This is a genomic window from Streptomyces javensis, from assembly GCF_039525925.1.
In the GTDB taxonomy this organism is placed as follows: Bacteria; Actinomycetota; Actinomycetes; order Streptomycetales; family Streptomycetaceae; genus Streptomyces; species Streptomyces asiaticus.
In genome coordinates this window covers 1-54,678 of the sequence record NZ_BAAAIF010000040.1, presented here as the reverse complement: position 1 = coordinate 54,678, position 54,678 = coordinate 1, and the positions used below count along the sequence as shown (strand labels likewise).

General features: G+C 70.5%; 56 protein-coding genes and 2 pseudogenes. 23 read left to right on the top strand and 35 right to left on the bottom strand.

Annotation, left to right across the window (positions count from 1 at the left end):
• Positions 1–7: 7 nt before the first annotated feature.
• Positions 8–646 carry an NADPH-dependent FMN reductase gene (locus ABD329_RS29745; protein ID WP_198275354.1) on the bottom strand — a complete coding sequence of 213 codons (639 nt, stop codon included), beginning with the start codon at positions 644–646 and terminating at the stop codon, positions 8–10.
• 52 nt (positions 647–698) lie between these two features.
• Between ABD329_RS29745 and soxR the strand changes: the two genes are divergently transcribed.
• Complete coding sequence (gene soxR / locus ABD329_RS29740; RefSeq protein WP_198275353.1) at positions 699–1,160, top strand: redox-sensitive transcriptional activator SoxR; 462 nt, start codon at positions 699–701, stop codon at positions 1,158–1,160.
• Positions 1,161–1,172: 12 nt separating this feature from the next.
• Here soxR and ABD329_RS29735 read toward each other — a convergent pair whose 3' ends face one another.
• Both ABD329_RS29735 and ABD329_RS29730 read right to left on the bottom strand, forming a co-directional pair.
• On the bottom strand, positions 1,173–2,420 hold the full coding sequence (locus ABD329_RS29735) for a GNAT family N-acetyltransferase (RefSeq protein WP_198275352.1): 1,248 nt from the start codon (positions 2,418–2,420) through the stop codon (positions 1,173–1,175).
• A gap of 127 nt (positions 2,421–2,547) precedes the next feature.
• A complete protein-coding gene (locus tag ABD329_RS29730; protein WP_198275351.1) occupies positions 2,548–3,186 on the bottom strand; it encodes an RsiG family protein in 639 nt (212 codons plus the stop codon).
• A gap of 146 nt (positions 3,187–3,332) precedes the next feature.
• Between ABD329_RS29730 and dtd the strand changes: the two genes are divergently transcribed.
• A complete protein-coding gene (gene dtd, locus ABD329_RS29725; protein ID WP_044581611.1) occupies positions 3,333–3,758 on the top strand; it encodes a D-aminoacyl-tRNA deacylase in 426 nt (141 codons plus the stop codon).
• A gap of 199 nt (positions 3,759–3,957) precedes the next feature.
• Here the strand turns inward: dtd and ygfZ are convergent, their stop codons facing one another.
• From ygfZ to ABD329_RS29710, 3 genes are all read right to left on the bottom strand, one after another.
• Entirely contained in the window at positions 3,958–4,923 is a 966-nt protein-coding gene (gene ygfZ, locus ABD329_RS29720; protein ID WP_198275350.1) for a CAF17-like 4Fe-4S cluster assembly/insertion protein YgfZ, read from the bottom strand.
• A 9-nt stretch (positions 4,924–4,932) separates the two neighbouring features.
• Positions 4,933–5,442 carry a Fur family transcriptional regulator gene (locus ABD329_RS29715; protein WP_198275349.1) on the bottom strand — a complete coding sequence of 170 codons (510 nt, stop codon included), beginning with the start codon at positions 5,440–5,442 and terminating at the stop codon, positions 4,933–4,935.
• A gap of 126 nt (positions 5,443–5,568) precedes the next feature.
• Positions 5,569–6,132 (bottom strand): heme-binding beta-barrel domain-containing protein, encoded by a 564-nt coding sequence (locus ABD329_RS29710; RefSeq protein ID WP_198271853.1) that lies wholly within the window; start codon positions 6,130–6,132, stop codon positions 5,569–5,571.
• A gap of 272 nt (positions 6,133–6,404) precedes the next feature.
• On the opposite strand from ABD329_RS29710, the gene ABD329_RS29705 reads away from it, so the two are divergent.
• A complete protein-coding gene (locus ABD329_RS29705) occupies positions 6,405–6,770 on the top strand; it encodes a DsrE family protein (protein ID WP_014053928.1) in 366 nt (121 codons plus the stop codon).
• Between the two features lie 65 nt (positions 6,771–6,835).
• On the opposite strand, the gene ABD329_RS29700 is transcribed toward ABD329_RS29705, so the two are convergent.
• The 7 genes from ABD329_RS29700 to ABD329_RS29675 all read right to left on the bottom strand — a co-directional run bounded on the left by ABD329_RS29700 (position 6,836) and on the right by ABD329_RS29675 (position 11,244).
• The gene (locus tag ABD329_RS29700) at positions 6,836–7,093 is read right to left on the bottom strand and encodes a DUF3099 domain-containing protein (protein WP_014053929.1); all 258 of its coding nucleotides are present in this window, start codon (positions 7,091–7,093) and stop codon (positions 6,836–6,838) included.
• Between the two features lie 121 nt (positions 7,094–7,214).
• Positions 7,215–7,502, bottom strand: a complete 288-nt coding sequence (locus ABD329_RS29695; RefSeq protein ID WP_020869513.1) for a DUF1416 domain-containing protein — start codon at positions 7,500–7,502, stop codon at positions 7,215–7,217.
• Positions 7,503–7,534: 32 nt separating this feature from the next.
• On the bottom strand, positions 7,535–8,374 hold the full coding sequence (locus ABD329_RS29690; protein WP_198275348.1) for a sulfurtransferase: 840 nt from the start codon (positions 8,372–8,374) through the stop codon (positions 7,535–7,537).
• A 157-nt stretch (positions 8,375–8,531) separates the two neighbouring features.
• Positions 8,532–8,612: an Ms5788A family Cys-rich leader peptide gene (locus ABD329_RS48320; protein WP_351229977.1), complete on the bottom strand. Its 81-nt coding sequence runs from the start codon at positions 8,610–8,612 to the stop codon at positions 8,532–8,534.
• Positions 8,613–8,823: 211 nt separating this feature from the next.
• Positions 8,824–9,510 (bottom strand): LmeA family phospholipid-binding protein, encoded by a 687-nt coding sequence (locus tag ABD329_RS29685; protein ID WP_198275347.1) that lies wholly within the window; start codon positions 9,508–9,510, stop codon positions 8,824–8,826.
• An 85-nt stretch (positions 9,511–9,595) separates the two neighbouring features.
• Positions 9,596–10,957 (bottom strand): hypothetical protein, encoded by a 1,362-nt coding sequence (locus ABD329_RS29680; RefSeq protein WP_198275346.1) that lies wholly within the window; start codon positions 10,955–10,957, stop codon positions 9,596–9,598.
• A gap of 11 nt (positions 10,958–10,968) precedes the next feature.
• Positions 10,969–11,244: a MoaD/ThiS family protein gene (locus ABD329_RS29675; RefSeq protein ID WP_198275345.1), complete on the bottom strand. Its 276-nt coding sequence runs from the start codon at positions 11,242–11,244 to the stop codon at positions 10,969–10,971.
• A 121-nt stretch (positions 11,245–11,365) separates the two neighbouring features.
• On the opposite strand from ABD329_RS29675, the gene ABD329_RS29670 reads away from it, so the two are divergent.
• Positions 11,366–13,108, top strand: coding sequence for an ABC transporter ATP-binding protein (locus ABD329_RS29670; RefSeq protein ID WP_198275344.1), 1,743 nt, complete (start codon positions 11,366–11,368; stop codon positions 13,106–13,108).
• A complete protein-coding gene (locus tag ABD329_RS29665) occupies positions 13,105–15,063 on the top strand; it encodes an ABC transporter ATP-binding protein (protein ID WP_281404601.1) in 1,959 nt (652 codons plus the stop codon). Before ABD329_RS29670 ends, ABD329_RS29665 begins: the two co-directional genes overlap by 4 nt.
• A 52-nt stretch (positions 15,064–15,115) precedes the next feature.
• Here the strand turns inward: ABD329_RS29665 and ABD329_RS29660 are convergent, their stop codons facing one another.
• Positions 15,116–15,997, bottom strand: coding sequence for an alpha/beta hydrolase (locus ABD329_RS29660; protein ID WP_425574395.1), 882 nt, complete (start codon positions 15,995–15,997; stop codon positions 15,116–15,118).
• A gap of 326 nt (positions 15,998–16,323) precedes the next feature.
• Here ABD329_RS29660 and ABD329_RS29655 point away from each other — a divergent pair, with 326 nt between their 5' ends.
• Both ABD329_RS29655 and ABD329_RS29650 read left to right on the top strand, forming a co-directional pair.
• Positions 16,324–17,136: a response regulator transcription factor gene (locus tag ABD329_RS29655; protein WP_198281399.1), complete on the top strand. Its 813-nt coding sequence runs from the start codon at positions 16,324–16,326 to the stop codon at positions 17,134–17,136.
• 23 nt (positions 17,137–17,159) lie between these two features.
• Positions 17,160–18,182, top strand: coding sequence for a LacI family DNA-binding transcriptional regulator (locus ABD329_RS29650; RefSeq protein WP_198281398.1), 1,023 nt, complete (start codon positions 17,160–17,162; stop codon positions 18,180–18,182).
• Between the two features lie 19 nt (positions 18,183–18,201).
• Here the strand turns inward: ABD329_RS29650 and ABD329_RS29645 are convergent, their stop codons facing one another.
• Positions 18,202–18,915 carry an SDR family NAD(P)-dependent oxidoreductase gene (locus ABD329_RS29645; protein WP_198281397.1) on the bottom strand — a complete coding sequence of 238 codons (714 nt, stop codon included), beginning with the start codon at positions 18,913–18,915 and terminating at the stop codon, positions 18,202–18,204.
• A gap of 117 nt (positions 18,916–19,032) precedes the next feature.
• On the opposite strand from ABD329_RS29645, the gene ABD329_RS29640 reads away from it, so the two are divergent.
• The 4 genes from ABD329_RS29640 (at position 19,033) to ABD329_RS29625 (ending at position 23,133) form a co-directional block, all read left to right on the top strand.
• On the top strand, positions 19,033–19,641 hold the full coding sequence (locus ABD329_RS29640; protein WP_198281396.1) for a TetR/AcrR family transcriptional regulator: 609 nt from the start codon (positions 19,033–19,035) through the stop codon (positions 19,639–19,641).
• Between the two features lie 130 nt (positions 19,642–19,771).
• Complete coding sequence (locus tag ABD329_RS29635) at positions 19,772–20,887, top strand: S1C family serine protease (protein ID WP_344317159.1); 1,116 nt, start codon at positions 19,772–19,774, stop codon at positions 20,885–20,887.
• 87 nt (positions 20,888–20,974) lie between these two features.
• The gene (locus ABD329_RS29630; protein ID WP_198277309.1) at positions 20,975–21,715 is read left to right on the top strand and encodes a response regulator transcription factor; all 741 of its coding nucleotides are present in this window, start codon (positions 20,975–20,977) and stop codon (positions 21,713–21,715) included.
• Positions 21,712–23,133, top strand: a complete 1,422-nt coding sequence (locus tag ABD329_RS29625; protein WP_198277308.1) for a sensor histidine kinase — start codon at positions 21,712–21,714, stop codon at positions 23,131–23,133. The genes ABD329_RS29630 and ABD329_RS29625 overlap by 4 nt, the downstream gene beginning before the upstream one ends.
• Positions 23,134–23,175: 42 nt before the next feature.
• Here ABD329_RS29625 and ABD329_RS29620 read toward each other — a convergent pair whose 3' ends face one another.
• The 3 genes and pseudogenes from ABD329_RS29620 to ABD329_RS29610 all read right to left on the bottom strand — a co-directional run.
• On the bottom strand, positions 23,176–25,149 hold the full coding sequence (locus ABD329_RS29620; protein WP_198277311.1) for an ABC transporter ATP-binding protein: 1,974 nt from the start codon (positions 25,147–25,149) through the stop codon (positions 23,176–23,178).
• Between the two features lie 110 nt (positions 25,150–25,259).
• Complete coding sequence (locus ABD329_RS29615; protein WP_014053944.1) at positions 25,260–25,388, bottom strand: hypothetical protein; 129 nt, start codon at positions 25,386–25,388, stop codon at positions 25,260–25,262.
• Between the two features lie 128 nt (positions 25,389–25,516).
• Positions 25,517–25,828, bottom strand: a pseudogene (locus tag ABD329_RS29610) (ABC transporter permease); the annotation flags it as partial.
• A 14-nt stretch (positions 25,829–25,842) separates the two neighbouring features.
• On the opposite strand from ABD329_RS29610, the pseudogene ABD329_RS29605 reads away from it, so the two are divergent.
• Positions 25,843–25,968: pseudogene (locus ABD329_RS29605) on the top strand (ATP-binding protein); the annotation flags it as partial.
• Positions 25,969–26,007: 39 nt separating this feature from the next.
• Here ABD329_RS29605 and ABD329_RS29600 read toward each other — a convergent pair.
• From ABD329_RS29600 to ABD329_RS29585, 4 genes are all read right to left on the bottom strand, one after another.
• Positions 26,008–27,303: an LmeA family phospholipid-binding protein gene (locus tag ABD329_RS29600; protein WP_198277307.1), complete on the bottom strand. Its 1,296-nt coding sequence runs from the start codon at positions 27,301–27,303 to the stop codon at positions 26,008–26,010.
• 101 nt (positions 27,304–27,404) lie between these two features.
• The gene (locus tag ABD329_RS29595; RefSeq protein WP_020869496.1) at positions 27,405–27,665 is read right to left on the bottom strand and encodes an RNA recognition motif domain-containing protein; all 261 of its coding nucleotides are present in this window, start codon (positions 27,663–27,665) and stop codon (positions 27,405–27,407) included.
• Between the two features lie 111 nt (positions 27,666–27,776).
• Positions 27,777–28,910 carry an NADH:flavin oxidoreductase gene (locus tag ABD329_RS29590; RefSeq protein ID WP_198277306.1) on the bottom strand — a complete coding sequence of 378 codons (1,134 nt, stop codon included), beginning with the start codon at positions 28,908–28,910 and terminating at the stop codon, positions 27,777–27,779.
• A 122-nt stretch (positions 28,911–29,032) separates the two neighbouring features.
• The gene (locus tag ABD329_RS29585; RefSeq protein ID WP_198277305.1) at positions 29,033–30,055 is read right to left on the bottom strand and encodes an AraC family transcriptional regulator; all 1,023 of its coding nucleotides are present in this window, start codon (positions 30,053–30,055) and stop codon (positions 29,033–29,035) included.
• A 67-nt stretch (positions 30,056–30,122) separates the two neighbouring features.
• Here ABD329_RS29585 and ABD329_RS29580 point away from each other — a divergent pair, with 67 nt between their 5' ends.
• Both ABD329_RS29580 and ABD329_RS29575 read left to right on the top strand, forming a co-directional pair.
• Positions 30,123–31,364, top strand: a complete 1,242-nt coding sequence (locus ABD329_RS29580) for an MFS transporter (RefSeq protein WP_198277304.1) — start codon at positions 30,123–30,125, stop codon at positions 31,362–31,364.
• A gap of 45 nt (positions 31,365–31,409) precedes the next feature.
• Positions 31,410–32,297 (top strand): alpha/beta fold hydrolase, encoded by an 888-nt coding sequence (locus tag ABD329_RS29575; RefSeq protein WP_198277303.1) that lies wholly within the window; start codon positions 31,410–31,412, stop codon positions 32,295–32,297.
• A gap of 227 nt (positions 32,298–32,524) precedes the next feature.
• On the opposite strand, the gene ABD329_RS29570 is transcribed toward ABD329_RS29575, so the two are convergent.
• Both ABD329_RS29570 and ABD329_RS29565 read right to left on the bottom strand, forming a co-directional pair.
• On the bottom strand, positions 32,525–33,868 hold the full coding sequence (locus ABD329_RS29570; protein ID WP_344317157.1) for an ISL3 family transposase: 1,344 nt from the start codon (positions 33,866–33,868) through the stop codon (positions 32,525–32,527).
• Between the two features lie 61 nt (positions 33,869–33,929).
• Positions 33,930–34,883: an NmrA/HSCARG family protein gene (locus tag ABD329_RS29565; RefSeq protein WP_198277301.1), complete on the bottom strand. Its 954-nt coding sequence runs from the start codon at positions 34,881–34,883 to the stop codon at positions 33,930–33,932.
• Positions 34,884–35,172: 289 nt separating this feature from the next.
• On the opposite strand from ABD329_RS29565, the gene ABD329_RS29560 reads away from it, so the two are divergent.
• A complete protein-coding gene (locus ABD329_RS29560) occupies positions 35,173–35,421 on the top strand; it encodes an ArsR/SmtB family transcription factor (RefSeq protein WP_078559792.1) in 249 nt (82 codons plus the stop codon).
• Between the two features lie 250 nt (positions 35,422–35,671).
• On the opposite strand, the gene ABD329_RS29555 is transcribed toward ABD329_RS29560, so the two are convergent.
• Both ABD329_RS29555 and ABD329_RS29550 read right to left on the bottom strand, forming a co-directional pair.
• On the bottom strand, positions 35,672–35,866 hold the full coding sequence (locus tag ABD329_RS29555; protein ID WP_198277299.1) for a DUF397 domain-containing protein: 195 nt from the start codon (positions 35,864–35,866) through the stop codon (positions 35,672–35,674).
• Positions 35,867–35,878: 12 nt separating this feature from the next.
• Positions 35,879–36,763, bottom strand: coding sequence for a helix-turn-helix domain-containing protein (locus ABD329_RS29550; protein WP_198277298.1), 885 nt, complete (start codon positions 36,761–36,763; stop codon positions 35,879–35,881).
• A gap of 159 nt (positions 36,764–36,922) precedes the next feature.
• On the opposite strand from ABD329_RS29550, the gene ABD329_RS29545 reads away from it, so the two are divergent.
• Together ABD329_RS29545 and ABD329_RS29540 are read left to right on the top strand one after the other, a co-directional pair.
• A complete protein-coding gene (locus tag ABD329_RS29545) occupies positions 36,923–37,357 on the top strand; it encodes an ATP-binding protein (RefSeq protein ID WP_198277297.1) in 435 nt (144 codons plus the stop codon).
• A complete protein-coding gene (locus ABD329_RS29540) occupies positions 37,354–37,578 on the top strand; it encodes a hypothetical protein (protein ID WP_198277296.1) in 225 nt (74 codons plus the stop codon). The genes ABD329_RS29545 and ABD329_RS29540 overlap by 4 nt, the downstream gene beginning before the upstream one ends.
• Here the strand turns inward: ABD329_RS29540 and ABD329_RS29535 are convergent.
• Complete coding sequence (locus ABD329_RS29535; RefSeq protein WP_344317156.1) at positions 37,520–40,576, bottom strand: NACHT domain-containing protein; 3,057 nt, start codon at positions 40,574–40,576, stop codon at positions 37,520–37,522. The genes ABD329_RS29540 and ABD329_RS29535 overlap by 59 nt on opposite strands.
• Positions 40,577–40,898: 322 nt before the next feature.
• On the opposite strand from ABD329_RS29535, the gene ABD329_RS29530 reads away from it, so the two are divergent.
• Complete coding sequence (locus ABD329_RS29530) at positions 40,899–41,549, top strand: M23 family metallopeptidase (RefSeq protein ID WP_198279524.1); 651 nt, start codon at positions 40,899–40,901, stop codon at positions 41,547–41,549.
• Positions 41,550–41,587: 38 nt separating this feature from the next.
• Here the strand turns inward: ABD329_RS29530 and ABD329_RS29525 are convergent, their stop codons facing one another.
• Positions 41,588–42,166, bottom strand: a complete 579-nt coding sequence (locus tag ABD329_RS29525) for a TetR/AcrR family transcriptional regulator (RefSeq protein ID WP_198279523.1) — start codon at positions 42,164–42,166, stop codon at positions 41,588–41,590.
• Positions 42,167–42,324: 158 nt separating this feature from the next.
• On the opposite strand from ABD329_RS29525, the gene ABD329_RS29520 reads away from it, so the two are divergent.
• The 3 genes from ABD329_RS29520 (at position 42,325) to ABD329_RS29510 (ending at position 45,075) form a co-directional block, all read left to right on the top strand.
• Positions 42,325–43,959: an MDR family MFS transporter gene (locus ABD329_RS29520; RefSeq protein ID WP_214665305.1), complete on the top strand. Its 1,635-nt coding sequence runs from the start codon at positions 42,325–42,327 to the stop codon at positions 43,957–43,959.
• 68 nt (positions 43,960–44,027) lie between these two features.
• Positions 44,028–44,528 (top strand): helix-turn-helix transcriptional regulator, encoded by a 501-nt coding sequence (locus ABD329_RS29515; RefSeq protein ID WP_198279522.1) that lies wholly within the window; start codon positions 44,028–44,030, stop codon positions 44,526–44,528.
• 76 nt (positions 44,529–44,604) lie between these two features.
• On the top strand, positions 44,605–45,075 hold the full coding sequence (locus ABD329_RS29510; protein ID WP_198279521.1) for a VOC family protein: 471 nt from the start codon (positions 44,605–44,607) through the stop codon (positions 45,073–45,075).
• Positions 45,076–45,099: 24 nt separating this feature from the next.
• On the opposite strand, the gene cseC is transcribed toward ABD329_RS29510, so the two are convergent.
• The 5 genes from cseC to ABD329_RS29485 form a co-directional block, all read right to left on the bottom strand.
• Positions 45,100–46,419, bottom strand: a complete 1,320-nt coding sequence (cseC, locus tag ABD329_RS29505; RefSeq protein WP_198279520.1) for a two-component system sensor histidine kinase CseC — start codon at positions 46,417–46,419, stop codon at positions 45,100–45,102.
• Between the two features lie 6 nt (positions 46,420–46,425).
• On the bottom strand, positions 46,426–47,133 hold the full coding sequence (gene cseB / locus ABD329_RS29500) for a two-component system response regulator CseB (RefSeq protein ID WP_086881012.1): 708 nt from the start codon (positions 47,131–47,133) through the stop codon (positions 46,426–46,428).
• A gap of 9 nt (positions 47,134–47,142) precedes the next feature.
• Positions 47,143–47,838: a hypothetical protein gene (locus tag ABD329_RS29495; protein WP_198279519.1), complete on the bottom strand. Its 696-nt coding sequence runs from the start codon at positions 47,836–47,838 to the stop codon at positions 47,143–47,145.
• Between the two features lie 26 nt (positions 47,839–47,864).
• Positions 47,865–48,476: a SigE family RNA polymerase sigma factor gene (locus ABD329_RS29490; RefSeq protein ID WP_198279518.1), complete on the bottom strand. Its 612-nt coding sequence runs from the start codon at positions 48,474–48,476 to the stop codon at positions 47,865–47,867.
• Positions 48,477–48,710: 234 nt separating this feature from the next.
• Positions 48,711–49,637 (bottom strand): HhH-GPD family protein, encoded by a 927-nt coding sequence (locus tag ABD329_RS29485; RefSeq protein ID WP_246618786.1) that lies wholly within the window; start codon positions 49,635–49,637, stop codon positions 48,711–48,713.
• Positions 49,638–49,928: 291 nt separating this feature from the next.
• On the opposite strand from ABD329_RS29485, the gene ABD329_RS29480 reads away from it, so the two are divergent.
• Positions 49,929–50,792 carry a hypothetical protein gene (locus ABD329_RS29480; RefSeq protein WP_344317152.1) on the top strand — a complete coding sequence of 288 codons (864 nt, stop codon included), beginning with the start codon at positions 49,929–49,931 and terminating at the stop codon, positions 50,790–50,792.
• A gap of 67 nt (positions 50,793–50,859) precedes the next feature.
• Here ABD329_RS29480 and disA read toward each other — a convergent pair whose 3' ends face one another.
• Positions 50,860–51,918, bottom strand: a complete 1,059-nt coding sequence (gene disA / locus ABD329_RS29475; protein ID WP_044581604.1) for a DNA integrity scanning diadenylate cyclase DisA — start codon at positions 51,916–51,918, stop codon at positions 50,860–50,862.
• Between the two features lie 323 nt (positions 51,919–52,241).
• Complete coding sequence (gene radA, locus ABD329_RS29470) at positions 52,242–53,666, bottom strand: DNA repair protein RadA (RefSeq protein WP_138914518.1); 1,425 nt, start codon at positions 53,664–53,666, stop codon at positions 52,242–52,244.
• A 174-nt stretch (positions 53,667–53,840) separates the two neighbouring features.
• Here radA and ABD329_RS29465 point away from each other — a divergent pair.
• Positions 53,841–54,678 (top strand): RNA polymerase sigma factor (locus tag ABD329_RS29465; protein WP_425574394.1); only part of this gene is annotated, 838 nt, incomplete at its 3' end.

Genomic DNA, 54,678 nt, shown 5'->3' with positions numbered 1-54,678 from the left:
GGGCGGATCAGCTGCCGTACGGGTGGGTGCTGCGGGCCGTGCGCAGGGCCCGCGCCCACCAGGCGAGCTGGTCGAGCATCGCCCCGGCGGCGGTGTCCGGACCCTCGGGGTCCTTCAGCCGGCCGTCCTCTCCGAAGAGCCCGCCCGCGTTGTGGAAGCTGACCGTGTCCCGGACGGTCACGGCGTGGACCTCGGCGAAGACCGGCCGCAGATGCTCGACCGCGCGCAGCCCCCCGGAGATGCCGCCGTAGGAGACGAAGCCGACCGGCTTGGCCTGCCACTGGGTGAAGTGCCAGTCGATCGCGTTCTTCAGGGGGGCGGGGTAGCTGTGGTTGTACTCGGGGGTGACCACGGCGAACGCGTCGGCCGCGTCCAGCCGGGGCGTCACGGCATCCAGGGCCGCGACGTCCTCGGGACCGGGACGGTGGGTGAGCGCCGTGGGCAGCGGGGTCTCGGCCAGGTCCACGACGTCGACGCTCATATCGGAGCGGAGCGTCGCATGACCGGCGAACCAGTCCGCGATCTTCGGCCCGAAGCGGCCGTCGCGGGTGCTGCCGATGATGATGGCGAGCCGGATGGGGGAGCCGGTGTCGGTGACGGATGCGGGCGTTGTGGTCGCCGTCAGAACGGCGGTGTCTGTCGTCATGGGACGAGCCTCGGACTTAAACAAAGGTTGAAGTCAAGCTACCCTCGGCACCATGACGCAACTGACCTGGAAGACCCATGAGCTCACGGTCGGCGAGCTCGCGCAGCGCAGCGGGGTGCCCGCCTCCGCGCTGCGCTTCTACGAGCGCGAGGGGCTGATCCACAGCCGCCGCACCTCCGGCAATCAGCGCCGCTACACCCGCGACACCCTCCGCCGCGTGGCCTTCGTCCGCTCCTCGCAGCGCGTCGGCATCCCGCTGGCGAGGATCCGGGAGGTCCTCGGGCTCTTCCCCGAGGACCACGTCCTCACCAAGGAGGACTGGGCCCGGATCTCGGAGTGCTGGCACGCGGACCTCAACGAGCGCATCGCACAGCTGGAGAACCTCCGCGACCACCTCACCGACTGCATCGGCTGCGGCTGTCTGTCGATCGACAAGTGCGCGCTGGCGAACCCCTACGACCGGCTGGGCGAGCAGGGCGCGGGCGCCCGCCGACTGCTCAAGTCCAGCTGCTGAGCACCGGGCGGCTCAGAAGACATCGGGGCACCAGGGGCGGCGCGGGGTCCGCAGCAGCCGGTCCGCCAGCGCGGCGGCGCCCGGGCGCTCCTCCGCTATCCGGCCCAGCGAGGCGAGCCGGACGGCCGACTCGTCGCCCAGCCACAGGGTGCCCAACTCGCCGATGTCCATGGTCAGATCGGCCGGACGGCCCGTGGTCGCGCACGCCGCGCCGTCGGGGCCCGCCTCCAGGAAGTAGCGGCCCCCGGCCAGCCCCGCGGCATCGCGCAGCTCGAGCACCAGCGAGCCCTCGACCGGGTACGCACGGGTCTCCAGCAGCTGGGGCACATCCAGCGGGCGCAGCCACAGCCAGTCCGCATACGTGGTGACCTGGGCCGCGCGGGGATCGCCGAGCAGCAGCGGAAGCAGATCGTCGGGGGCGCGCCGGCCGGTGTTGACCCGGGTCACCCAGTCGACCGAGAGCAGGAAGTGCCACAGTGCCCGCTCGGCGGCCGGGCTGACCGCGATCAACTCGAGCACGGTGGCGGTGTTGTACGGCCGTTTGTTGCCCTCCCAGCGGTCGTCCACCGTATAGGCGAGCAGTCCGTCCACCGAGCCCTCGGGGGAGCGGTGGAGCACATAGAACGGCTCGGTCCAGGGGCGGTTGGGGTACTGCCGCTGACCCGTGTTGATCCGCCACCAGGGGTCCGGGCGGTCGATGACGCCGGGCTGCTGGGCGCGCAGCCGCTCATGCAGGGCGGGGCCCAGCTTCCGCACCTCGTCGGCGTCGGCGAAGTCGACCCGGCCGCCGTCCACCGGAGCCGAGTGGCGCGGGTCGAGACCGGCCCGGGGGACGTCCACCTGCCATTCGGTGATCCAGGTGGCCGGGCCGAAGCCGTACCGCCCGTAGATCGGGTACTCGGCCGCGATCAGGGTGGCCACCGCCTCGCCCCGCTCCTTGGCGGCGCGCAGATCGTGCTCCATCATCCGGCTGAGCAGCCCCCGGCGGCGGTGGGTGGCCGACACCGCGACATTGCTGATCGCGTCGGCCGGGACATCTGCCCCGCCGACCGCCGTCAGCCGCTGTGCGAAGCTGCGGAAGGTGGCCACACAGCGGTCCCCGTCGAAGATCCCCTGCGTACGGGACAGATCGATCTGCTCCCGCCGCAGCTCCACCTCCTCCTTCGGCGCCTCCGGCGGACGCAGAAAGCCGGTGTTGAGCGCGACGGTCCAGTTGGGCAGATCGGAATCGGCGAGCGGGGTGCGGAGTTCGAGGGCCATGCGCACACGCTAAGCGTCCGCCGCCACAGGCCGCACGCCGATTTCCACACCCCTCGGACCAGGTCTTTTCATCACACCGCACCCTGTGGACAGCTCGGCGAACACATCGCGGGCGGCCTGTCACCGCCTACGCCAGCAGGTCGTCCACCTGCGCCTCTCCCTCGCGGTACCGGCGGGCGATCTCCGCGCTGCAACCGTCCGCCGTGCGCTGGAGTTCCTGCCGCCGCCGCGAGACCTGCCGCTCATGGCCGACCAGGCGGGCCATCGCGCCGTGCAGCTCCTCGTCCGTACGGGCCCGCAGATCGGACAGGCCCACCTCGGCCAGCATCTCCTCGGCCAGCCGCTCGTACTCCGCGTCCTGCGGCGTCCCGAGCGTGACATGCCGGGCCGAGGAGCGGTGCCGTGGGGGGAGGTCCGCGAGGATCTCCGGCAGCCGGTCCACCAGCGCGGCGGGCGGCTGGGCAGCGGCCGCCGCGGGCGCCGGGTCACGGCGGTGGCCCAGCTCGGCGCGGAGGATGTCGATCCGCCCCTGGAGCAGTCTGCGCAGATAGCTCAGATCTGCCTCCTCGCGCTGTGCCGAGCGGCGCAGCGCCCGCAGCTCCGGCAGCCGCAGCGCGTTCAGACCGCTCGCGGCCGCGGATGTGGACGTCACGGCCGGCGCCGTCACGGCGGCTGAGTCGGCCAGCCGTCCGCCGCGCTGGCTCGGCGGCCGTGGCGGCAGCAGGCCCTCGGTGGCCATGGGCTGGCCGGTGCCCGATGTGGTCATTGGTGTCCGTCCCCTCCAGCGATGCGTCGTTCTCGCAGTTCCTGCCCGCCTGCACCGCCTGCACGCATCGTGTCACCAGTGATGCTCCCTGTGCAGCGGCTCTCCACCCGATCGGCCCCGGATGGACGCACGGCATCATGGTCGTCATGCGTGCTGTGGTACAGAGAGTGGACGGGGCGAGCGTCGTCGTGGACGGCGAGACGGTCGGCGAGATCGTCGGTGAGGGGCTGTGCGTACTGGTCGGGGTGACGCATGACGACACCCCGGAGAAGGCGGCCCAGCTGGCCCGCAAGCTGTGGTCCGTAAGGATGCTCCACGACGAGAGGTCCTGCTCGGACCTGGACGCTCCGCTGCTGGTCATCAGCCAGTTCACGCTCTATGGCGACGCCCGTAAGGGGCGCCGTCCCACCTGGAACGCGGCGGCGCCCGGCGGGGTCGCCGAACCGCTCGTGGACGAGGTGGTGGCCCAGCTGCGGAAGCTGGGCGCACACGTGGAAACGGGCCGGTTCGGAGCGGCCATGAAGGTCTCGCTCACGAACGACGGCCCGTTCACGGTGCTGGTCGAGGTCTAGGGGGCTTCTGATGGATCCCCGTGGCGTCGCGACGCCCGGCACGCCCTCTCGCCGCACCGGACAAAAGCCCTAGTAGCTCCGCTACGAGGGCTTCCGCCCGGCACGCCGAGAGCACGCACCGAACGCCGCTCCTTCCTCCACGGAGATCCATCAGAAGCCCCCTAGCCGAACCGAGAGGCCCGGCGGACCGGCAGTGGGTTCACGGCTCCACGACCGTCTCCTGTGCGGCGGCCGTGGAGTCCGCGATCAGGTCCGCGTCCACCGGCACATTGCGCTTGACCAGCGCGAGCGCGATCGGCCCCAGCTCGTGGTGGCGGGCCGAGGAGGTGATGAACCCCAGCTGGCGGCCCTCCTCGCCCTCGGAGGCCAGCCGTATGGGCGCGCCGTGGGACGGCAGTGCCACCTCGCTGCCGTCGAGGTGGAGGAAGACCAGCCGGCGCGGTGGCTTCCCCAGGTTCTGCACCCGGGCGACGGTCTCCTGGCCGCGGTAGCAGCCCTTCTGGAGATGGACGGCGGAGCCGATCCAGCCCAGCTCGTGCGGGATGGTGCGGTGGTCGGTCTCCAGGCCGACCCGCGGCCGATGGGCCTCGACCCGCAGCGCCTCGTACGCCAGCACCCCGATCGGCGGGCCGCTCGCCTCGGCGAAGGCGGTAAGGCGCTCACGGGGCAGGAACAGGTCCCGGCCGTGCGGGGTCTCGCGGACGACGGCGCCCTCGGGGGCCTCGGTGATGCTGCCCGCCGGGAGATGGACGACCGCGTATTCGTCGGTGCGGTCCGCGATGTCCACCCGGTAGAAGAACTTCATGCTCTCCAGGTAGGCGATCAGCTCGCCCTGGCTGTCGGGCTCGACATGGGCCCAGGTGGTTTCGCCGTCGTCGACGAGGTAGAGCGCGTGTTCGATGTGGCCGTGGGCGGAGAGGATCAAGGCTTCGGTGGCCTGGCCCGGCGGTAGTTCGCTGACGTGCTGGGTGAGCAGCAGATGCAGCCAGCTCAGCCGGTCGGCACCGCTGACCGTGACCACTCCGCGGTGCGAGAGGTCCACGAAGCCGGTGCCGTCGGCGAGCGCGCGCTGCTCGCGGAACAGGTCGCCGTAGTGGGCGGCGACGCCTTCGTCGGGGCCCTCGCCGGGGACGGCGCCGGGCAGCGACAGCAAAGGGCTCTTCATGAACTCAGCCTACGACCTGCGGGCTCGGCCCTCACCGGAGCGGTTGTCGGAGCCGTCTCCACGGAGCCGTCCGGGGTCTCCACCGGCCTCTCCTGCGCGCTGCCGGGCGGAGCAGGAGGCACACCGGCCGAAGATCGCGAAGTGCTTCAGATCGGTGTCGAAGCCGAAGTCCGCCCGGAGCTGCCGGGTGAAGGCGTCGGCCACGGAGACATCGGCCTCGATCACATCCGTGCAGTCCCGGCACACCATATGGATGTGATGGTGCCGGTCGGCCAGGTGGTACGTGGGGGCGCCGTGGCCGAGATGGGCATGGCTGACCAGGCCCAGCTCCTCCAGCAGCTCCAGCGTGCGGTAGACCGTGGAGATGTTGACACCGCTCGCGGTGCGCCGCACCTCGGTGAGGATCTCGTCCGGAGTGGCGTGCTCCAGGTGATCGACGGCTTCGAGCACGAGCTGGCGCTGCGGGGTCAGACGATAGCCGCGCTCCCGCAGATCGCTCTTCCAGTCGGTGGTCGCCACGGTGCAAGTGTAGGCGGGCCCGCGGTGACCGGCCGGACGCACAGGGGGAGAACCGGACGCGGTACGCGAGAGCCCGGCTCGGCGGCGAGCGGAAGGCGCGAACCGGGGGCCGGGGGCCGGGGGCGCTCAGCGGAAGAAGGCGATCCCGTCGTCCGGCAGGTCCTTGAGGTCCTTGGCCCACTCCCGGGGGTCCACGACCTTCTTCAGATGCGCGGACATGTACGGGCGCAGCTCGACCTCGGGGGTGGCCTTCTCGCCGACCCACATCAGATCGCTGTTGACGTAGCCGTACAGCCGCTTGCCGCCCGAGTAAGGGGCCGCGTGGGCGGTGCGCGCCACGGCGTCCGTCGCCAGGTCGATCTGCGGCTTGCCCTCCGCGAGCTCGCCGTACCAGACCTCGACGATGCCCTGGTCACGGCTCATCACGACCTCGACCTTGCGGTCCTTGTCGATCCGCCAGTAACCGGACTCGGTCTCCAGGGGGCGGACCTTCTTGCCCTCGGAGTCCAGCACCCAGGTGTGCGAGACGTACTCGATGAAGTCACGGCCGTCGTGCGTGAAGGTGGCCTCCTGGCCGAAGTTGCACTTCTCGGCCCCGGGGAAGTCCGAGACGCCGGCCCCTTCCCAGTTGCCCAGGAGGAAGGCGAGCGGCACGAGGTCCGGGTGGAGGTCGGACGGAATCTGGATCATGAATTCAGGCGATCTGTCGAGAGTCGAGCCGTGGTGGCGGGGCGGGAGCGGTTCAGCGCTGGCCCTGGTACAGCTTCTTCCAGGTCAGCGCGGCGAAGCCGAGCGTGGCCACGGCGACCAGGATCATCAGGGTGGTGAAGACTGCCTCAAGCACGAGCGCGCTCCTCGGAACAGATGATGGACGGAACCGAGTCTAGTCGCCGCCGGGACGGCCGGTGGAGACAGGTGGCCGTGCGGCGCCGGGCCCGGGGTGCCGAGCCTAAGGTTGACGCATGGCGAAGAAGCTGGTGATCAAGGTGACGGCGGGCGCGGACGCTCCCGAGCGGTGCTCCCAGGCGTTCACGGTGGCGGCGGTGGCCGCGGCGAGCGGTGTCGAGGTCTCGCTCTGGCTGACCGGCGAGTCGACGTGGTTCGCGCTGCCGGGCCGGGCCGCGGAGTTCGAGCTTCCGCATGCCGCGCCGCTTCCGGATCTGATCGACGGCATCCTTACGGGCGGCGGGACGATCACGGTGTGCACACAGTGTGCCGCGCGGCGGGAGATCGAGGAGAAGGATCTGATCGAAGGTGCCCGGATCGCGGGCGCTCAGGTCTTCGTGAGCGAGATCATGCCGGACGGTGTCCAGGCGCTCGTGTACTAGCTCAACTGGGGCTCCGCCCCAGACTCCGCCCCAGACCCCGCGGTCCAGAGGCGAAGCCCTGTCGGTCAATGCCGGTGGTTGTGCTCGTCCAGCTCCCGCCACCACCGGTCGGACTCCTCGTCCCCCGATTCGTCCCACCACCGGTCGTCCGGGCCCCGGCGATTGGCGACGATCGCCGCCAGAGGCGGGATCACCATGGCGACGATGCACATCGCGACCGCGGCGGGGACGGACCACAGGCGCACAAAGGCCCACGCCGAGATGAAGAGCGTCAGACACGCGCCCATCAGGAAGAAATATGCGTGGCGGCGTCGCGCGTACATATGTCCAGCGTACGTCCCGGTCCGCCGCACCGACAGACGGAGGGCCGCACCCCGCCGAGGCGTCCAACCCCGGGGTGCGGCCCTCCGGCCGTGAGTCACGGTCACGACACGTCGTAGCGCGTCAGACGGCGATGGCGACCTCCGCCAGCCCGCCCTTCTGGGCGACGACGGTGCGGTCCGCGGTGCCGCCGGGAACCAGGGCGCGCAGCGTCCACGTGCCCTCCGCGGCGTAGAAGCGGAACTGCCCGGTCGCGGAGGTGGGGACCTCGGCGGTGAACTCGCCGGTGCTGTCCAGCAGCCGGACGTACCCGGCGACGGGCTCGCCGTCGCGGGTCACCGAACCCTGGATCGTGGTCTCACCGGGCTTGATCGTCGAGGCGTCGGGGCCGCCGGCCTTGGCTCCACACATGGATGTCTGTCCTTACGTTCGAGGGAGAGGGGTCAGCTGTCGGAGCCGAGCTCGACCGGCACGCCGACCAGCGAGCCGTACTCGGTCCAGGAGCCGTCGTAGTTCTTGACGTTGGTCTGGCCCAGGAGCTCGTGCAGGACGAACCAGGTGTGAGCGGAGCGCTCACCGATGCGGCAGTAGGCGATGGTGTCCTTCGACAGGTCCACGCCCGCGCCCTCGTAGATCTCCTTGAGCTCGTCGTCGGACCTGAAGGTGCCGTCGTCGTTGGCCGACTTCGACCACGGGATGTTGCGGGCGCTCGGGACGTGGCCCGGACGCTGCGACTGCTCCTGCGGGAGGTGGGCCGGGGCGAGCAGCTTGCCGGAGAACTCGTCGGGGGAGCGCACGTCGACCAGGTTCAGCGAGCCGATGGCGTCCACGACCTCGTCGCGGAAGGCGCGGATGGAGGTGTCCTGCGGCTTGGCCTTGTACTCGGTCTGCGCGCGGGTCGGCACCTCGGCGACCAGGTCGCGGGAGTCCAGCTCCCACTTCTTGCGGCCGCCGTCGAGCAGCTTGACGTCCTGGTGGCCGTAGAGCTTGAAGTACCAGTAGGCGTACGCCGCGAACCAGTTGTTGTTGCCGCCGTAGAGGACGACCGTGTCGTCGTTGCCGATGCCCTTCTCCGACAGGAGCTTCTCGAAGCCGGCCTGGTCGACGAAGTCACGGCGCACCGGGTCCTGGAGGTCCTGCTTCCAGTCGATCCGGACGGCGTTCTTGATGTGGTTCTTGTCGTAGGCCGAGGTGTCCTCGTCCACCTCGACGATGACCGTCTTGGGGTCGTCGATACGGGCCTGGACCCAGTCGGCGTCCACCAGGACGTCACTGCGGCTCATGTTTCTCTCCTCCGGGGCAGTTGCGGCGGTACGGGCACGCTCACGACGCGGCGCCGCGCGGGGCGTGCGGCGAGCGTACGAGCGAAGGTGCGGGAAGGCCCGGCGTGACGGGCCGAAGAGGGGGGCCGGTCCGCGGCGTGCGCGGACCACGTCCCGTTCAGACCGGGCGACAGAGCATGGCGGCGACGCGGCACAGGTCGACTGCCCGCCGCTTCGTGAGATCCGCCTGTCGCTTCATGGGTCCGATCGTAGGGACGGACAGGCGGGCATGTCACCGGCGTGTCGCATGATGAGACGTTATCGTCCGGAGTGTGAGATGACCGGCGGGTGAACGGCCGGGGGGCGTGGCCGCGGGGGCCCGCGGCGGGCAGGAGCGTCCGTATACGCGGACATGATCGTCTCAGTGAATGGACCAGGGGCGTGATCGGACGCCCCTGGTGCTGATCGCGTCAGCCCGTCAGCTGGACGTTGTTACCCGCTACCGAGACGTCTATGCCGTCCTTGGAGGTCTCCACCTTGTCCAGCCGCATACCGGTGGGCAGTCCCTCGATCTTCCGCTCCATGTCGGCCTTCTCGCGCACCTTGTCCTCCCACTGGGGGATGCTGCCGCCCGGTATGGACTCGGCGTGCAGCCGGATGGTGTTGCCGTTCACGATGGTGACCTGGGAGTGAGCGGTGAGGGTGAGGCCCAGCAGACTGCCGGTGATCTTGACCTTGTTGGTGCCCGCCGGGTCCTGGGCGACCGTGATCCCCGGACCGGCGGCCTGTGACAGGTCCGCGTAGCTGATGTGGGCCGAGCCGGTGGCGCGGTCGGCGCTGGCCGACGAGAAGTTGCCCGAGATGCGGACGTTGTGCAGCTGGGCGTCGAGCTCGGTGACCCGGACGCTGCGGCCGTCGCCCGCGTCCGTCGTCAGCCCGTCCACGCCGACGTCGACCTCGTCCAGCTCCTTGCCCACGACCTGGGTGAGGAAGGGGAAGCCCTTGATCGAGACGTTGGGCGTGGTGGTCAGGCCCTGAGAACTCTTGATCTTGTCGGCCGCCTTGGACTCGGCCATGTACACCGCGATGCGGTCGGCGGCCACGAAGAGGCCGCCGAGTATCACGACGACGATCAGTGTGATGCGTAGTGCGCGCATGTGAGTGGGTCCCCCAGGCTCTCGCTCAGGCCCTCGCGCCTGAGGCTGCGAGCCTATCCGGAGCGGCTGAGCGGGAGCCGGGGAGTCAGCCCAGAGCGCGGCCGATCACATAGACCACGGGGGCGGCGGCCGCGAGCGGCAGCGCCACACCGGCCGTCAGGTGGACGAAGCGTGAGGGGTAGTCGTAGCTGGCGACCCGGTGGCCGATCAGCGCGCACGCCCCGGCCGCGAACCCGAGCAGGGCGGCGGTGGACGTGCCCGTTCCGGTGAGCTGCCCGGCCCCGACCCCGGCGCCCGTGGCGGCCGCCAGCGCGACCACGACGGCGGCGGCCGTCGGCAGCGGCAGCGCCCGGACGAGCACGGCCACGGCGACGGCGGCCGCCCCCACCACCACGGCGTCCGAGGACTCGGCGACGGCGGCCAGATGGCCGGCCGCGAGCACGGCGAGGGCCGTGGCCGCCACGGCGGCCGTAAGGCCGTACAGCCGCTCGTCCGGGGAGGCGTGGCTGCGCAGCTGGAGGATCAGCACCAGCAGCAGCCAGACGCCGATGGTGCCGATGACGACCGTCGGGGCGTGTGACGGCTCGGTGGCGAGCAGGCCGATGTCGGCGGCCAGACCGCCCGCGAAGGCGAGCGCGATGCCCTGCCGGGCGGGCCACATGCCGTTCAGCCGGAACCAGCCCGCCGCCGTGACCGCCTGAAGCGCCGCCACCGCGACGGCGACGGCCGGACGGCCCAGCGGCGCGGTGGCCGCGAGCAGCGCGGCGAGCACGGAGGTCAGGGCGGCGGGGACGAACCCCGGGTGGAGGATCTGCGGACGGCCCTCGGCCTTGGCCTTCTCGGCGGCGGTGAGCGGCCGGTCCGGCCGCGGGGCGGGCGGCTCGGCGGTCGCGGTCGCGGCTTGTGCCGGAGCTTGTGCCTGAGCCGGCGCCTGAGTCTGTGGCGGGGTCTGAGTCTGTGGCGGGGTCTGGGCCTGGGCCGGGGCCTGAGGCGGTGCCTGGGACGGACCGGCGGGCTGGTGGTACGGGTGCTGCTGCTGAGCCCAGCCCTGGGCGTACTGCCCCTGGTGGCCTTGGTGCGGCTGCTGCCCCTGGTGGCCCTGCTGCCCCTGGTGCCCCTGCTGGGCGGCGTACGGATCCGCGTACGGCTGCTGCTGGTACTGCTGCTGCGGGTGCTGGTACTGCTGCGGCTGGGCCTGGGCGTACCCCTGCTGCTGCGGATACCCCGCGTACCCCTGCCAGTCGGCCGCCGGCTGCGCCCCCTGGCCATTGCCGCCGTGAGCGCCGTAAGGATGCGCGCTCTGGTCGTATCCCCCATAAGGAGCCTCGTACGACCCGTACGGGGGATACGGCTGCTGCGGGTGCTGACCCTGCGGCTGCTGGCCCTGCTGCTGATGAGGCTCGTGGGGCTGATGAGGCTCGTGGGGCTGGTGCGGCTGGTTGCTCATGAGCTCGGGGTTCACCCTCCTGCGAACGGCGGGAGCACCTCGACCGTGCCGCCCTCGGCGAGTTGGATCGTCTTGTGGTCACGGGTGCCGGCCGGGGCTCCGTCGACCAGGAACGAACAGCGCAGCAGGACCCGCGCGAACTCCGGCCGCGCGGTGTGCCGCTGCCGGGCCGCTTCGAGCGCCTCCGCCAGTGTCCACGCGGTGTACGGCTCCTCCGCGGTGCCGGCCGCGGCGCGGGCCGCGGCCCAGTACCGGATGGTTCCGGCGGGCGTGCTCATCATCGCCATCGCGATCCCTTTCCCGTCATCTGCCGCCTCCATGATGACGGGTGCGGGACCGCGCCCGGGACCACACGCGGTTCGTCGAAAATACGGCCGGTTCGGGACGAGCGTCACTTAAGGTTTCCGTGTGCTGGTACGACTGATACGGGCGTATCTGAGGCCCTATACCCGAACGATCACGCTGATCGTCTTATTGCAGCTGGTGCAGACCCTCGCCACCCTCTACCTGCCCGCGCTGAACGCGGACATCATCGACAGCGGAGTGGTGAAGGGCGACACCGGCTACATCCTCCGTGTCGGCGGACTGATGATCGCCGTCACCCTCGTCCAGATCGTGTGCGCCGCGGGAGCCGTCTACTTCGGCGCCCGCACCGCCATGGCGCTCGGCCGCGATGTGCGCGCCGCCGTCTTCGACCGGGTGCAGTCCTTCTCCGCGCGGGAGATGGGCCACTTCGGGGCGCCGTCCCTGATCACCCGCACCACCAACGACGTCCAGCAGGTGCAGATGCTGTGCCTGATGGCCTTCACGCTGATGGTCTCGGCGCCGATCATGTGTGTCGGCGGTGTGGTCATGGCGCTCAACGAGGACGTGCCGCTGTCGGGGCTGCTCCTGCTCATCGTTCCGGCCCTGGGCCTCGTGGTCACGCTCATCGCCCGCCGGATGCGGCCGCTGTTCCGCGATGTCCAGCAGCGCATCGACACGGTCAACCGGGTGCTGCGCGAGCAGATCACCGGGATCCGGGTCATCCGCGCCTTCGTCCGCGACACCCATGAGCGCGACCGCTTCACCGACGCCAACACCGGGCTGATGGATGTCTCGCTGCGCGCCGGGCGGCTGATGTCGCTGATGTTCCCGGCCGTGATGCTGGTGGTGAACGTCTCCAGCGTGGCCGTCGTCTGGTTCGGCGGACACCGCATCGACAGCGGCGGGATGCAGGTCGGCGCGCTGACCGCGTTCCTCAGCTATCTGATGCAGATCCTGTCGTCCGTGATGATGGCCACCTTCATGTTCATGATGGTGCCGAGGGCCGAGGTGTGCGCCGAACGCGTCCAGGAGGTGCTGGACACCGGGACCAGCGTCGTACCGCCGTTGATGTCCGTCGCGCCCGCGCCCGCCGACGCCGGACGGGGGCTGCTGGAGCTGCGGGGCGTGGAGTTCCGCTACCCCGGCGCCGACGCGCCCGTGCTGCGCGACATCTCGCTGACCGCCCGGCCCGGCCGGACCACCGCCGTCATCGGCTCCACCGGCAGCGGCAAGTCGACCCTGCTCGGACTGGTGCCGAGGCTGTTCGACGCGACCGACGGCAGCGTTCACCTCGACGGGGTGGATGTGCGCGACCTCGACCCCGAGGTGATGACCCGGAGCATAGGGCTGGTCCCGCAGAAGCCGTACCTCTTCGCCGGCACCGTCGCTTCAAACCTGCGGTACGGCGACCCCGACGCCACCGACGAGGACCTGTGGCGGGCCCTGGAGACCGCCCAGGCACGGGAGTTCGTGGCGGCCATGGAGGGCGGTCTGGACGCCCCGATCGCCCAGGGCGGGACCAATGTGTCCGGCGGTCAGCGGCAGCGGCTGGCGATCGCCCGCGCCCTGGTCCGCAAGCCGTCCGTCTACCTCTTCGACGACTCCTTCTCCGCGCTCGACTACGCCACCGACGCCCGGCTGCGGGCGGCGCTCGCGGACGAGACGGACAACGCGACGGTCGTCATCGTCGCCCAGCGGGTGTCCACCATCCGGGGCGCCGATCTGATCGTGGTGCTCGACGCGGGCCGGATCGTCGGCGCGGGCACCCACGGCGAGCTGATGGCCGGCAACAAGACCTACCGCGAGATCGTGCTCTCCCAGCTCACCGAGGAGGAGGCGGCATGAGCGGCACCTCGGCGCCCCGCAGGGGTCCGGCGCCCGCCGCCGGGCCAGGCCGCTTCATGGGCGGTCAGCCCACCGAGCGGTCCATGGACTTCCGCGGCTCCAGCCGCCGGCTGCTGGCCCGGCTCCGCCCCGAGCGCGGGATCGTCCTGCTGGTGCTCGCGCTGGGCACGGTCAGCACCGGGCTCGCGGTGGTGGGCCCGAAGATCCTCGGTGAGGCCACCGACCTGATCTTCGCGGGCATCGTCGGACGGCAGCTGCCCGACGGCGTCAGCAAGGAGCAGGCCGTCCGGTGGCTGCGCGACAAGGACCAGGGCACGGTCGCCGACATGGTCGCCTCGATGGACGTCACCCCCGGCCAGGGCATCGACTTCCACGCGGTCGGCGTCGTGCTGCTGTGGGTCACGGCGCTGTACGTGGCCGCCTCGCTGCTGGGCCTGGTCCAGGCCCGGGTGGCGACCGTCGTCGTCCAGCGCGCGGTCTTCCGGCTGCGCGAGGACGTGGAGCACAAGCTGGCGCGGCTGCCGCTGGCGTACTTCGACAAGCAGTCGCGCGGCGAGGTGCTCTCCCGCGCCACCAACGACATCGACAACATCCAGCAGACGCTCCAGCAGACCCTCAGCCAGATCATGGCCTCGCTGCTGACGATCGTGGGCGTGCTGTCGATGATGTTCTGGATCTCGCCGCTGCTGGCGCTGGTCGCGCTGATCACCGTCCCGGTCTCGGTGTGGCTGACCACGCGCATCGGCAAGCGCGCCCAGCCGCAGTTCGTGCAGCAGTGGAAGACCACGGGCAAGCTCAACGCCCATATCGAGGAGATGTACACCGGCCATGCGCTGGTGAAGGTCTTCGGCCGGGAGAAGGAGTCCGCACAGGCGTTCCGGGAGGAGAACGACAAGCTCTACGCGGCCGGCTTCCGGGCCCAGTTCATCTCCGGGCTGATCCAGCCGTCGATGATGTTCATCGGGAACCTCAACTATGTGCTGGTGGCCGTGGTCGGTGGGCTCCGGGTGGCCTCCGGCGCGCTGTCGATCGGCGATGTCCAGGCGTTCGTCCAGTACTCCCGGCAGTTCAGCCAGCCGCTCACCCAGGTCGCCTCCATGGCCAACCTGGTGCAGTCGGGCGTGGCCTCCGCCGAGCGGGTCTTCGAGCTGCTGGACGCGCCGGAGCAGAGCGCCGAGCCGGTGGACGCGCGGCGGCCGGAGGCGGTGCGCGGGCAGGTCGCGTTCGAGGAGGTCTCCTTCCGCTACCAGCCGGACACACCGCTCATCGAGGGGCTGTCGCTGTCGGTGCGGCCGGGCCAGACCGTGGCCATCGTCGGGCCGACCGGCGCCGGAAAGACCACGCTGGTCAATCTGCTGATGCGGTTCTACGAGGTCTCCGGCGGGCGGCTCACGCTGGACGGGGTGGACATCGCCGAGATGTCTCGGGAGGAGCTGCGCTCCCATATCGGGATGGTGCTCCAGGACACCTGGCTGTTCGGCGGCACGATCGCGGAGAACATCGCGTACGGGGCGGAGGGGGCGAGCCCCGAGAGGATCGTCGAGGCGGCGAAGGCCACATATGTGGACCGCTTCGTACGGATGCTGCCGGACGGCTACGACACGGTGATCGACGAAGAGGGCTCCAACGTCAGCGCCGGTGAGAAGCAGCTGATCACGATCGCCCGGGCGTTCCTCTCCGAGCCGTCGATCCTGGTCCTGGACGAGGCCACCAGCTCGGTCGACACCCGTACCGAGGTCCTCATCCAGCGGGCGATGGCCTCGCTGCGCAGCGGCCGTACGAGCTTCGTGATCGCCCACCGGCTGTCGACCATCCGGGACGCGGACGTGATCCTGGTGATGGAGTCGGGGCGGATCGTGGAGCAGGGCTCGCACGACGCGCTGCTGGCGGCGGGCGGTGCGTACGCGCGGCTCTACGCGTCCCAGTTCGCGGAGCCGGTGGCGGAAACCGAATAGCGGGCCGCTCGGGGCCGTTCGGGGGCCGTTCGGGGGCCGCTCGGGGACGGGGTCAGGCGTGGGCCGTGGCCCAGTCGGCGATGCGGGCCAGCAGATCGGGGGAGGCGGCGGTCTCGGCGTGGCCGTAGCCCGGCTCGATCCACAGCTCCGAGGTGGACGGGTCCGCCGCCGACGCCAGCATCCGCGGATGGTCCAGCGGGAAGTACGGGTCCCGGTCGCCGTGCACGATCAGCAGCGGGGTCGGCGCGATCAGCGGCGCCGCGGCCACCGGGGACAGCGGGTCGACGGCCCAGCCGCCGGGGTCGATGCGGGTGCGCAGCCCGTAGCGCGAGACCAGCCGCCCGGTCGGCCGGGTGATCGCCCAGTGGAGCCGCCGCATGGGCGCGGTGCCGCGGTAGTACCAGCGGGCGGGTGAGCTCACGGCGACGACGGCATCGGGCGCGGCGCCGTCGGTCGCCCCGGCGGGCGCGGCGCCATCGGCGGACCCGGCGGACCCGAGTACGCCGTCCGTGCGCCCCGGCGAGCGCCCTGTGCGCTCCCCCTCGTGTACGTCTTGCAACGGCTGGATTTCTTCGATCTTCCCGTAGAGCGCCGCCTGCCGGATCACCACCGACCCGCCCATCGAGAAGCCGACCGTGGCCACCCGCCGATGTCCGAGCCGACGCGCCCAGCGCACCGCGGCGGCCAGGTCCAGCACCTCGCGATCGCCGACCGTGGACCGTCCGCCGGACCGCCCATGACCCCGGAACGAAAACGTGATCACGGCCGTACGCTGCTGAAACTCCGACGCCACCCGCCGTAGCGCGGGGCGCTCCAGGGCGCCGGAGAAGCCGTGCCCGACCACCAGCGCGAGCTGGCCGGAGGGTTCGGCGCCGAGGGTGGGGGAAGGTTCGTAGCGCGCCTCGATCGAGACCGCGTCATCGGTCAGCAGCATGGCCCGTTGCTCGCCCGCGATGACCGCGGAAGGACAACGGGGAGCGGATTGAGCCTCTCCGGCGCATGTCATGTGGGTTATTCTGTCGTGAAGAGGATCCGGGCAACGTAGCCCCCGGGTCCTTTTGTGCTTTCAGGGCGGGGTGCGCGTTTGAGCGCACCGTCGCTCCAAGGGCGCGGAGCGTGACCGTACGAAGTAGTAGCCGCAGACTCCCCCGGGCACGGCCTGGGAGGTGCCCCTCTCGCAAGGGACCGAGGAGGAACCGACGTAATGGGCGAGCGAAGCGTGCACAACCTCGAGAAGACGGCCGGGGCAGGTGATGGACGATGAGTTCCCTCCTGCTGCTGACCAACGCACTCCAGCCCTCGACGGAGGTGCTCCCCGCCCTCGGCCTGCTGCTGCACAGCGTGCGGGTGGCCCCCGCCGAGGGCCCGGCCCTGGTGGACACCCCGGGTGCCGACGTCATCCTGATCGACGGCCGCCGCGATCTGCCGCAGGTGCGCAGCCTGTGCCAGCTGCTGCGGTCCACCGGCCCCGGCTGTCCGCTGATCCTGGTGGTGACCGAGGGCGGGCTCGCCGCCGTCACCGCGGACTGGGGCGTCGACGACGTCATGCTGGACACCGCGGGCCCGGCGGAGGTCGAGGCCCGGCTGCGGCTGGCCATGGGCCGCCAGCAGATCACCACCGACGACAGCCCGATGGAGATCCGCAACGGCGATCTGTCGGTCGACGAGGCCACCTACAGCGCCAAGCTCAAGGGGCGTGTGCTCGATCTCACATTCAAGGAGTTCGAGCTGCTGAAGTACCTCGCCCAGCACCCCGGCCGGGTCTTCACCCGGGCGCAGCTGCTCCAGGAGGTCTGGGGCTACGACTACTTCGGCGGCACCCGCACCGTGGACGTCCACGTCCGGCGGCTGCGCGCCAAGCTGGGTCCGGAGCACGAGTCCCTGATCGGCACGGTGCGAAACGTGGGCTACCGCTTCGTCGCGCCGGAGAAGGTCGAGCGCGCCGCCGAGGAAGCCCGGGCCAAGGCCGCGGCGCGGGACGCCGGAGCGGGCGGCGCGGCACGGGGCGGGCTCCCCGACGGCGCGGTCGGCTCTACGGCGAGGACCGCTCCCGCACGACCGGCCAACAGCTAGCTGGACCCGCGTAGACTTCGCGCGTGGCCAAGGTGACGCGGGATGATGTGGCAAGGCTTGCGGGAACGTCGACCGCGGTCGTCAGTTACGTCATCAATAACGGACCCCGGCCGGTCGCCCCGGCCACGCGCGAGCGGGTGCTCGCCGCGATCAAGGAGCTCGGCTACCGGCCGGACCGGGTCGCGCAGGCGATGGCGAGCCGCCGGACCGATCTCATAGGGCTGATCGTTCCGGACGCCCGGCAGCCGTTCTTCGCGGAGATGGCGCACGCCGTCGAGCAGGCGGCCGCCGAGCGCGGAAAGATGGTGCTGGTCGGCAACTCGGACTACCTGGACGAGCGCGAGGTGCACTATCTGCGCGCCTTCCTGGGGATGCGGGTGTCCGGGCTGATCCTCATCAGCCAGGGCCCGAGCGAGAACGCGGCGGCGGAGATCGAGGCGTGGGACGCCCGGGTGGTGCTGCTGCACGAGCGGCCCGAGGCGATCGACGACGTGGCGGTGGTGCTGGACGACGTCGGCGGCGCGCAGCTCGCGGTGCGGCATCTGCTGGAGCACGGCCATGACTATGTGGCCTGCCTCGGCGGCACCGAGATAACCCCGACCGTCGGCGACCCGGTCACCGACCATGTGGAGGGCTGGCGCCGCGCGATGCACGAGGCCGGGCGGTCGACCGAGGGGCGGCTCTTCCAGGCTCCTTACAACCGCTACGACGCCTATAAGGTCGCCCTCGATCTGCTCGCCGGCCCCGACCGGCCACCGGCCATCTTCTGCGCCACCGACGACCAGGCGTTCGGGGTGCTGCGGGCGGCGCGTGAGCTGCGGATCGATGTCCCCGGCGAGCTGGCGGTGGCCGGTTTCGACGATGTGAAGGAAGCCCACCTCACCGACCCCCCGCTGACCACGGTCGGCTCCGACCGTCCCGCGATGGCGCGCGCCGCGGTCGATCTCGTCCTGGACGACGGAGTCCGCCTCTCCGGCTCGCGCCGCGAACGCGTGAAGCAGTTCCCGTCGGCCCTGGTGGTCCGCCACTCCTGCGGCTGCGCATAGCGCCTCGCGCTTGCGCTCGTCAGGGGCGGGAGTGGACGCCGATGCCTCCGGAGACGGTGAGGTTGTCGCCGGTGATGTAGCCGGCGGCGTCCGAGGCGAGGAAGGCGACGGCTTCGGCGATGTCGGCGGGAGCGCCGACGCGGCCGAGCGGGATGTCCCCGGCCCAGGAGTCGATCATTTCCTGGGAGACGCCCAGCTTGCTGTAGGCAGGGGTGTTGATCATTCCTGGGCTGACGGCGTTGACGCGGATGCGGCGGGGAGCGAGTTCGAGCGCGAGGGACCGCATGAGGGGCAGCAGGGCGCCCTTGGCGGCCGTCATGGCGGCTCCGATCCCTTCACCGGCGCCCACGGTGAACACGACCGAGGCGCCCTCGTTGAGGAGCGGTAGCGCCTTTTGCAGGGTGAAGAACGTGCCCTTGACGTTGATGTCGAACAGCGCGTCGAAGGCGTCCTCGTCGGTTGACTCGATCGGGCCGGGACGGGAGATGCCCGCGTTGAGGAAGAGCAGGTCGAGGGAGCCGAATCGGGTGCGTGCCCGGTCCATCGCGTGGTCGAGGTCCGGCAGGGACCGCGCGTCGGCCCGGACGACCATGACGTCCTCGGGAAGTCCGGCGTCGGCGGCGTTGCCGACGCCGGTGACCATCACGCGGTAGCCGCGGGAGTGGAGCAGTTCGGCGGTCGCCTTACCGATGCCACTGGTGCCACCGGTGATCAGAGCTGCGGGTGCGGACATGATGCGTTCCTTCGCGTGTTCCTGGGGGACCTTTTGGTGGCAGCGTACGTCAGCTTGGCAGAGACTGCCAGAAGTAGTGTGAACGCCAGCCTGGCAGTGCTGAGCTAATCTGGTGGCATGAAGCAGGAAGCCAAGGCGGCGGCGGGCGCACCGGCCACGCTCTGGGACCGGACGCGGCAGCTGGCCTCCCAGGAGATCCTCGAGACGGCCCTGCGCCTGTTCACCGAGCAGGGCTACGACGAGACGACCATCGCCCAGATCGCCCGGGAGGCCGGTGTCTCCCAGCGCACCCTCTTCCGCTACTTCGGCACCAAGGAGGACCTTCTCGGCGGCGACCAGGGCCGGTTCGGGCGAGTCCTGACGGAGACGATCGGCGAACAGCCCGCCGAGGCCGGTGTCTGGGAGGCGCTGCGCGCGGGGGTCGCCGCGGTACTGGCCCTGCACGACAGCCGCGAACAGGCCCTGGAGCGGTTCCGCCTCCTGCACAACACGGCCTCGCTGCGTGCCGGTTGGCTCGAAAAGCGGCTGCGGTTCCAGGAGGAGCTGCTGCCGCTCGTCGAGGCGCGCATGGGCGTCGCCGTCGGCGGTGCGGATCCGAGGGCCCGCGCGGTGCTCGCGACGGCGTTCGCATGCCTGGACGCCGCATCGATGGCATGGGTCGACAACGACGGTAAGGGCGACATCCTGGACCTCTACGACGAGTGTCTGGCCGCCGTGCGCGCCTGACTCCCGGCGACACCTGACCCTCGGCGACCCTGACCCCCGGCGACACTCTTATGTCGGGCATACCGACTTCTGGTGGGGTTCTCAGCGGGTCCTCAGGTGACTCTCATACTCCGGACGCACAGTCATAGACATGACGGACAGCACACGCCGCAGCGGCGCAGACGAGCCCTATCCCTACGCGTACGGTGGCGGTGCCGGGTACCCCGATCCGCCCGCGTATCAGCCTCAGCAGCCGGTCACCACGCCGTCCGGGGTCACCGTATGGCCGGGTGACGGCAGTGGCGGTGGCGGGAACGGCGCGGGGGAGGACGGCGGCGCGTTCACGAGTGAGGAGGCGCACGGGGGCGGGGGACGGCGCAGGGCGCGGGTCTCGCGGCCGGTCGCGCTGATCGCGGCCGTGGCGGCGGTCTCGGCGCTCGTGGGCGGCGGGGCGGCCGCGCTGGTCACCAACGCCACCCAGAAGTCCGACACCACGGTCTCCACCCCCGTGGTCAACGCCAACTCCACCAGCCACAGCGGGGTTTCGGCCGTCGCGGCGGCCGTCAGCCCCAGCATCGTGGAGGTCAGCGCCAGCGGCAGCAGCGGCCAGTCCACCGGCTCCGGCGTGGTCATCACCAGCGGCGGCGAGATCATCACCAACAACCACGTGGTCTCCGGCGCCGACGCGATCAAGGTGACCTTCAGCGACGGCAGCAAGAAGACCGCGACGGTCGTCGGCACCGACAGCAAGAAGGACCTCGCCCTGATCAAGGTGGAGGGCGCGAGCGGGCTGAAGGCCGCGTCCCTCGGCGACTCCGGCAAGGTCACGGTGGGCGACCAGGTGGTGGCCATCGGCTCGCCGGAGGGCCTCACCGGCACCGTCACCAGCGGCATCGTCTCCGCGCTCGACCGTGACGTCACCGTCTCCACGGACCAGGGCCAGGGCCAGGACGGCCAGGGGCCGGGCGGCGGCGGGCAGTGGCCGTTCGAGTTCGGCGGCGGCCGGTACAACGGCGACGTCGGCTCCTCGACCACCACCTACAAGGCCATCCAGACCGACGCCTCGCTCAACCCCGGAAACTCCGGCGGCGCGCTGATCAACATGAGCGGCCAGGTCATCGGCATCAACTCCGCGATGTACTCCGCCGCCTCGGGTCAGAACTCCAGCAGCGCGGGCAGCGTCGGCCTCGGCTTCTCGATCCCGATCAACACCGTCAAGTCCGATCTCGCCTCCCTCCGCGCGGGCGGAAGTGACAGCAACACCTGATGGACGTGCGAGGCTGGCAGCAGCGCCGCACAGCCCGCCGCGGCCACCTCCCCGCCCCACCGTCACCCGCTTTGAGGAAACCGACCCATGAGCCCCGCCGACCATGGCGATCAGCCGGCCCGCATCCTGATCGTCGACGACGAGCCGGCCGTCCGGGAAGCCCTTCAGCGCAGCCTCGTCTTCGAGGGGTACGCGACCGAGACCGCCGTGGACGGACTGGACGCGCTGGGCAAGGTCGGCTCCTACGACCCCGAGCTGATCGTGCTCGATGTGCTGATGCCCCGGATGGACGGGCTGACCGCCGCGCGGCGGCTGCGCGCCACCGGGGTGACGCTGCCGATCCTCATGCTCACCGCGCGGGACACGGTCGGCGACCGGGTCACCGGACTCGACGCGGGCGCCGACGACTACCTCGTCAAACCCTTCGAACTGGACGAACTGCTGGCCCGCATCCGCGCCCTGCTCCGCCGCAGCTCCTACGCCGCCCAGCAGGGCGCGGCGCCGCCCGAGGGGGACGTGCTGGCCTTCGGCGACCTGCGGATGGACCTGACCACCCGCGAGGTCGTCCGGGGCGCGCGCCGCGTGGAGCTGACCCGGACCGAGTTCACCCTGCTGGAGATGTTCCTGGCCCATCCCCGCCAGGTGCTCACCCGTGAGCAGATCCTGAAGGCGGTGTGGGGCTTCGAGTTCGAGCCGTCGTCCAACTCGCTGGACGTGTACGTGATGTATCTGCGCCGCAAGACCGAGGCGGGCGGCGAGCCGCGGCTCGTGCACACCGTGCGCGGGGTGGGGTACGTCCTGCGGCCCGCGGAGGGCGAGCCCTCGTGAGGTTCCGCAGACTGCCGCTGCGCTCGCGGCTGGCCCTGCTGACCGCCGTGGCGGTCGCGGTCGCGGTGGCGGTGTCCGCGTTCGCGTCCTGGCTGATCGTCCGGGAGCAGCTCAGCGCCCAACTCGACTCGTCCCTGCGCAACGTCACGGTGGACGAGCGCAATGTGCTGAGCATCCTGGAGGCGTGCCAGAGCCCCGACGGCGCCGACGACCGCACCCCGCACGCCCTCGGCTCGTACTCCGTGCAGATCGTGCTGGCCGACGGGAGCCGCTGCACCCAGCCCGGGGCGACCAAGCTGCCGGTGACCACCGCCGATGTGGCCGTGGCCGTCGGGGAGCGGCCGAGCGCGCTGCACGACGCGACGGGCGCGGGCGGCGAGGACATGCGGGTCTTCACCTACCGGCCGGCCTCCGGGCCCGGCAGCCCGCTGCCGCGCGGGATCGCCGTCTCCATGGCGCGCCCGCTGAGCGAGGTCGCGCATCCGCTGAACACGCTCGCGCTGGTCCTCGCCCTGGTCGCCGGGGTCGGCGTGGTGGGCGCGGGAGCGGCGGGCCTGTGGATCGCCAGGACCGGGCTCAAGCCGGTGGACCGGCTGACCGAGGCGGTCGAGCATGTGGCCCGCACCGAGGACCTGGCCGTGCGCATCCCGACGGAGGGCGATGACGAGATCGCCCGGCTGTCCCGGTCGTTCAACTCCATGACGGCGGCCCTCGCCTCCTCCCGCGACCGTCAGCAGCAGCTGATCGCGGACGCGGGGCATGAGCTGCGCACCCCGCTGACCTCGCTGCGGACCAATATCGAGCTGCTCGCGCGCAGCGAGGAGACCGGCCGCGCGCTGCCGCCCGCCGACCGTAAGGCGCTCATGGGGAGCGTCAAGGCGCAGATGACCGAGCTGGCGGCGCTGATCGGGGATCTCCAGGAGCTGTCCCGCCCCGACGCCGCGCCCGGCAGCGGGCCCCCGCAGGTGGTCGCCCTGCACGAGGTGGCACGGACGGCCCTGGAGCGGGCCCGGCTGCGCGGCGCGCATCTCACGATCAACGCCTCGATCGAACCCTGGTACGTCCGCGGCGAGGTGACCGCCCTGGAGCGGGCGCTGGTCAATCTGCTGGACAACGCCGTGAAGTTCAGCCCTTCGGGTGGTGTGGTCGACGTCGTCCTCAGAAGCGGAGAGGTACGGGTGCGCGACCATGGCCCCGGCATCCCCGCCGAGGAACTGCCGCATGTCTTCGAGCGCTTCTGGCGCTCCCCGTCCGCCCGCAGCATGCCCGGCTCGGGCCTCGGGCTGTCGATCGTGGCCCGTACGGTCCAGCAGTCGGGCGGCCAGGTGGGGCTGGAACCGGCCCCGGGCGGCGGCACGGTCGCCTGGCTCAGGCTCCCGGGCGCGCCTACGGCTCCGCCGGGGATCGCGCTGGGCTGAGCGTGGCCCGGCTCGGGTTCCCGGGGCGGCGGCCCACCCCCGTCAGAGCGGCCCGAGCCGGAGCGTCGGCTGCGGGCCCGTCCCGGTCAGGGAGCCGGTCGGCGACCCGTCCCCGGAGCCGTGCAGCCGCGCGTACGTCCCGCCCAGCGCCAGCAGTTCGTGGTGTGTGCCCGTCTCCACGACCCGCCCGTGGTCCAGCACCAGGATGCGGTCCGCGTCCGGCGCCAGATTCAGATCGTGGGTGATCATGATCGTGGTGCGGCCGGACATCAGCCGCCGCAGTGGCCGTACGACCCGCCGCGCGGCCAGCGCGTCCAGACCCGTCGTGGGCTCGTCCAGGACGAGGACCGGCGCGTCGCGCAGCATCGCGCGGGCGATGGCGACGCGCTGGAGCTGACCGCCGGACAGCCGCGCCGTATGCGGGTCGATCCGGGTGTCGTAGCCCTCGGGCAGCGCCGCGATGAAGTCGTGCGCGGCGGCGTCCCGCGCCGCCCGGACGATCTCGTGCTCGGTGGCCCCGGGGCGGCCGCAGGCGATGTTCTCGCGGATGGTGTCGTGCAGGATGAGCGTCTCCTGCGGCAGCAGCGTCACATGCGTCCGCAGAAAGCCCAGCGGCATCGCGTACAGCGGTACGCCGTCGAGCCGTACGAACCCCTCCGCCGGGTCGTAGAAGCGGGTCAGCAGCTTGGAGACGGTGGACTTGCCCGCTCCGCTCGCCCCGGTGACCAGCACGAACTCACCCGGCCGGGCGGTGAACGAGACCCCGGCCAGGGTGCGCCGGTCGCCCCCGGGGTAGCGGAAGCCGACACCGTCGAACTCCACCGTGCCGTGCACCCGCCACGGCGCCATCGCGGCCCCCGGCGGCGGATCGCTCACGGCGGGCTCGGCGTCGAGGATCTCCGCCAGCCGCTCGGCGCCCGCGGTGGCGGCCGTAAGGGTGAGACCGAGCTGTCCGAGGTTGCGGATCGGCGGATAGAGGTAGCCGAGGAAGGCGGCGAAGGCCAGCAGCTGGCCGATGGTCATCCGGTCCTGGGAGATCTCCCAGGCGCCGAGCCCGATCACGGCGAGCACGCACAGCGTCTCGATGACCTCGACCAGCTGCTCGTACAGCTCGCTCATCCGGGCACCGGCCACCGACGCCCGCATCCACGCGCCGGCCTCCCGGCCCAGCCGCCGCTCCTCGGCGTCCTTACGGTGGTACGCCTGCGTCAGCACGACGTTGCCGAGCGACTCCTCGACGACGGAGGTGATCGCGCCGTCGGCGACCCGCTCATCCCGCGCGACCGAGCTGATCCGTCCGGAGAAGCGCCGCGCCGCCAGCCAGAACAGCGGCGCCAGGAGGAAGGTGACCAGCGCCAGGTCCCAGCGCAGCCGGAAGGCGGCCACGGAGAAGAAGACCGTGCTGAAGACGGCGGAGACGGTGCTCACCACCCCGGAGACCACCATCTGCTCGATGGACTCCACGTCCCCGGTGAGCCGTTCGACCAGATCGCCCTGGCGGTGCCGCTGGAAGAAGTGCGGCGGCAGATCCTGCACATGCGCGAAGACCCGGGCCCGCAGCCGCAGTACGAACCGTTCCGCGGTCCATACGGCGAGCGAGTTGCCCATATAGCCGACGCCCGCGCCGAGCACCGCGACCGCGAGCCACTGCGCGGCGGGAACCCAGAAGGCGCTGAGTGAGCCCTGCCGCAGGGCGTTGTCGGTCAGATCGGAGAAGAGGAGGATCGCGGCGGTCTCGGCGAGCGCCGCGGCGATCACACAGGCGCAGATGAGCACCAGCCAGCGCCGGTCGCCCCTGGTGAGCGGCCAGAACCGGCGGAACGCCTGCCGCGCGGCCAGCCGCGGAGCGGTCCCCTCGCCGCCGGGCTCGCCGTCCCCCGCGGCCACGGGCGGGTACTCGTCGGGGAGTTGCGGGGCCGCCTTCGGCTGATGACGACCGTAAGGGCGCGGCCGCCCAGCGCGCCGATGCCGTCCCAGGCCGCCGGCCGGGTCGGACCCGAGCGCGCGCAGCTGCATGGTGGGCTGGTCTTCGTACGAGGTCACGGTCGGTCTCTCCCGCTCGGCTCCGGACATGGCCGAGGCGGGCCCGCGGCGCGCTGCCGCGGACCCGCCTGGTGGTGTGTGGGTCAGCCGCCGATGGGGCGGCGGTGGGGCTTCTTCGGGCCCTTCTTCGGGTCCGGCTTCGGGGCGTGGTGCTTCTTCTTCGGCTCGGCCTTACGGGCGGGCTTGACCGGGACGATCTTGTGGAAGCTCATGGTGGCGCCTTTCGGAATTCGGTGTTTCTTTTCCTTTGCCGGAGCCGTTCGGCTGCGACACGGAAGACATTAGGAGCGCTGTCCATGAGCGAGATCGGACTGAGCTGTGCGTTTACTTAAGGCGCTCTCTACGGCCCGGAGAGCGCCGCCCGGGGCGCTAGCCGGGCCGCGCGTACGGCGGGCCACAGGCCGGCGAGCGCGCCGATCGCCATGGTGGCGCCGACGCCGACGGCCAGTGCCCAGGGCGGGACGACCACCTGCCAGTTCTGTGAGAGCGCGTATCCCGCCGACGCTCCCGCGCCGAGGGCGGCGCCGCCGATGCCGCCGAGGGCGGAGAGCATGACCGACTCGGTGAGGAACTGGGTGCGGATCTGGCCGCGGGTGGCGCCGAGCGCACGGCGCAGGCCGATCTCGCCACGACGTTCGAGGACGGCGATGACGCAGTCCCACGCCGCCCAGCCACGGCCTGGGCCTGTCCATCGTCCGCTCCATCGCCACCGCCCACGGCGGCACGGTCACCGCCGCCCCGGGCCCCGCGGGCGGCCTCAGCGTCGAGGTTCGGCTGCCGGCGACGCGGTGACGCGGTGACGCACGGCACGATCGACCGGTGGACCGAGGTTCAGCGAGTCTTCCCGAATTTCAGCCCCGCACCGGTCAGATCCGCCCGAATACCCTCCGGGGAGACACCGATGTTCGCCAGCCGGATGCCCTTGGCCTTTTCGGGCAGCTGGAAGGAGAGCTCCAGCTTGTTCGTCAGCTCCGGCACCTTCATCCGCGCCAGCGCGGCCGCCACCGTCGGATCGATGCCGAGCTTCCTGGCCAGCTGGGGATGGTCGTTGGCCGCCTGGACGAGGTTGACCGCGAGCAGCGCGGGGACGAACCGCGGCGAGCCCGTGATCTCGTCCAGCTTCCGCTCGTCGTTCAGTGCCTGCCCCGCCTCCGCCGGCGGCACCCCGAGCTTCTCCGCCACCGACGGGATCGACAGCAGCGCCTTCGCCTTCTCGGAGTCCTCGCTGATCTGCTTGGCCGCCTTCTTGTGCAGATACAGCCCGGGGCGTGGCTCGGGGCCGGGCCGGTAGGTGGCGATCCCGGGGATGTCCAGCCGCATATCGGTGACGCTGGTGGAGATCCCACGGTCTCCCTGGCGCCGGATATGTGCCTGGGCGTGCAGCGACACCTGCCGGTCCGCGACCGGCAGCTTCCCGTCCGCGCGCACCGAACTGGGCCCCAGCGCCCGGAACCGCACCTGGGAGGCGCCCAGTTCACGGCTGAGGTCCTCGAAGGACAGCAGCACATCGCCCTTCATCCGGCCCACCGTCGCGCCCCTGAAGGAGCTGGGCAGGTCCCCCACGATCCGGATGTCCTGGACCTGGGCGCGCACCTCGGCGATCGAGACCCGGTCGGCCGCCACGTCCGGTACGGCGATGTCGACCTGCTGGAGGTCCTTGCCCAGCACCTGGGTGAGGAACGGGAAGCCGTGGATGGTCACGTTCGGTGCCGTGGCCAGATTCAGCTTCTTCTGGAGCTCCTGCTCGGCCTTGCGCTCGGCGTACATCACCGCGCAGCGGTCGGCCAGCACCAGCAGCAGCGCCAGCACGGCCAGCCCGATCAGCGCCTTCGCGGTGCGCGGCACCGCCCGGAAGCGGCCGCGCCGACGCCGGGACGAGCGGCGGTGGTTGGGCGGTGACCACTGCTCGCGGTCGTCCCCTGAGCCCGAGGCGGCCGGCTTGTCTCTGCGCCCGCCGAGGTCGGCGTCGTCATCGTCCGACCTCAGGCCGAGACCCAGGGGATCGTCCGGATCGTACGGGTCGGCCAGCTCGGCGAGTTCCTCGTACGGGTTCCGGTAGTGAACTCCAGGTGAACCGCTGTGAGGATGTGAGGACTGGGGTGAAGGTATGCGTGTGGGGGATCGCATCGGTCAATACCACCACGGCACACTGCTCCACCCGCAAGTCCTAGCGGCGATACGTGGCGAACGGCACGTTCCGTTTTTGCCTTCCGTACATGTGCCGTTCCTCAGCGCGTGCCGCGTGAGACCGCCCTCGCCTCGGTGACCGTCACCGCCCTGCCATCCATCTCACAGCCGTCGAGCTGGGCCATCGCCTTCTCCGCGGCCACCTCGTCCATCTCCACGAACCCGAACCCCCGCGAGCGGCCGCTCTCCCGGTCGGTGATCACGGTCGCGTCCAGCACCTCGCCGAACTGCCCGAACAGGGTCGCCAGGTCCCGTGTCGTCGTCTGATAGCTCAAGTTGCCCACATGCAGTCGTTTGGACATGACCGGCTCTCCTTGTTCTCCGTGGTTCCCAGGGGAGCGAACCGGCTCAATCCTCTCAGCGAGGTATGAAACCGGCCATTCGCATGGGCTGAACCGGTCATTCCATACGGCTCAGTGCAGCGTGCCGAGCTGCTCCACGGAGTACGGCACGAGCGCGTCCGCGCGCCCGGTCAGCACCTTCTCGGCCCACTCGGGGTCGGCGAGCAGGGCCCGCCCGACGGCCACGAGATCGAACTCGTCCCGCTCCAGCCGGTCCAGCAGGTTCTCGATGTCCGCCACCTGGACGGGCCCGCTGCCGGTCCCCGGCACGAACGTCGGCAGGAAGTCCTGGTTCAATCCGACCGAGCCGACCGTGATCGTCGACTTCCCGGTGAGCTTCTTCGTCCAGCCCGCGAGGTTCAGGTCCGAGCCCTCGAACTCCGGCGTCCAGTAGCGCCGGGTGGACGAGTGGAAGACATCCACCCCCGCCTCGGCCAGCGGCGTGAGCAGCGCCTCCAGCTCCTGCGGGGTCTCGGCCATCCGCGCGTCGTAGTGGTCCTGCTTCCACTGGGAGGTACGGAAGATGATCGGGAACTCGGCGGAGACGGCCTTACGGCAGGCGGCCACCAACTCGGCCGCGAAGCGGACCCGGGACGCCGGGTCGCCGCCGTACGTGTCCGTACGCCGGTTGGTGGCGCCCCACAGGAACTGGTCGATCAAGTACCCATGAGCCCCGTGGAGCTCGACCCCGTCAAAGCCGATCCGCTCGGCCGCGGCGGCCGCGTCGGCGAACGCGGCGATCACCGCGTCCACGTCGCCCCGCGTCATCGCCCGCCCGACCGGCTGCCCGTTCAGCCCGACGCCGGACGGGCTCAGCACGGGCGCCTCGGGGTACGGGGGCGCCCCCTCCTCCCGCGATACCCCCACATGCCAGATCTGCGGCGCGATCCGCCCACCGGCGCTGTGCACCTGCTTCACGACCTCGGCCCACCCGTTCAGGGCGTCCTCCCCGTGGAACCGCGGCACGCTGTCGCTCAGCCCCGCCGAGGGGTGGTCGACATAGGTCCCCTCGGTAATGATCAGCCCCACCCCGGCCGCGGCGCGACGCGCGTAGTACGCCACGACATCGGCATTGGGCACCCCGCCCGGCGAGAACATGCGGGTCATCGGCGCCATAGCGATCCGATTCCGCACGGTGAGTCCACCCACGCTGAACGGACGGGACAGCACCTGGGCCGCGCGCTCGGCACTACTGCTTATGGACACGTCGATACTCCTTGACCGGACCTCATCACCGTGCGGAATCGCGCGGCCCTGCCAAGCTAGAACCTGACGTCAACGTCAGAGGCAAGTACCGGAGGCCGCCTCCGTCCAGCCCCCGCCGGCTGTCAGTCGCCCTCCTCGGCAGCCTTCGGACGCGCGGTGTCTCTGCTGGCCCCGGGCGGCCGGCCGGTGACGCGTTTGAAGGCACGGCTGAAAGCGGCCTGAGAGGTGTAGCCGAGGCGTTGCGCCACGGACTGGATCGGCAACGTGTCCTGGGCCAGCCACTGGCCGGCGAGGAGCATCCGCAGCTCCGTGGCGTAACGGAGGGGCGGCATGCCGATCGTGGTCTGGAATCGGTCTGCGAAGACGGATCGGGAGACATTGCATTCCGCTGCCAGTTCCGCCACGGTCCAGTGATGGCCTGGCCGCCTGTGCAGGGCCAGGATGGCGCACGCCAGGCGGGGGTCGCGCAACGCGGCCACGAGACCGGCGGAATTGTCGCATCCGCATTCGATCCAGCCCCGCACGATCATGGCCGCCGCCACTTCGGCCAGACGGGCGAGAATTCCGGCGAAGCCCACGCGTTCGGCGCAGACTTCGCGCCGCATGGACGTGAGGATCGGCATGAGCCCGGGGTAACGCTTCCCCTCGGCATCGACCAGCATGACATCGGGCATAAGCCGGCTGAGGCCCTGCATTCCGCCGAGGTCGAACTCCATGGAGCCGTTGAAGAAGATCGCGCTGGGGGTCGGGTCGGCGCTCGGGCAGGCATCCACGTCGCACACCGAGTCGCTGAGAGTGACGGCATCGAAGCTGTCTATGCTCCGGACCGGCATGTCCGGACCGGAGAGCAGCTGATGGGACTCGCCGTGGGGCATGAATACGGCGTTGCCGGCCGAGAGCTCGTGGACAGTTCCGTCCTCGGTGCGCAGGACGGCGGAGCCGACGGCGAGGAAGTGGAAAGAGGCGCGTCCGGGCCTGGCGTCGAAATTGAGGCCGAACCGCGGGCCGACATGGACGCGACGATACCGAACACCGCGCAGCCGCATGCTGGTCAGCAGTTCGCTGATGAGGTCGGACGACAGGGCGAACTGTGCTGCGGCACCCCCGCCCGGAGTCCCGGTCAAAGATTGCGGACTTTCTGTCATAGCTCATCCTGAATTTCGCGTGCAGGCTTGACTTGAACGTCTCATGCGATTCAGGGGAAGTAAACAGTTGAGCAGTGATGTGTGCGCCACGGTGCCCGATGCCCGCCCCGGCGAAGCGGGCGATGCGAAACCCGTACCGCCCGAACCGGTCTCATCGTCGTGGGCGGCGGTGTTCTCGTTGGCGGTCGGTGTTTTCGGATTGCTGACGGCGGAATATCTGCCGGCCAGTTTGTTGACTCCGATGGCCGCCGACCTAGGAGTATCGGAAGCTCTGGTGGGGCAGTCGGTGACCGTCACGGCGGTGGCGGCGATGTGCTCCGGCTTGTTGACGGCGAGCCTGACCCGGAGGATCGACCGAAGGATCGTGTTGCTCGGCTTCACCGTCCTGTTGATTGTCTCCAATCTGCTGGTGGCCGTCGCCGCCAACATCATGGTGCTGTTGCTGATGCGGATCCTGCTGGGAGTCGCACTCGGTGGCTTCTGGAGCATGGCGGCGGCGGTGGCGATGCGTCTGGTGCCCGCGGCTCTGGTTCCGCGTGCGATATCGATCATCTTCAGCGGCATCGCGGTGGCGACCATCGTGGCGGTGCCGCTCGGCAGCTACCTGGGCGAACTGTCCGGTTGGCGCAGCACCTTCCTGGCGGCGGCCGCACTCGGGGTGGTGACGTTGGTGTTCCAATTGTTCGCGCTGCCCCGCATGGCGCCCCATGGCACGGCACGGCTGGGCACGTTGTGGGAGGTGCTGCGACGTCCGGGCTTCGGGGTGGGCATTGCCGGGATGCTGCTGGTTCACATTGGGCACTACGCGCTGTTCACCTATATCCGGCCCGCTCTGGAAAACGTGGTGAAAGTCGATGTCGATGAGTTGGCGCTGCTGTTGTTCGTCTTCGGAGTCGCGAACTTCGTGGGCACGCTGGTGGCCGGATGGCTTCTGGAGATCAGCCTGCGCCTGACATTGACGCTGACGCCGGTGCTGATGGGCGTTGCGGCACTGGGCTTGGCCCTGCTTCCCGCTGGGCGAGCCGGGTATGTGGCGCTGGTGGTCCTCTGGGGCCTCGCTTTTGGCGGCGTGTCGGTGGCATGGTCGAACTGGGCCACTCGCATGGTGCCCGACCAGGCGGAAAGTGCGGGCGGGCTGGTGGTGGTAGGCGTGCAGTCCGCTATCGCCGGCGGGGCTGCCGCGGGCGGGGTGATGTTCGGTATCGGCGGCGTCACGACCGTATTCACTGTCTCTGGTGTCGTGTTGCTCGCCTCCGCGTTGCTGATCGTACTGCGGGTCAACGCACCCCGACACCGCGCCTTGAACTAATTCATCGATGCTGAAATTCCCCATCTACGATACGAGAGGTAATTGATGAGCAATATTGAGCGGACCGTCGAGATACCCCACCTGGGCGGGTCGACCGTCGGGTGCGCCTTCGCCAGGCCGTACGACCCCGCCCTGCCGACGCTGGTCCTGATCAACTCGTACACCACCTCGGCCGAGCTGTACCGGCCGCAGTTCGCCGACCCGGCGCTCGGGTCCGCGGCCAACCTGCTCGCCCTGGAGCCCTACGGGCACGGCCGCACGAGGGCCTCGTACCAGCACTTCACCTACTGGGACAGCGCGGTCGCGAACCTACAGGCCCTGGAGGCCCTCGGGATCCACGAGGCCTTCGTGCTGGGGACCTCGCAAGGCGGCTGGGTGGCGGTCCGCATGGCGCTGCTCGCCCCTGACGTCGTGAAGGGCGTCATCGCGCTCGGCACGTCGATGGACTTCGAGAGCCCACGCAGCCGCGACCTGGGGTGCTGGGACGGGATCGGGTTCAACACCCCCATCGTCGACGCCTTCGCCGACCCGGTCGGCGACGACTGGGTCGTGCCGGACCAGTTCGTGGACGACGTGTTCGACGCGGCCCTGGGCGGCATCTCCGGCGAGGAACGCGAGTTCTGGCTCGCCGTCTACCGTGCGAACTACGCCGGTGACGCCGGGCGCCACCGCCTGCGCCTCAGCACGGTGAACCTGCGCGACCGCGACGGGCTCCACGGCAGGCTCGACGAGGTCCGCTGCCCCGTCCTGTGGCTGCACGGCACCGCGGACCAGGTGTACTCCGTGGCGAACGCCGAAGAGGAGATCCGGATGTTCACCCGCGCCCCCGAGGCGCGTCTGGAAACCATCGAGGGCGGGCAGCACTTCCTGAGCGCCTCCAACCCCGCGGAGGTCGACTCCGCGGCGATCGAGTTCGTGAAGCGCTGGGGCTGAGCGGGGCTGTTCCCGAGCCGGCGAGTGGCTGAGTCCAGGGCGCGGTCACGGCTGGGGCCGATGTCCTCGGTTCGACGGGGAAGTCCCCGCCGTGGCGGCACCCCCTCGAAATCGCTTGATGTATTAGTTGCGCCAGGTCAAGTGTTTTCGAGGGGGGTACCCGGGAGGGCCGCAGCCCCCACCGGCCCGCGCGCGAGACGATGCCCGTGCTTGATATTCGGCTCTTCCTACTTCAGGTGGGGGCTGGTGAGTCCGCCTCCGATGAGCAGCATGCGTAGTCGGTAGTGATCGCGGTTGCGGAAGCCTCGTGCGATGCGGCGTTGGAGTTCGATGAGTCCGTTGATGGCCTCTGTGCCGCCGTTGTTGGCGCGGCCGGTGTCGAAGTAGGCGAGGAAGGCTTCGCGCCATTGCTGCAGCGTCTTGCCGAGTCGCTTGATCTCCTTGATCGGGCACGTCGGGAAGGTAGCGAGGACCTTCTCGGCGATCTTGCGTCCCTCGGCGGGACTGTCGGCCTGGTTGGCGACTCGCAGTTGCTGGGCGCAGAGCCAGGCGACGAGAACCTCGTCGTGGCGTTCGTCAGCGGCGATCGCGAGGTCGAGTCGCGCTCGTTGTCGGTCGGTGAGTTTCTCGACCCCGCAGCGCAAGATGGTGCGGATGCCGTAGAGCAGGTCGCCCTTCCTGCCCCGGTGGCCATGGATCTGTTGCTGGACGCGACGACGGACCTCGTCGACGGCCGCGGAACCGAGCTTGACGACGTGGAACGCATCCAGGACCGCAGTCGCATCCTCGAGCTTGTCATCGATGGCGTTCTTGTAGCCGCGGAACGGGTCCAAGGTCGCTTCCTTGATCCCGTCACGGAAGCCCGGTCCGCGTTCTTCGAGCCAGTCGGCGTAGGCCTGCCCGGACCGGCCCGGGACGAGGTCGAGCAGCCGGGCTCGTGTCCTTCCCTTCGCGGCGGTGGTCAGGTTGACCATCCCGGTCAGCATCTTCGGCCCGCGACCCCCTTGGTCGATGGGTCGTTCGCTGACATGGTGCCAGACATGCTCATCGACCCCGAGCCGGGTGACCCCGTCGAACCGCGTGTCGTCATCGGCCATCGCCTTGAGCAGGGGACGGATCGAGGTCCACACCGTGTTCCATGTCGTGCCGAGCTGGCGGGCGATCCCGCGCACGGAGGCGTGCTCACGCCGCAATTGTCGGATCGCCCACCAGCACGCCCGCACGGTGAGCAGCGCCCGCGGCTCGGCCACCGTATGGTTCTGCTCGGTGAACGTGCCGACCGGGCAGGCCGGTTCGACACAGCGCCAGGTCCGCTTGCGCCACACGATCTTCACGGGCCGGTCGAAGCAAGGTGCGTCGATTAGGACCACCTCGCGTCGACCGTGGGAGTGAGCGATCGCGCCGCAGGTCCGGCAGCCCATCACCATCCGCACCGACTCGACCCGAACAGTCAATCGGTCGCCATCACCCCGGTCGATGTCAATCACGTGGAGATCGTCGAGACCGACGAGCAGGTCGCAGTTCACGCAGTAGGTGTTGGCGTGATGGCAGCGCGCAGCGGCACGCGCCACGGGCTCAGACAACGTCGAGGCCTTCCCGAATGGCGCGTGTCAGATCTCGTCGGCGATGGGTCTAGTGACCAAAGGTGACCGGCTGGCCATGCCAGTCGGTCTTGCGGAGGAACTGTTCCCAGCTCAGCGTGTTGGGATCGATGCGCCGGCTCCACGTCGTGTCGCGGTCGTCTCGGAAGTATCCGAGGTCGACCGCGTACTGGACCATGCCGAGGGTCTCGTCGACCAGCAGAGGGTTCTCTCCCAGCGCGGGGAAGTAGGTCAGCAGGTCTTCGCGAGAGTAGGCGCTGCGGTATTCGGCTTTGAGCCCGGTGACGCGGGAGAACTCCTCGACCATCTCGGCTGGGGAGATGACGTCCCCCACGACCGGCAGACAGGCGCCGCGGTAGGTGTCGGGGTTGGAGAACACCTCGAGGGCGGCCGGCCCGGTCGCGGTGAGTGGGTCCACGAACGGGGCACGGAAGTCTTCGGGGAGGTAGAAAGGCATGAGCACCGTGTCACCATCGATGCGCGGGGTGTAGTACTCCAGCGCGTTGGTGTAGAAGAACGAGAGCATGATGAAGGTGTGCGCGATCGGCAGAGTCCGGATGTACTCCGCGATGAGCGCCTTGTCGGTGAAGTGCGGGGCGTACTTGGTGCCCGAGGACCGCTCGTCGACGTTCTCGAGAGCACTGAAGACGACGTGTATCACTCCGGCCTCGACCGCTGCATCGGCAAGTTGGCGCCCGAGAGGGAACTCCTCGGTGGAGGGCGGCGCGATGGGCGGGGTCATCAGGAAGGCCCCCTCGGCCGATCTGAACGCGTCGACGAGCTCGCGCTGGTGACCCAGCGCGAGAGGAACCTCGGCGATCTCCGCTCCCAGTCCTGCCAGGCTCCGGGCCTGGGCAGAGCCGGCGTCTCGGGTCAGGGCTCGCACTCGGAACCTGCCGCTCTCAAGCAAGGAGGTGGCGACGCTCCTTCCCTGCTTGCTAGTGGCACCCGCGACGACGATCAACGGCTTGCTGCTCTCAGACATCGTGTACTTCCTCTTGTGTATCCCCGGTGTTCGCGGCGGACGGCAGTTGCGCGGCAGATACCGGAGGGGCGTGAACGAAACAAACATATCGTGATATCGCGATGTGTCAATGTGTGGCTGGGGGGCGAACTCGGTTCGTCACATCGAGATACGATGGTGTGTGAGAGGCGAGGAGGCGACCGTGGCGACGTCACAGGCAACGAACTCAGGAGGCGACGCGGAGAACGAGCCCCCTCTGGCTGCGGTCGAGGCCTTGAAGGCGCTGGCGAACCCTGCACGGCTGCAAATCATGGACTGGCTGCGGGACCCTCACTGCGAGTTCGCTCAGTGGGAGCCAATAGCCGACCGGGACGAGGTCGGAGTCTGCGTCAGCCATCTGCAGGCCAAGTCGGGGCTGGCGCAATCGACAGTCTCCTCGTACATGGCAACCCTCGAGCGGGCAGGCCTGGTACAGGCCACACGGGTCGGCAAGTGGATCCACTACAAACGCAACGAGGGCACGCTGTCGCGACTCGCGGAGATGCTCCGCGGCACATAGCGACGATCACGAAAGGGCGCCACGAGGCGACCAACGGCGCACGGCACACCAGACTCCTCGCGACATCGCGGGCGTGACTGAGGCAGGAACCAATCCCTGCCTCCGCGATCCTCGAAGCCTCGCTTTCCACACTAGCCGCGATCATTCCCCCAGGCATCGACCAGGGCGGCGTGTTCCACCAGATCGATCAAGCACTTGGCGACCGTTGCCCCCACCTGAAGTAGGAAGAGCCTGATATTCCGGCCCGCGCTCAGAGGGTGTGGTCGAGGCGGCCAGTCTTTATCGCGCGTATGAGGCCGCCGAGCGCGGCGGGCGTCGTACGGACCACCGCGTCGGGCTCGTCACTCTCGCGTATGCGGATGCCGTTGCCTGCAACGGCGAGTTCCACGCAGTTCGGCCCCGCGCCGTCGCTGAACGAGGACTTCTGCCAGGTGAGATCGGACATGACGCCCTTCGATTAGTAGGTGTACAGGATGTGCTGGATCAGGCCCCATGAGTCGCGCTTCTCGTGACGGTCCGGGGATCCGTCCGTCACCACCGCTGGCAGCGCGCTCTTGCTCAGACCTTCGAACGTTTTGCCGTAGTGGGCAATCGATTTGTCGTCGTCCAGGCGCAAAGACTCCACCGGGTGCTCAAGAACGACCGTCTCCAACCCGGGCACGTCCGGCCCGAGGATCAGGAATGGCGTCCCGAACCAGGCTCGCGCTCCACTCTCGAACGGCAGGATCTGGATGTCCGTGCCCGGACGCTCCGCTGCTCGAATGAGATGCGCGAGTTGCCCTCGCATGACGTGAGGGCCGCCTACCGAGATGCGCAGAGCGGCCTCGTGGATCACCGCGTGGAAGGTGACCGATGCGGACGCGAAGATCTCCTGGCGCGCCAGCCGGAAGCGCACCGCCACTTCGATGTCGTCCCCGGACGCATCGGGTAGCGAACTGCGGAAGAGGGCGCGCATGTACGACTCGGTCTGTAGCAGCCCGGGGATCAGCAGCGTCTCGTGGCTTTGCAGGTGGGCCGCCCGCGACTCCAACTCAGCTAGATCGAGCGTGAACTGCGGGAAGGACTTCCGGTACGCCGACCACCAACCCTTGCCACTGCTCTCGGCCATGCTGACAAGCTCGTCAATGTACGGTTCACTCTTGCCCCCGTAAGCGTCAACGAGATCACGCAGGCGATCCGCAGCGATGGCGGTCCGCCCAGCCTCGATGTGGCTTAGATGAGGCGCGCCCATGCCGATCCGCTTGCCGCCGTCGGCGATCGACAACTCTGCCTTGAGTCGTAACTTCTTGAGCTCTGCGCCAAGTCGGCGTTGCCGTTCGGTGATGAGCGTTCGCAGCGCCACGGCCGGTCCTCCAGGGGAATCGGTGTCAGTGTGCCCCGCGTGGATGGGGCAGTCCAATCATCTTCGCGGATCGGTTGCAACATTGCTGAGCTCTGCCATACCTTGGGTGTTGCCTTGCTCACACAGAGTATTGAGCTACGAGCGCCACGGAGGCGTCGCATGGGAGCACACGCACACCCGGAACATCCGCACCGCTACACCCTCTCCGCCCCCGCCCTCCCCACCGCACCCCGCCTGTGCCGCGACTTCGTGCGCGGGATTTTCGCGGCCTCGGGACTCTCCCAACTGGCCGAAGCCGCAGCCCTCTGCGCCTCGGAGTTAGTCACCAATGTCCACCGCCACGGCAAGGGCGACGTACGGATGGCCGCCACCGTCCAGCACGACCGCGTCCGGGTGACCGTCCACGACGACAGCCCCGAACTCCCCTCGCCCCGCCGCGCCGCGAACGATGAGACCAACGGGCGCGGCCTCTTCCTGGTCACAGCCCTCTCCGACGTCTGCGGCATGACCATCGACGAACCAGCCGAAGGCACCGGCAAAGCAGTCTGGTTCGAGTTCAACGTCCCGCCCACGCACACGAAAAGCCCCACATGAACCCCACCCCCGCCGAGCGGGTCGCCGCCACGATCCGCGACGACTTCGCCGCCCACGGCGTACGGCTCCCCGACGTACGAGCCGACCTCAGCGACCCCCGCCAACCGCACCTGGAACTCGGCACCATCCCCCTCGGCACGGGCTTCGCGCTGCTGCGCGTGCTCACGGACTACCAGCGCCTGCTGAAGGCCGAGCGAGGGCGGAAGAAGCCGTCACCGTGACGCCGGGCAGTGATGCGGCACCGCTGACCTCCACGTTGATCGTGACCGTCTCCAGGTCGGGGAGGGCGGCGAGCGGGGACAGGTCGACGGGGCAGTCGGCGCCATGGAGGAGTGCGACGTTCAGGTGGCGAAGTCGGGGGAACGCCATGGCCAGCCAGGTGGCGTCCAGGCTTTCGGCCCGGACACTCAGATCCAGCCAGGTGACGCCGGGCGGGAAGTGGCGGGGGTGCACACCCACCTGGTCCATGACGATCTTCAGCCGCTCCAGGGCCGTCAGCTCGCCCAGGCCCTTGGGGAAGAAGGTCCTGCCCGCCGGGCCCGGCGGTTCGTAGACCAGGGTGTGGAGGGGGAGTTCGGCCAGGGGGGAGAGGTCGCGGGTCGCGAAACAGCCGGTCAGATAGAGCGTTTCGAGGTTCGACAGCTGGCCGAGCGCGGCACCGAGGTCGCTCACCAAGTCATTTGCGGTCAGCCGCAACCGGGTCACCTCCTCCCCGTCGAGGCTGTCCCTGATCTCGGCCTCCGTGAAATCCCCGCGCAGGATCAGTCGCTGACGTGGGCCCGTGTCCAGGAGCAGCCGCAGATGCTCCATGGACTCGGCCACGAAGTACAGGTCGTCCCGGTCCAGGCGGAGGATCACCTCGTGGAAGTACCGCTCGGTGTCGTACCGACCCCAGCTCGACGCCAGTTGGGCGCGCACTCCGACCGCCGGGTGGTCGGCGAACCTCGCCAGGTACGGGATCGCCGCGTCCACCGGAATGCGTGAGGCCGTCACCGCGCAGCACTCCGCCACCTCGTCCGTCAGCCCCTCCGGCCCCGGAAGGAGCTCCAGTACCAGCGGGCCGACCGTGGCCAGCTCCCGCGCCCGGGGGATGGTCAGGGGCGGGACGAACTCCATCGCGTTGCGCGTGACCTCGTCCCGTATCGCCGGGTCCAGGTCGGGCGCGTGTTCCAGGCAGGCCATGGCCAGCAGGAACAGACGGAGCGCCGACTCGGCGCCGTTCTCGTGCCGCGCCACCTCCAACAGCTTGCGCAGCAACTCCGCCCGCTCGCGCGGTCGCCCATGCGCGACCGCCATGCGGATGACGTCCTCCCACTGCGCGTCATGCGCGTTGCGGATCAGCAGGCCGACGTCCCATGCCTCCACCGCCGCCTTCGCGCCCAGGTAATCCTGGAAGGTGCGGTGGACGAAGTCCACCGTGCTCACCGAGGGCTCGCGCAACAGGCCACTGCGCAGCAGCAGATGGCGCAGGATGGCGGGCGCGTCGCCCAGGGCGCGGGCGGCGGGTACCGAGGGGAGGGCCTCCTCGATGAGGTGTTCCGCGCGGTCGCGGTCCAGTTCGGCCTCGCCGTTGCGGATCAGGTAGTAGGCGAGCCGCTGGAGGAGCTGGATCTGCGGCTCCTCGTCCAGCTGGACGTCGCCCGGCGCGTAGATGTGGCGCTCGGTGTCGCGCCGCGTCAGCAGCATGGACAGCGCCGCGTCGTACAGCGCCTTGCGGCCCGGCGGCAGATAGCCGCGGCGGGCGCGGTGCAGGGCGCAGATCAGGCCGCACATCAGGGGGTTGGTGGCGAGCCGGCTGAGGTCCTGCTTGGTGCGGACGGCGGTGTGGAGGGCCGACTGGTACGCGCTCAGCGTCGTCCGCTCCTCCTCCGTGCGGCAGGTCTGGCGCGCCGCCTCGTGCCAGCGGTCGATGAACGCCGCCATGTCCTCGCGGCTCATCGGGGACAGCGTGAACTCGGCGAAGTCCTGCGCCCCCAGCCAGTCGTCCGCGACGGCCGAGGGCCGGGAGGTGACCAGCCACAGATTGTCCGGGTAGGCGATGAGGAGGTCGGCGAGCCAGGCGCGGGTGCGCTCGCGGTCGCGTTCGGGGATCTCGTCGATGCCGTCGACCAGCAGCAGCCCGCGTCCGGCGGTCAGGACGCGGTCGGCCCACCCCGGCGGCTGGGCGCCGTCCAGGGGGTTGTGGACGGAGGCCAGGAACGAGGCCGGGGAGGGCAGCGACTCCTGGCGGGCGATCGTGCGCAGGGGGAGGACGAAGGGGACGCGGCCGATCAGCTGCTCCAGGCCGCGCAGCGATTCCTGCCGAGCGGTGCAGACGGCGAGCCACTGCACGAGCGTGGTCTTGCCGGAGCCCGCGCTTCCGCGCAGCAGCACCCGCTGATGGCCGGAGAGTGCCCGGTCGGCGGGGAGGACGGCGGGGAGGGCGGTGTGCCGCTGGGCGGCGGGGGTCTCACCGGTCTCATCGGCGAAGGAGTCGAGTGGACGCTCCTCGCCGGAGGACACCGCCTCCAGGCTGAGATACGCCGCGTCCAGCGGCCACGTGGCCTCCGCATGGCTGAGGTCGATCCCCACGATCGTCAGCGTGGAGTGCTTGCCGATCATGTACTCCGCGTACCGCCGCTCGAACCCCGCGTCCTGCGCGGATTGCGACGGGATGCGCTCGATCAGGATGTCGATCTTGGTGATGAGATCGCTGAGCTGGCCGCTCTGCTCGACGAGCGAGCGGGCGACGAAGGTCGAGCGCTGGGTGAAGAAGTGCAGGATGTGCAGGCAGGCCGTGTCCAGCAGACGCTCGTGGAGCCCTTCGCCCCCCTGGCTGAGGTGCAGCGTGTCCCGTCCCCGCGTGCGGGTGGCGTGGGCCAGCTCATGGGCCAGTCCGCGGTGGCCGAGCTGCACCGCCTGGACGTCGTTCATATCGAGGTCGCCGAGCGCGTACAGCGTGGTGGCCAGCTTCTCGGCGACGAGTTCGTCCTCGTCGGCGGGGCAGGGCCGCTCGCCGGGCCCGGCGTGCCGGGTGGCCTGCGCGACCAGTTCGGCGGCGAGCTTGCGGAGGTCCTTCTGGGTCAGGGTGCGCTTCTCGCCCCGGAACGAGATGAGGGAGGAAATGCGGACCGGCTGGTTCACCAGCCCGGCGCCCGGCCCCTCCTTGACGAACAGCTTCTTGATGAGCGGTGTGACGACGCTCGACGCGAGGCGAGCGCCGATGGTTGCGGGATCCACGTCCCATTCCCCCCGGTAGTTGTGTCCCCCCGGCCGCGGAGGGCCGTCGACAGCGTACAGCGGGGTAAGGCCCTTGGTCCCGAACCGGACATCCGAAAGTCCCTGCGAAGGTGACATCCCACACAGGTGGTCCCGGGTCTACTACGGAAAATAGGGGATCTCGCAGGTCAGAGGTGTGATGGGAGTTTCTGGGAATTCCGCACGGGATACGGCTCCCCATAAGCAATTCGCTACGTAGCCACTTAGTAGAAGAACACCTTGGCCTATTAACGAGAACGGGATAACAAGAGGCGTTCCGAAGACGCTTCTGGAGGTACTTCCCATGGCCCCGCGCGCCACAAACCGCCGATTCTCGCTTACGTCCGTGTCCAGGGGGCGCGCCGCCGTGGTCGCCGTGGGGCTGGGGGCCTCGCTCGCGCTCGGCGCCGGCACGGCGTTCGCCGTGGGGGCCGGCCCGGCCGCCTCCGCCCCGTCCGTCGGGCAGGCCGCCGCGAAGGCGCCCGCCCCGAAGGCTCCCGTGAAGGCTCCCGCGAAGGCCCCCGCGAAGGCGGCGAACGCCTGGGAGACCCCGGTCGACAAGTACTCGATAGGCGCCGCCTTCGGCCTGGCGGGCAACCTCTGGTCGCACAACCACAGCGGTCAGGACTTCGTCGTACCGACCGGCACCCCGGTGCACGCGGCCCACGGCGGTGTGGTCGTCAAGGCGGGCCCGAACGGCGGCGGCGACGGCCCCGCGTACGGCAACGCGATCGTGATCAAGCATGACAACGCGACGTACTCGCAGTACGCCCACCTGTCCCGGATCGACGTGCGGATCGGGCAGTCCGTGAGCACCGGCCAGCAGATCGGCCTCTCCGGCAGCACCGGCAACTCGACCGGCCCCCACCTGCACTTCGAGATCCGTACGACGCCGAACTACGGCTCCGCCGTCGAGCCGCTCAAGTTCCTCCGCGACCACGGCGTCAAGGTCTGAGGCGTCATCTCCGACGCTCACACCTGACGCGGCATGCGTCATCCACGGGCCGATGGCGCATGCGCCTGCTTCATCAGATCGAGGGCGACTTCCAGGACGGCCTTCCGCTTGTCCTCGGGGTCGCCCTCGACCGTCTGGAGCGCGAACATCCGCGCATGCATGCTGAACAGCGCGGTGATGCTCCGGACCTGGTCGACCAGGGGTGCCTCGGGGTCCCGGACCAGGGCGGACATCGCGAGCATCCGGTTCTTGAAGATCTGGCCGATGCTGAGCTCGCGCACCGTCGCCTGGTTCTCCTGCATGAAGCGCATCAGCGGCTCGCCGATGTCCATGGCTGCGCTGTAGCGGCGCAGCAGCTCCTGCTTGGTCTCCAGGGTGCGCGGCTGCTGCTCGCCCCAGGCGATCAGCTCGTCTATCGGCCGCCCCAGGTCCTGGAACAGGCTGTGGACGATGTCCTCCTTGGTCTTGAAGTGGTAGTAGAGGGCCGCCTTGGTGACCTCGAGTTGCTCGGCGATCTCGCGCAGTGAGGTCTTCTCGTAGCCGTGCTCGGCGAAGAGTTCCAGGGCGACGTCCTGGATGCGCTGACGGGTATCGCCCCGCCGCGGGGTGCTGCCCATGGTGCTCTCCTGTGCTGGTGTGGCTGCCGTCGGCAGGCCGAACGTAACTTACTTGACGCCCGGCTAGTTGGCGCCTTACCTTCTCTACTGTACTGAACTAGCCGGGCGGCAAGTAAGTGGGCGTCAGGGCTCTCATCATCCAGGGGGAGACGGAGAACATGGTCCGTAAACAATCAGACGACGAGGCGTCATCCGCTTCGGCACCGGCTCAGGCCGTCCCGGAGGCCCCGCGGCCCCCGGCCAAGGCCGAGCCCAAGCAGCGCAGCACCAGTGTGGTGATATTCGCGCTGATGATCGCGATGCTCCTCGCGATGCTCGACAACATGATCGTGGGCACCGCGATGCCGACCATCGTCGGCGAGCTCGGTGGCCTCGACCACCTCTCCTGGGTGGTGACCGCGTACACCCTGGCCACCGCCGCCTCGACCCCCATCTGGGGCAAGCTCGGCGACATGTACGGCCGTAAGGGCGTCTTCCTCACCTCCATCGTGATCTTCCTCGGCGGCTCGGCGCTGTCCGGTATGGCGCAGAGCATGGGTGAGCTGATCGGCTTCCGGGCCATCCAGGGCCTGGGCGCGGGCGGTCTGATGGTCGGCGTGATGGCGATCATCGGTGACCTGGTGCCGCCCCGGGAGCGCGGCCGCTACCAGGGCATCATGGCCGGTGTGATGGCCGTGGCCATGATCGGTGGCCCGCTGGTCGGCGGCACCCTGACCGACCACCTCGGCTGGCGCTGGATCTTCTACATCAACCTCCCGCTCGGTGCCATCGCCCTCGCGGCGATCACCGCGGTGCTCCACCTGCCGAAGAAGCGCTCCCAGGGACGGATCGACTACACCGGCGCGGCCCTGCTGACCGTGGGCATCACCGCGCTCGTGCTGATCACCACCTGGGGCGGCAACGAGTACGCCTGGGGGTCGGTCCAGATCATCGGGCTCGGGGCGGTCGGTGTCCTCTCGCTCATCGCGTTCCTGTACGTCGAGACGCGGGTCGCCGAGCCCGTACTGCCGCTGCACATCTTCCGGAACCCCAACTTCTCGCTGGTCACCGCGATCGGCTTCCTCACCGGTTTCGTGATGTTCGGCTCGACCACCTTCCTGCCGCTCTACCAGCAGACCGTCCAGGGCGCCACGGCCACCAACTCCGGGCTGCTGCTGCTCCCGATGCTGCTGGGCATGCTGGTGGTCTCGCTGGTCGCGGGCCGGGTCACCACCTCGACCGGCAAGTACAAGATCTTCCCGATCGTCGGCGGTCTCCTGATCACCGTCGGGATGTTCCTGCTGTCCACGATGGACACCGAGACCACCCGCTTCACCTCCGGTCTCTTCATGGCGGTGCTCGGCATGGGCATGGGCTGCCTGATGCAGACGACCATGCTGGTGGCGCAGAACAGCGTCGAGATGAAGGACATGGGCGTCGGCAGCTCCTCCGCCACCCTCTTCCGCACCCTGGGCGGCTCCTTCGGCGTCGCCATCCTCGGTGCCCTGTTCACCAACCAGGTGCGGGACACCATGACCGAGCGGGGCGGCGGCAAGGCCGCGGCGATCACCTCCGGGAGTGCCCAGCTCGACCCGGCCAGCCTCAAGCTGCTGCCGCCGCCCATCCGGGACGCGTACACCCACGCGGTGGCCAGCGGTGCCCACCAGGTGTTCCTGTGGGGCGCGCTGATCAGCATCGTCGGTGCCGTCGCCGCCTGGTTCGTCAAGGAGGTCCCGCTGCGCGGGGCCGCCGCCAAGTCGACCGACAGCGACGGGGCCGCGGCCGAGGCGGCGCCGATCGCCGAGACCGTCTGACCAACGGTCCGGATGAGCGGGGTCGCCATCGGGGGCCGCTGTCGGTGGGGCATGACAGCATCGGGCCCATGGTGACCTCGCCGGACGAGGCGCGGCTGGCGCAACTGCGCCGGCTGCGCCTCGCGAAGGACGTGATGGACCGCGACTGGGCCGAGCCGCTCGACCTGGACGCGGTCGCCGCGCACGCCTGCTATTCGCGCTACCACTTCATCCGCGCCTACAAGGGCGCGTACGGATCCACCCCCGGCCAGTACCTGACCCGGCGCCGCATCGAGCGGGCCGAGGAGCTGCTGCGCTCGGCCAATCTCTCGGTCACCGAGATCTGCTCGCTCGTCGGCTTCAGCAGCCTCGGCACCTTCTCCACGAGCTTCAAGAGGCAGACCGGGCTCACCCCCAGCGCCTACCGGGACCTGTACGTCGGCCGGGCCGCGGCGGTCATCCCGGGGTGTTACGCGATGCTGTGGTACGGCGGGCGCGACGCCCGCGCCTCCGGCTCCGACGCCCGTGCCCCCGGTTCCGACGCCCGCGCCCCCGGCTCCAAGGACCGCAATTCTCAAGAAGCGGAATGAATCCGCCGCTGCCTACCGTGGCCACGTCGCGACGACGCGCGCGGCCCACGCCCACCCCGTACCTCCGGAGGCAGCAATGATCAAGGGGATGTCCATCGTCACCGTCTGGGTCCTCGACCAGGACCGGGCCAAGGAGTTCTACACCGAGAAGCTGGGCTTCGAGGTCCGCACCGACATGAGCATCGGCGGGGACGGCGAGGGCGGCGGCGGTATGCGCTGGCTGACGGTCGGCGCGAAGGACCAGCCGGATGTGCAGCTGACCCTGATGGTGCCCAGCTCACCCGGGCTCGACCCGGAGTCCGCCGAGGCCCTCCGGACGCTGGTCGCCAAGGGGGTGCTCGGCGCCGGGGTGTTCACCACGGATGACATCCACGGGGACTACGAGGCGCTCAAGGCGAAGGGCGTGGAGTTCGTCCAGGAGCCCCAGGAGCGTCCGTACGGCACCGAGGCGCTCTTCCGCGACGACTCCGGCAACTGGTTCTCGTTCACCCAGCCCCGCGAGGAGATGGACTTCAGCAAGCCCTGGGACGGCTGTACCTCGAGCTGAGCGCCCGGCACCTCGGCCGAGTGCTCAGTCCGGCACCTCGATGATCGGGAAGCTGCCGGTGTTGGTGGGCGCGGACTCCGGCAGCCAGAGCACGGCGACCGCGCCCCGGCACTCCTCGTCCCCCTCCTCACCGCCGTCCATCAGCGGATCCGCGTTGCGGAACGTCAGCCGGGCGCCCAGCACCCGCGCCTGGCCCGCGGCTATGGTCAGCCCCAGGCCGTGCCCGGTGCCCGCGCGGTCCGTGCTGCCGGTGCGGAACCGGCTCGGCCCGTCCTTCAGCAGCTCCTCCGGGAAGCCGGGGCCGTGGTCGCGGACACGCAGTATCCGCCCCTCGACGGTGACCTCGAAGGGCGGTTTGCCGTGCCGGGCGGCGTTGGCCAGCAGATTGCCCATGATCCGCTCCAGCCGCCGGGGGTCGGTGGACACATGGGCGTCGCGCACCACGTTGACCGCCGCGTCGGGGGCCACCGCACGGACCCGGCGGGTGATGAACTCGGCCACGGCTATCTCCTGGAGCTCCGCGCGCTCCGCGAAGCCGTCCAGCCGTGCCACCTCCAGGACGTCCTCGACCAGGGTGCGCATCGCCTGCGCCCGGTCCCGTACCAGCTCGGTGGGGCGGCCCGGCGGCAGCAGTTCGGCGGCCGTGAGCAGCCCGGTGACCGGGGTGCGCAGTTCGTGGGCGATATCGGCGGTGACCCGGCGCTCGGCCTCCAGCCGCTGCTGGAGTGCCTCGGCCATGCCGTCCACCGCGCGCGCCAGATCGTCGGTCTCGTCGCGCACCCGGCCGCCGATCGACTCGCGCACCCGGACCTCGGAGTCGCCCTCGGCCAGCTTGCGGGCGGCGGTGGCCGCCTTGCGCAGCCGCCGGGAGAGCTGATCGCCGACGAGCACACCGAGTGCGATACCGCCCAGCACCACCGCCACCGAGCCGATGATCAGCACCCGGTCCAGGTCGTTGAGGACCGCGAACCGGTCCTGGAACTTGGTGTGGACGGACAGCACCTTGCCGTTCCGCAGCGGCACCGAGGCCCACACCTCGGGGGTGCCGGTGCCGGAGTCCTCCAGATAGGTGGCGCGCTGGCCGCGCCACGCCTCCTTCTTCAGCTGCTCGGGCAGATGGGGGTCGTCCAGCTTGGCGCCGAACCCCAGCACCCGGGACTGCTCGTACCACCGCTGGGCGACCTTCACCCGCTCGTCCATCACGGTGCGGCTGTTGTCGAGCATCGAGACGCGGGCCGCGTTGTGGACGACGAGGCTCAGCACCACCGCGACCAGCGTGCTCACGGCGGCGATGGCGAGGCTGACCTTCCACCGCAAGCCGGTGCGCAGTGCGAACCTCCGCAACGCCGCTCAGCCCTTGAGCTTGTAGCCGAAGCCGCGGACCGTCTCGATGCGGTCCTGGCCTATCTTGCCGCGCAGTCGCTGCACATGGACGTCCACGACCCGGGTGTCCCCGCCCCAGCCGTACTCCCAGACCCGCTCCAGCAGCCGGTCGCGGGAGAGCACGGTGCCGGGCGCGGCCGAGAACTCCAGCAGCAGCCGCATCTCGGTTGGGGTGAGCGCCACCTGGAGGCCGCCCTTGCGGACCTCCATGCCCTCGGGGTCGACCTCCAGATCGCCGAAGCGCAGCACCCCGCCGTCGGGCTCCTCGGGCACGGGCTCCGCGCCCCGCCCGCCGGGGCCGCTGGCATGGCCGAAGCGGCGCAGTACGGCCCGGATGCGGGCCACCAGCACCGCGCCGTCGAAGGGCTTGGTCACATAGTCGTCGGCGCCGGCCTCGAGGCCGAGCACCACATCGATGGAGTCGGCGCGCGCGGAGAGCATGATCACGGGAACGGTGGACTCGTCGCGGATCCGGCGGCACAGGGAGACCCCGTCCAGGCCCGGAACCATCACATCGAGCAGCGCGATATCGGGGCGGTCGGCCCGGAAGCGCTCCAGGCCGGTCAGCCCGTCGGGCGCGGCCGTCACGAGAAAGCCATCGCGCTCCAGGGCGAGCTGCGTGGCTTCACGGATCACATCGTCGTCCTCGACGAAGAGCACATGGGTCTCGGCCACAGCCTCGCTTCAGCCTTCCGTTCCGTCGTCGGCGCGCGCGGTGGGCACCGGGGTCGCCTCTTCCTTGGGCACATTCTTGCTGTAGTCGGTGTGCTCGCGGGACCGCACCGTGAACGAGCGGTCCGCATCGGACCAGCCGTAGGTGATCACGGTCTCGCTCGAAGGGCAACAGACCGAGTCCCCGGAGGTGTAGGAGAGTTTCGTCAGCCGCAGGTCGTCCTTGGCGACGTCGGCGTAGACGGGCGGCTGCTCGTCGCTGAAGACGTTCTCGTACCGGTCGCCCACCTTGCGGTACACATACGAGCCGATCCCGAAGCCGTCGGTGCAGCTCATGACGTTGATGACCAGGTCGGAATCGGCGGAGCCGGTCAGCCGTCCGGACGTCACGTCCACCGGATAGCCCTTGATCTCCTGCTTGGCCTCGCGGTCCTTGGCCGTGGGGCAGGGCTTGAGGCTCGTCTTCAGATCGTCGCTGACCCGCGGATCCGCCTTGACCAGCTTGATGACGTCGACCTTCTTCCCGGCAGCCGGTGACGGCCGGCTCGATCCACGGCCACCCGCGTACGCGCCGGAGTCCGCGGCGGCCGAGGCCCACTCGGTGCTCGCCGGTCCCTCCTTGCGCACCCCCTGGCTCGCGTCCCCGCATCCGGCCAGCATCCAGCCGCCGGCGGCCGCGAGGCCCACCACCGCGCCGCCGGTGAGCATGACTGTCCTGCTGGGAGAGGCCCTGGTCAGGCCGCGCACCGTTCCTGCCCCCGCTCCTGGCGGGCGCGCCGGACCCGACCCGTGTGCTGCCGGACGTTGCCGGCCGGCTTGGTGTCCCCGTCCTGACGGCCGAGCGCGCGGGCGTCCAGGTCGCGGCTCTCCAGCTCCTGCCGCAGCCGGGCCAGCGCCCGGTGCAGCGTGCTCTTGACCGTTCCGGTCGACATTCCGAGCGCCTCCGCGGTCTCTTCGGTCGTCATCTGCTCCCAGTGTCGCAGCACCACGACACTGCGCTGCTTGGGAGCGAGCACCGAAAGGATGTCCATCAGCAGGGCGCGGTCGGCGTGCTGCTCGGTGCCGTCGTCGACGCTCGCCTCCGGGAGCTGCTCGGTGGGCACCTCGTCCAGCTTGCGGGCGCGCCACCACTCGGTACGGGTGTTGATCATCACGCGCCGGAGATAGGCGTCCGCGAGCGACTTGTCGGCTATGCCGTCCCAGCGGCCGTAGGTGCGCACCAAGGCGGTCTGGAGGAGGTCCTGTGCCTCGATCGGGTCGGGGATCAGCCGACGGGCGCTGCGCAGCAGCGCGTCCTGCCGATTCCGCACGTACTCCTCAAAGTCCAGAACATTGCTGCTGCTCATGATGTGCAGCCTCCATCCCGCTGGTTTCCCCGCCGTTGATGTGTCCGGCTTCTCGCTCGGCACGGGAAGGACGCTACGGAGGCGCTGTTGCGGCGCCATGCTCAACTGCGCCTCGGCAAACGCACAGCTACCCATAGGTTGTGTAACAACGGAACCCGGCCCGACCGAGTGTCAGAACCGGGTCCTGGGCGTGTCACAGGTCTGTCACAGACGGGGCCGTGGCGGGGGATTTTCTCAGGTCAGCGGCAGTCGGTAGAGGCCGCCCGAGAGCGGCTCCACCAGTCCGTCGGAGACGAGTCCGTCGAGCGCGCGGGCCCGCTGCACCGGCTCGTCCCACACCTGGTCCAGCGTCGTCTGCGGCACCGGTGTCACCGCCTCCCGCAACACCGCGAGCAGCTTGCCGCGCACCTGGCGGTCCGTACCGGCGTAGGTCTGGCCGCGCCGCGGCGGACCCTCGTGCTCCGGCGAACCGGCCTGCCGCCAGGCGCACAGCGCGGCGATCGGGCAGCGCGCGCAGTCGGGGGTACGGGCCGTGCAGACCAGCGCGCCCAGCTCCATCGTGGCGGCCGCCCAGCGCGCCGCGGTCGGCTCCTCCTCGGGCAGCAGGGCGCGGGCCAGCTTGCGCTCGGCGGCGGTGGTGGCGTTCGGCGGGTACTGCGCACCGCTGACCGCGCGCGCGAACACCCGGCGGACATTGGTGTCCAGGACCGGATGGCGCTGGCCGTACGCGAACGAGGCCACGGCCGCCGCCGTGTACTCACCCACCCCCGGCAGCGCCAGCAGCTGGGCGTGGTCGCGCGGTACGTCACCGCCGTGCCGCTCCCTTATGGCGGCCGCGGCGCCGTGCAGCCGCAGCGCCCGGCGCGGATAGCCCAGCCGGCCCCAGGCGCGGACCGCCTCACCGGGCGGTTCCGCGGCCAGGTCGGCCGGGCGCGGCCAGCGGGCGAGCCACTGCTCGTACACCGGCAGCACCCGGTTCACCGGGGTCTGCTGGAGCATGAACTCGCTCACCATCACACCCCAGGCGCCCGCCTCGGGGCGGCGCCAGGGGAGGTCGCGCGCGTGCGCGTCGAACCAGTCGATGACGGGCCGGTGCAGAGCGGCTCCGTCGGGGTCGGAGGATGCGGCGGCCGGGACGGCGGAAGCGGAGATGGCAGTCATCGCATCCGATCCTGACATGACGGGACGGCTCACGGGGCCCAGGGCGCGGGCGTTCGGGTTTCAGCCGCGCCAGTCGTTGCCAAATCGTGCGATACGGCGCCCGTACGGGAACGGATGGCCGCTTGCCGCGCCCGGGTGCGGTCTTCCGGTGCCCCTGGGGTGACCTCAGGGCGCCTTGTGGACGTCTGTCGGACCCCTGATGTGCCGGATCCGGTCGGATCATGAGAAAAGTAGGGCCTGGAGCGGGGGTTATTGGCCGGTACCGCTCCCGATCTCTCGTAGAGTTTCCGCGTGGGATCTCTGCGCAATCCGATCGGGCCGCTTCCCTCCTCCATTTACTGGCGGCGGAGGGCCGTTGCGCTGGCCCTGCTCATAGCCATCATTCTCGTGGTCATCTGGGCCTTCGGCTGGGGTGGTTCGGGCGGCGGCGGAAGTGACGAGGGCAAGGGGGGCGGCGGGGGACCCGCGAGCACGATCACCCCGGGCCCCTCCTCCTCCGGGCCCGTCAACAGCGAACGGCCGGGCGGGCGCGACGAGTCGGACAGCGGCGGCTCGGGCTCCGGCGGCTCCGGCGGCAGCGGGGGCGGCGGCTCGGACGACGACGGCGGCGCGGACACGAGCGGCGGTGGCGCGGGCGGTGGCAGCGGCTCCGGCGGCGCGGGCGGCTCATCGGGGGGCGGCGCGGGCGGTGGCATCGGCACCGGGACCGGGCAGGGCCTGCCCGCCGGGTCGAGCCTGCGGGACTGCCGCCCCGGCGACGCGGAGTTGACGGTGCGCAGCGTCAAGGACTCCAAGGTCAAGAACACCTGGGCGCCGGGGGAGAAGCCCAGCTTCGAGATCGTCGTGAAGAACACCAAGCCGAGCTCCTGCAAGGTCGACTTCGGGCGCGCCGCGGCCTCGCTGACCATCACCGACGCCCACAACGCCCATGTCTGGGCCTCCGACGACTGCCCCGAGGGCAGCGCCGCCGCGCTCGTCGAGGTGCCGGGCTCCGGCCAGACCAAGCGCACCGTGGAGTGGGACCGCAAGCGCAGCGCCGAGCACTGCGCCACGCCGTCGGGCAGCGCGTCGGCGAAGCCGGGCACGTATCTGGTCGAGGTGAAGGTGGACGGCCTCGGGACGGCCAAGGTGTCGTTCGTCCTGGAGAAGGACTGACCGGCGGCAGGGAATGTCCAGGGGCTCGCCCCTGGAACCCAAGGGGCCGGGGCGAAGCCCCGGCCCCTTAGACGTACCGCTCCAGAATGGACGACTCCGCCAGCCGCGACAGCCCCTCGCGGACCGAGCGCGCCCGGGCCTCGCCCACGCCGTCCACCATCTGGAGGTCGTCCACGCTCGCGGCCAACAGCTTCTGAAGGCCACCGAAGTGCTCCACCAGCCGCTCGATGATGGCGCCCGGCAGCCGCGGCACCTTGGCCAGCAGCCGGAAGCCGCGCGGCGAGACCGCGGAGTCGAGGGTCTCGGGCGAGCCGGTGTACCCCAGCGCGCGGGCCACGATGGGGAGTTCGAGCAGCTCGGCGTGGGTCAGCCGGTCCAGCTCGGCGAGCGCGTCGGCCACCGTACGGGTGCGCTTGGCGGTCGGCTCGGGCACGTAGTCCCGCACCACCAGCTCGCGCTCGGGTTCCACGCCCGCGATCAGCTCGTCCAGCTGGAGGGAGAGCAGCCGGCCGTCGGTGCCCAGCTCGACCACGTACTCCGCGATCTCGGTGGCAATACGGCGGACCATCTCCAGCCGCTGCGCGACCGCGCTCACATCCCGGACGGTGACCAGGTCCTCGATCTCCAGGGCCGAGAGCGTGCCCGCCACCTCGTCGAGGCGGAGCTTGTACCGCTCCAGCGTGGCCAGCGCCTGGTTGGCGCGGGAGAGGATCGCCGCGGAGTCCTCCAGGACCCGTCGCTGGCCGTCCACATACAGCGCGATCAGCCGCATCGACTGGCTGACCGAGACCACCGGGAAGCCGGTCTGGATGGAGACGCGCTGCGCGGTCCGGTGCCGGGTGCCGGTCTCCTCGGTGGGGATCGCCGCGTCCGGGACCAGCTGCACCCCGGCCCGCACGATCTTGGTGATGTCCTTGTCGAGCACCAGCGCGCCGTCCAGCTTGCACAGCTCGCGCAGCCGGGTCGCGGTGAACTCGACGTCGATGACAAAGCCGCCGGTGCACAGCGACTCGACGGTCTTGTCGGTGCCGAGCACGATCAGTCCGCCGGTGTTTCCCCGGAGAACGCGCTCGAGGCCGTCGCGCAATGCCGTGCCGGGCGCGACCGCGCTCAGGGAGGCACGCATCAGACCGTCGGCCTTGCCGGGTGCCGTTGCCCGGTCGCCTGCTGCCACTGCACTCCTCCGTCGCAAGGTCTGTCGGTGCCACGAGTCGCCCTGCCATGCCGATGCGCGAGGCCACGTATGGGCGAGACCAGGGCAAAGTCTACCGGCGGCCACCGGCCTCCCGTGGGGTCTCCCGGCGTACGCCCGTAGGCGTGGAGCGGAGCGCGACCACCCCGGGCCGCGCGCCACCCGGCTCACCGAGCCCCGTCGTACGCCCTCACCAGCGCACTCGGGCACGCTTCCGCCACCGCCCCGGTGACCCCGGTGCGGCCCGGCCCACCATGTCAGCCCCGGTCGTCCGCCTCCACCCGGGCCTTCTCGCCCCGCTCCCGGCGCCGCGGCAGCACCCGCAGCGCGTCCCCGATGTCCGCCACCTCCAGCACCCGCATCCCGTCCGGGATCCGGCCCGGGTCGCCCGGCACCAGGGCGTGGGTGAAGCCGAGCCGGGCCGCCTCCGCCAGCCGCCGCTGCACCCCGGTGACCCGCCTGACCTCGCCCGCGAGCCCCACCTCGCCGATCGCCACCAGGTTCTTGGGCAGCGGGGTGTCACTGGCGGCGCTGGCCAGCGCGAGCGCCACGGCGAGGTCGGCGGCGGGCTCGGACAGCTTCACCCCGCCCACCGTGGCGCTGTAGATGTCCCGCTTGCCCAGCGCGCTGATCCGGCCGCGCTGCTCCAGCACGGCCAGCATCATCGAGACCCGGGAGGTCTCCAGACCGGAGGTGGTGCGGCGGGGCGAGGGGATCTGGGAGTCCACCGTGAGCGCTTGGACCTCGGCCACCAGCGGGCGGCGGCCCTCCAGGGTGACCGTCAGACAGGTGCCCGGCACCGGCTCGTCGCGGCGGGTGAGGAACAGCCCGGAGGGGTCGGCGAGCCCGGTGATGCCCTCGTCGTGCAGCTCGAAGCAGCCGACCTCGTCCGTCGCCCCGTAGCGGTTCTTCACGCCGCGGACCAGCCGCAGCCGGGCGTGCCGGTCGCCCTCGAAGTGCAGTACGACGTCGACCAGGTGCTCCAGCAGCCGGGGCCCGGCGATGGCGCCGTCCTTGGTGACATGGCCCACCAGCAGCGTGGACATCCCGCGCTCCTTGGACGCGCGGATGAGCGCCCCGGCCACCTCGCGCACCTGCGCCATCCCGCCCGGCGCGCCGTCGATCTCGGGCGAGGCGACGGTCTGCACCGAGTCCAGGACGAGCAGCGAGGGCTTGACCGAGTCGAGATGGCCGAGGACCGCGGAGAGGTCGGTCTCGGCGGCGAGGTAGAGGTGCTCGCTCAGCGCGCCGATGCGGTCGGCGCGCAGCCGCACCTGACTCGCCGACTCCTCACCGGTGATGTAGAGCGTGCGGTGCTCCTCGGAGGCGGCCTTGGCCGCCACGTCGAGCAGCAGCGTGGACTTGCCGACCCCGGGCTCCCCGGCGAGCAGCACGACCGCGCCGGGGACCAGCCCGCCGCCGAGCACCCGGTCCAGCTCGTCCACGCCCGTGCCCCGCGCGGTGGCCTGACGGCCGTCCACCTGGCCGATGGGCAGGGCGGCCGAGGTGACCCGGCCGGGCGCGGTGGTGCGCACCGCGGGCGCCCCGTACTCCTCGACGGTGCCCCACGCCTGGCACTCGGGGCAGCGGCCGAGCCACTTGGCGGTGGTCCAGCCGCACTCCGTACAGCGGTAGGAGGGCCGGTCCTTGGCGGATGAGCGGGAGGAGCTACGGGCAGCCATGCCGTAACGCTAGCGTCGCCCACCGACAGAGCCGAACGGCGCCGGGCGCATAGCAGGTTGCGGCCACCGGAGGGGGACACCTGTCCCCTTATGAGGGAGATGGTCACCCGTAAGGGTTAAAACAGTGCAAGTGGCGCGAGGAAGTCTGCATCATCCGCCTACCGTCGCCGGGTGATGAGCAGCAGGTCCGAGCACTCGACACAGACCACCGGCGCACAGCGGGCGCGGCGCCGTGCGCCCCGCTCCACCACCACCCGCCCCCAGCGGCCTCCGGAACGCTACGAGCCGTATCTGGACGGCCTGTTCACGTACTGCCTGTCGGCCCTGTGCGAGCACGACGCCGCGGCCGTCGCGGTGGGCGACGTACTGGCGGTGGCCGAGCGCCGCACCGGCCGGGGGCGGGGCCGGGTGACCGCGGAGGGCGAGCTGTCCCGCCCGTGGCTCTACGCGGTCGCCCGCTGGGCCTGTCTGCGCAAGCTGGCCGAGCGCCGCGGCCGTACGGGGACGGACACCCCGGGCGACGGCGCCGCGGCCGAGCTGCCCGAGCCCATCGCCGCCCAGCGCCGCCGCGAACTGGCCGCGCTGGCCTGGCCGGAGGCGGCCGGGACCTCCGCCGAGCAGCGCGAGGCGCTCGAGCTCGCGGTGCGCCACCGGCTGGGCCCCTCCGAGGTGGCCGCCGTGCTCGGCAAGGACCAGGAGGAGACCCGCGCCCTGCTCTCCAGCGCCGCCTGTGAGGTGGAGCGGACCCGAGCCGCGCTCGCCGTCGTCGAGCTAGGCCACTGCCCGGTGGTCGCGCGGCTCGCGGGCGACACCCAGGTGCTGCTCTCCGCCGCCCTCCGCCGTGAGCTGGTGCGCCATGTGGACGACTGCCGCGAGTGCCGCCGGATGGCCGAGCGCGCCACGGCCGACGGACCCTGGCCCGGTACGGCGGCCGCGCCCGCCGCGCTGCCGGTGGTGGAGGCCCCCCGCGCCGCCGTGCACGCCGCGCTGCTGGGCGCGCGGGGCGGACGGT

Coding starts and splice junctions, on each gene's coding strand:
- ABD329_RS29745 (WP_198275354.1), bottom strand. CDS start 646: ATGACGACAGACACCGCCGTTCTGACGGCGACCACAACGCCCGCATCC.
- soxR (WP_198275353.1), top strand. CDS start 699: ATGACGCAACTGACCTGGAAGACCCATGAGCTCACGGTCGGCGAGCTC.
- ABD329_RS29735 (WP_198275352.1), bottom strand. CDS start 2,420: ATGGCCCTCGAACTCCGCACCCCGCTCGCCGATTCCGATCTGCCCAAC.
- ABD329_RS29730 (WP_198275351.1), bottom strand. CDS start 3,186: ATGACCACATCGGGCACCGGCCAGCCCATGGCCACCGAGGGCCTGCTG.
- dtd (WP_044581611.1), top strand. CDS start 3,333: ATGCGTGCTGTGGTACAGAGAGTGGACGGGGCGAGCGTCGTCGTGGAC.
- ygfZ (WP_198275350.1), bottom strand. CDS start 4,923: ATGAAGAGCCCTTTGCTGTCGCTGCCCGGCGCCGTCCCCGGCGAGGGC.
- ABD329_RS29710 (WP_198271853.1), bottom strand. CDS start 6,132: ATGATCCAGATTCCGTCCGACCTCCACCCGGACCTCGTGCCGCTCGCC.
- ABD329_RS29705 (WP_014053928.1), top strand. CDS start 6,405: ATGGCGAAGAAGCTGGTGATCAAGGTGACGGCGGGCGCGGACGCTCCC.
- ABD329_RS29700 (WP_014053929.1), bottom strand. CDS start 7,093: ATGTACGCGCGACGCCGCCACGCATATTTCTTCCTGATGGGCGCGTGT.
- ABD329_RS29695 (WP_020869513.1), bottom strand. CDS start 7,502: ATGTGTGGAGCCAAGGCCGGCGGCCCCGACGCCTCGACGATCAAGCCC.
- ABD329_RS29690 (WP_198275348.1), bottom strand. CDS start 8,374: ATGAGCCGCAGTGACGTCCTGGTGGACGCCGACTGGGTCCAGGCCCGT.
- ABD329_RS48320 (WP_351229977.1), bottom strand. CDS start 8,612: ATGAAGCGACAGGCGGATCTCACGAAGCGGCGGGCAGTCGACCTGTGC.
- ABD329_RS29685 (WP_198275347.1), bottom strand. CDS start 9,510: ATGCGCGCACTACGCATCACACTGATCGTCGTCGTGATACTCGGCGGC.
- ABD329_RS29680 (WP_198275346.1), bottom strand. CDS start 10,957: ATGAGCAACCAGCCGCACCAGCCCCACGAGCCTCATCAGCCCCACGAG.
- ABD329_RS29675 (WP_198275345.1), bottom strand. CDS start 11,244: ATGGCGATGATGAGCACGCCCGCCGGAACCATCCGGTACTGGGCCGCG.
- ABD329_RS29665 (WP_281404601.1), top strand. CDS start 13,105: ATGAGCGGCACCTCGGCGCCCCGCAGGGGTCCGGCGCCCGCCGCCGGG.
- ABD329_RS29660 (WP_425574395.1), bottom strand. CDS start 15,997: ATGCTGCTGACCGATGACGCGGTCTCGATCGAGGCGCGCTACGAACCT.
- ABD329_RS29655 (WP_198281399.1), top strand. CDS start 16,324: ATGAGTTCCCTCCTGCTGCTGACCAACGCACTCCAGCCCTCGACGGAG.
- ABD329_RS29645 (WP_198281397.1), bottom strand. CDS start 18,915: ATGTCCGCACCCGCAGCTCTGATCACCGGTGGCACCAGTGGCATCGGT.
- ABD329_RS29640 (WP_198281396.1), top strand. CDS start 19,033: ATGAAGCAGGAAGCCAAGGCGGCGGCGGGCGCACCGGCCACGCTCTGG.
- ABD329_RS29635 (WP_344317159.1), top strand. CDS start 19,772: ATGACGGACAGCACACGCCGCAGCGGCGCAGACGAGCCCTATCCCTAC.
- ABD329_RS29630 (WP_198277309.1), top strand. CDS start 20,975: ATGAGCCCCGCCGACCATGGCGATCAGCCGGCCCGCATCCTGATCGTC.
- ABD329_RS29620 (WP_198277311.1), bottom strand. CDS start 25,149: ATGCAGCTGCGCGCGCTCGGGTCCGACCCGGCCGGCGGCCTGGGACGG.
- ABD329_RS29615 (WP_014053944.1), bottom strand. CDS start 25,388: ATGAGCTTCCACAAGATCGTCCCGGTCAAGCCCGCCCGTAAGGCCGAG.
- ABD329_RS29600 (WP_198277307.1), bottom strand. CDS start 27,303: ATGCGATCCCCCACACGCATACCTTCACCCCAGTCCTCACATCCTCAC.
- ABD329_RS29595 (WP_020869496.1), bottom strand. CDS start 27,665: ATGTCCAAACGACTGCATGTGGGCAACTTGAGCTATCAGACGACGACA.
- ABD329_RS29585 (WP_198277305.1), bottom strand. CDS start 30,055: ATGACAGAAAGTCCGCAATCTTTGACCGGGACTCCGGGCGGGGGTGCC.
- ABD329_RS29575 (WP_198277303.1), top strand. CDS start 31,410: ATGAGCAATATTGAGCGGACCGTCGAGATACCCCACCTGGGCGGGTCG.
- ABD329_RS29565 (WP_198277301.1), bottom strand. CDS start 34,883: ATGTCTGAGAGCAGCAAGCCGTTGATCGTCGTCGCGGGTGCCACTAGC.
- ABD329_RS29560 (WP_078559792.1), top strand. CDS start 35,173: ATGGACTGGCTGCGGGACCCTCACTGCGAGTTCGCTCAGTGGGAGCCA.
- ABD329_RS29555 (WP_198277299.1), bottom strand. CDS start 35,866: ATGTCCGATCTCACCTGGCAGAAGTCCTCGTTCAGCGACGGCGCGGGG.
- ABD329_RS29545 (WP_198277297.1), top strand. CDS start 36,923: ATGGGAGCACACGCACACCCGGAACATCCGCACCGCTACACCCTCTCC.
- ABD329_RS29540 (WP_198277296.1), top strand. CDS start 37,354: ATGAACCCCACCCCCGCCGAGCGGGTCGCCGCCACGATCCGCGACGAC.
- ABD329_RS29530 (WP_198279524.1), top strand. CDS start 40,899: ATGGCCCCGCGCGCCACAAACCGCCGATTCTCGCTTACGTCCGTGTCC.
- ABD329_RS29525 (WP_198279523.1), bottom strand. CDS start 42,166: ATGGGCAGCACCCCGCGGCGGGGCGATACCCGTCAGCGCATCCAGGAC.
- ABD329_RS29520 (WP_214665305.1), top strand. CDS start 42,325: ATGGTCCGTAAACAATCAGACGACGAGGCGTCATCCGCTTCGGCACCG.
- ABD329_RS29515 (WP_198279522.1), top strand. CDS start 44,028: ATGGTGACCTCGCCGGACGAGGCGCGGCTGGCGCAACTGCGCCGGCTG.
- ABD329_RS29510 (WP_198279521.1), top strand. CDS start 44,605: ATGATCAAGGGGATGTCCATCGTCACCGTCTGGGTCCTCGACCAGGAC.
- ABD329_RS29495 (WP_198279519.1), bottom strand. CDS start 47,838: ATGCTCACCGGCGGCGCGGTGGTGGGCCTCGCGGCCGCCGGCGGCTGG.
- ABD329_RS29490 (WP_198279518.1), bottom strand. CDS start 48,476: ATGAGCAGCAGCAATGTTCTGGACTTTGAGGAGTACGTGCGGAATCGG.
- ABD329_RS29485 (WP_246618786.1), bottom strand. CDS start 49,637: ATGACTGCCATCTCCGCTTCCGCCGTCCCGGCCGCCGCATCCTCCGAC.
- disA (WP_044581604.1), bottom strand. CDS start 51,918: ATGCGTGCCTCCCTGAGCGCGGTCGCGCCCGGCACGGCATTGCGCGAC.
- radA (WP_138914518.1), bottom strand. CDS start 53,666: ATGGCTGCCCGTAGCTCCTCCCGCTCATCCGCCAAGGACCGGCCCTCC.